Origin of the sequence: Homoserinimonas aerilata, assembly GCF_006716125.1 — a bacterium.
GTDB classification, from domain to species: domain Bacteria; phylum Actinomycetota; class Actinomycetes; order Actinomycetales; family Microbacteriaceae; genus Homoserinimonas; species Homoserinimonas aerilata.
The window spans coordinates 111,361-166,735 of the sequence record NZ_VFOM01000002.1 but is presented as its reverse complement, the minus strand read 5'-3'; the positions used below and the strand labels follow the sequence as shown (position 1 = coordinate 166,735).

Below are 55,375 nucleotides of genomic sequence, written 5' to 3'. Positions count from 1 at the left end.
CGCCGGGTATGGCATCCGGCCCGACGAGCTTGAGCAGATCGAGGCGGCGCTCTCATGACCCCTGACAACCGCATCTACGCGCACCTGCCTGAGTCGGATTATGAGCCGCGTCTGCCGTTCGGGCGGTGGTTCATCGCTCTGGTGGCGACGGGCGTGTTCCTCGCCGTGATGGTCGTTATCGGGCTGGTCCTGTTGGCCATCGCCAGATTGGTGGGTGTCCTGTGACCCGCCGCACAACCTATGTCGCCCCCGAACTACCCGGCGTGGATCCGGTGGTTCAGGCCGCGATTGCTCGCACGGTCATCGCATGGGCGGTGTCCGTGATCCTCATCGCTGCAGGTGTCCTGCTCGGCGTCCTGATCGGAGTTGTGCTGTGAGCAGATCATCCGGCCAGTCCGTCACCGAACGCGTCGTGTGGCGCAAATGCGATGGCATCTCCCGGCACACATTCGAGCGAGGAACCCCCCGCGAGTTCGATCTTGAGTGGCCGTGCACGTTCGAGGGCGAAGCCGAACTCCTGATCGATCCGGAGATCCCGGCCGCCGTCTGGACGTGCGACGCGTGCGGCACCGAACACGACGAATGGGGCCAGTCATGAGCTACGGCATCAACCCCAACAATCTGCGCCGCGAGTCCAGGCGCCGCCGCATCGAGTCTTGGGCGTCGTTCTGGATTCTCCTCGCCACCTGCTACGTGGTCCTCGCGATTGCGGTGGGCGCGCTCTTCATCTTCAACCAGCTTCTGAAAGGCACCATCTAATGTCACTCCACATCGTTCAGCTCCAGGCAGAGAACTACAAGCGGCTCAAGGCCGTCACCATCACCCCCGAAGGCAACGTCGTCTTCATCGGCGGGAAGAACGCACAGGGCAAGACATCCGTGCTCGACGCCATCTGGGCGGCCCTCGCCGGCGGCGAAGCATCCCGCGCCACCCAGCAGCCCATCCGCGACGGGCAAGACACCGCGGTTGTGCGGCTCGATCTGGGCGAGTTCATCGTCACCCGCCGGTGGACGAAGGACGATGCGGGCACCCTCACCGTTGAGTCGGCGGATGGTGCGAAGTATTCATCACCGCAGAAGATGCTCGACGATCTGATCGGAGCACGTGCGTTCGACCCGCTCGCATTCACCCGCATGTCTGCGCGTGACCAGGTCGCCGCGCTCGTCGCCACCGTCGAGTTGCCGTTCGATCCTTCCGAGCTCGAGCGGGAACGGAAGGGCGTGTTCGACAGCCGCACCGAAGTAAACCGTGAGGTCGACAAGCTGAAAGGCCAACTGGCTGGGCTGACGAAGCCGAACGATGACACCCCAGATGTGGAGGTTTCGTCGGCGGACATCATCGCCGAGTTCGAGAAGGCACGCGCCCACAACGACGCCATCGTCCGCAGCGAGTCGCTCGCCGTCAGATTCGGCAACGAAGTGGACTCGCTGACGAAGCAGATCGCGGAATTGACCGCACAGTTGGAGGCAACTGCAGCGCAGTTCAGAACGACCGAAGCCGACCGGGCGAAGCTCGGCGACCCGATCGACACCGACGGCATCAGTGCTCGTCTCGCCGGGGTGGAGCAGACGAACGCCGCTATCCGTGAAGGGCAGGAGCACCACCGTGTCACGGCAGCCCTGTCCAGCGTGAAGGAACGCGCCGCACAACTCACGGTGAAGCTGCAGCAGATCGAGAAGCGGAAAGCTGACGCTCTCGCCGCGGTCGACTTCCCGGTCGAGCACCTCTCGTTCAACGAAGACTGGGTCACCTACAAGGGCATCGCGTTCTCGCAGGCATCCGCCGCAGAGCAGCTGCGCGTATCCGTCGCCCTCGCCATGGCGGCGAACCCGAAGCTGCGCGTGCTCAGGATCCTCGACGGGTCACTGCTCGACTCCGACTCGCTCAAGATCATCGCCGAGCTCGCGGTGGATCACGATTACCAGATTTTCATCGAGGTGGTCAGTGAAGACGCCAAGGTCGGGATCATCATGGAGGACGGGAGCGTGAAGGAATGACCGCCCCCGCCTGCACCGTCGACGGGTGCGCCGTGGAGTACGCAGCCAAGGGCTACTGCCACCTGCACTACAACCGGTGGAAGCGCCACGGTGACCCGCACCACGCGCAGCGAATGATGCCGCGTGATGCTTCGATCGCCGAACGCCTCGCATTGCTCACCACTTCCGGAGAAACCCCTGACGACTGCCAGGAGTTCAACGGTGGACTTCACCACACCGGCTATGCCCGCGTGAGGATCGGCGGCGTCGAGAAGGGCTTGCATGTCTGGGCTCTGATCGAAGCATCCGGCGAAGACCATTCGGCGACGATGGACGCGCTCCACTCCTGCGACAACCGAGCCTGCGCCAACGCTCGACACCTCCGCTGGGGAACGCTGCAGGACAACATGGACGACAAGGTCGCCCGCGGCCGTCAGTCGCGTCTGGGCGGCGAGGCTCACCCCGGCGCCAAGCTCACCTGGCCCGCGGTCCGTGAGATCCGGTCGCGCGCCGGCGAGCCGCTGCCCGTACTGGCTTCCGCGTTCGGCGTGAGCAAGTCGCTGGTGTCTCTCATCCTTCGCAACGAACGCTGGATCGAGGCCGCAGCATGACCGGGTACACGCCGTACGTCGCGGCCATGCCGGAGTATTTCGAGGCGGCGGTGGATGCTGTCGCTTTCCAAGTCGACGGGACCCCAGCACCGCAGGGCAGCAAGAAGGGATTCTCCCGTATCGGCTCAACCCGTGTGGCGATGGTCGAATCGTCCGACAAGGTGAAGCCGTGGCGTGCCGCAGTGAAAACTGCTGGTGAGGATGCCATGAACGGGCGCGCCCCGCTCGACGGGCCCCTCACCGTGTTGATCACGTTCCGCCTTGCCAAGCCCAAGACCGTGAAACGCGATCTTCCGACCGTTTACCCCGACCTCGACAAGTTGGTGCGCTCCACCTTCGATGGGCTCACAGCGGCAGGCGTGATCGCTGACGATGCGCGTATCTGCGACCTGCACACCTACAAGCGGTACGGGGAGCCCGGCGCGGACATCACCGTCATCTGCACCCCTGACGTTGAGGCGGTGGCGGCATGAGTTGGCGCGACCGGATCCTCGTCGACGGCAGCGATCGCGACGTGTGGAAGCTCGCACGGCGCCCGGTGATCGGTGCTTCGGATGCTGCGAAGCTCGCCAAGCCGACATCGGTGGACAAGTATCTGGCGGCGAAGCTTAGCGACCACAACTTCACCGGCAACGACTTCACCGCATCAGGCCACAGGTGGGAGCCGATGATGCTCGCCTGGGCTGGCATCACCGAGAACAAAGCCCTCATCCATTCACCGGGCGAGCGCGGCTTCGCAGCAACCCCAGACGGTGCAGACGAGACAGTCGGCGCCGAGTGCAAGGCCAAGCACGGTCGCATCGTCGACGGTCCGTCGCTCGGTGAGTGGCGACAACTGGCGTGGCAGTTCGTGTGCGTTCCCGAGTTCGAGTCGATCGAGTTCATCTGGGTCGAACTTCTCGACGGCGACATTCGCCCGGGCTGCAACGGCGAACCGAAGTCGGTCACCGTCCACCGCGACCATCCGAAGATCCTCGAGCTCACCGCGCAGATCGTCCCCATCGCAACAGACCTCCTCGCACGGCTCACTGCCGCGCTCGAATTCGAAAGGCAGCTCGCATCATGAGCACCGCAATCACCACCTACGACCGTTCCAGCCTCCCTGAGCGCGCCGCGTACGCGCAGACCCTCGCGGGCGCCGCCGATCTGATCCCCCGCGGCCTGTTCGACAAGCAGACCGGCAAGCCTTCCCCGGCGAAGATCCTCCTCGTCATGGAGACCGGAGCCATGCTGGGCCTTCATCCGATGGCGGCCATGCAGGGCATCGACGTCATCGAGGGCAAGGCCACAATCTCCCCCCAGCTGATGACGGGCCTGATTCGGGCCGCCGGTCACCGCCTGGTGATCGAGAAGAGCGGATCCATCAAGGCGGGCAGCTACTCGGTGACCGTCACGGCCACCCGTGCCGACAGTGGCGACGAGTTCACCGACACATGGGACGTGGAGCGCGCCGCGCGCGCCGGGCTGTGCGAGTACGTGCGCAACAGCGACACCGGTGAGTTCGCAGTCCGCGCCCGATCCGAGAAGGGCAACCCGCTGCCGTGGGAGAAGTACCCGGAGCTGCTGTGCGTGTGGCGCGCGATCGGTGTTGTCGGCCGTGAAGGCTTTGACGACGTGCTCAAGGGGCTTTCCTACACTCCGGAGGAACTGGGCGCTCTCGTATCTGAGGATGGCGTGCTCGAGGCTGAGCCGGAACCGTCCGAAGACTGGGCGGCCGCGATCAAGGCGTGCACGACGAAGGAAGAGGTCACGACCGTAGTCGACCGGGCGAAAGCCGCTGGCGAGTGGAATGACGGGGTGCGCACGCTCGCGCTTACTCACTACGGGATGCTCAACCGCGAAGAGACTGCGGGGCCGGTGGGGTCAGGGGAAGACGCGAGACCGTCCGACGAAAGATCGGACGGCCCGGGCGAGCAACTGGGAACCGAGCACCAGCCCTCATCCCCGGCCCCAGCAGTCGACCGCGACCCTGCCGAGCCGACCGATGAAGAGTACGCCGCCGCTGACGCGAATCAGCCATGACCGAGATCGCGAATCTCGCCACCGGCGAACTCGTCGACTACGAGCCGGTCTCTCCGATGGAGATCGAGATGATCATCCGCGAGATCGGCGACCGTCTCGAAGATGCCGTGCCTGTGCTCAAGCACCTGTACAACCAGCGCTATGCGGCCGAGCGGAAGTGGATTGAGGAGCGCGCGAAGGCGATGCTCCGCTCCAGCGAGACCAGCATCACCCGCCAGCGCGCCGAGGCGGATCTCGCATCGCTGCCGCTCAAGCACCAGTTCGACGACGCGAAAGAGATCCTCCACGCCGCCGAGCACCTGCAGAAAGCGCTGCAGTCGAAGCTGTACGGCTACCTCAATCTCAACAAGGCCCAGGCCGCCGCGTACCAAGTCGGCGGTTTCGGACGATGACCACCCACAAGAAAGAGAGAACAGAAATGGCAGAGAAGCACACAGAGTCAGGGCCCGGCAGCTTTGCCGCCGTCCTGGCGACCATCCGGCCGAAGACAGACATCGAACTCGCGGAGAAGCTCTCAAAGCTCATCGAGGACGTCAAGGTCACCGGCAAGAAGGGCACCCTCACCGTGAAGTTCGAGGTGAAGCCCGTCGACGGCGGAGGGCAGGCCGTGATCGTGAACGACGCGATCGCTGTCCGCGCGCCGGAGAAGAACCGTGAGGGGTCGATGGCGTTCATCGGCGAGAACAACCGCCTGCAGCGCACCGACCCGTCAGCGATGCCCCTCTTCGACGACGACATTCGCGAGCACGTAGACCCGGGAACCGGGGAGATCAAGGAGGCACCGAAAGCATGACTATCGAGCTGAACACTCTCGGGTCAGAAACCGAGGCGGCCGTCGTCGCGACCCTCGCGATGCAGGCGGCAGAGGTCGCCGAGCTCGAGCCTGGCACGGTGTATGCGCGCCTCAGCCGTGACGGCGGGATCGAGTTCGCCGACACCGACGAGTATGACGTCGCGCCGCGGCGGGCGAAGGCTTCCCGCACTGTCACGGACGCCGAGTCGTTCGTGAAGTACGCGAACCGGCACAAGACGCCGGGCACGGAGGTGTTCGCGCACACGTCGGCGTCGTCGGTTGTGGCTGTCATCGACTCCCACCAGGGAACCGATGAACTCTCCGGCTGGCAGTCTCACCGGCTCACACTGACGCTCGAGCACTCGAAAGCGTGGCTGGCGTGGGCTGAACACGACCTCGGCGCGAACCCGCGCGGATGGTTCTCCCAGCAAGAGTTCGCGGAATTCATCGAAGACCGTGCACTCGACGTGCAGGAACCGGATCACGCTCGCCTCATCGAGATCGCTACGAAGTTCGAGGCGACGTCCAAGGTCGATTTCGGATCTGCGGTGCGTCTCGACAACGGCGAGGTGCAGTTCCAGTACGTCGAGACGGTCGCGGCGAAGAAGGGCACGAAGGGCGAGATCGAGTTCCCCAAGGAGTTGAAGCTCGCGATCCGCCCTTACATCGGCGGGCCGATCTACTTCGTGTTCGCGTCGTTCCGGTATCGGATCGGCGGAGATGGGCTTCGTCTCGGGTACGCGCTCCAGCGTCCCGAGAACATCCTCGAGGCGGCGTTCTCGGACATCGTCACGGAGATCCGTGAGGGCAAGACGGTGAAGACCGAATCGTCCGAGACGCGTGTGCACGACGGCATCGGAGACGTGCCGATCTTCTACGGCCGCCCGTAGTCGAAACCGGGGGCTCAGCAGGATTACGGCCCGCTGAGCCCCCTCCACACCCCGAAACCCCTTTGAGAAGGAAACAGAATGCACTCCCAGAGTATTGCCACCCTCAACACGTCCAGGCGGACAGCGTGAGCCCTCTCGCGCTTGTCACCGGCGCCGACCCGACTCTGGACTACGACGACTTCTTGCGCGAGAAAGTAGCCTTCGATCGCCGCTTCGGCTTCGAGGTCGCCGACGAGGACCTCTCACCCGTTTTACTGCCGCATCAGCGAGCGATCGTGAAGTGGGCGGTCGCCGGCGGCCGTCGTGCCATCTTCGCCCGCTACGGTCTCGGCAAGTCCGTCATGCAGCTCGAGACTCTGCGCCTCATCCTCATGCGACTGGCCGGCCGCGGTCTCATCGTGGCGCCGCTCGGCGTGCGTGGTGAGTTCATCCGCGACGGCCGTAACCTGCTCGGCATCGAGGTGCGCTTTATTCGCCGCACCGAAGAGATCGACCCCGACTGGTCCGGCATATATGTCACCAACTACGAGTCGGTGCGTGACGGCCGTCTCGACGTCGACGGCTTCACGGCCGTGTCGCTCGATGAAGCCGCGGTGCTCCGCTCCTTCGGGTCGAAGACCTACCAGGAGTTCCTGCAGCTGTTCGACAGCGTCCCGTTCCGGTTCGTTGCCACCGCGACCCCGTCGCCGAACAGACACAAAGAGCTCATTCACTACGCCGGGTTCCTCGGCATCATGGACACCGGTGCAGCGCTCACCCGGTTCTTCCACCGCGACTCGTCCAAGGCGGGGAACCTCAAGATCTACCCGCACAAGGAGCGCGAGTTCTGGCTGTGGCTGAACACGTGGGCGTGCTTCCTGCAGAAGCCGTCCGACCTCGGCTTCTCTGACGACGGATACGACCTGCCGCCGCTCGAGGTGGTCTGGGATGAAGTTCCCACGGACATGCTCTCCGACCAGGTCGACCGCGACGGCCAGGGTGTGCTGGTGAGAGGTGGCGCGCTTGGGCTGACTGGCGCCGCCCGCGAGAAGCGGAACACTCTCAAAGCGAGGGTGGCGCGCCTCATGGAGCTTGTCGCCGCGCACGTGGAGCGAGCGCCGGACGAGCAGATTATCCTTTGGTGCGACCTCAACGACGAGCAGGATCTCATCGCGCAGGCGCTCGAAGCCGCCGGCATCACCTTCTCATCGATCCATGGCGGGCTGCCCGATGACGAGCACGAGCGCCGCCTGGACGAGTGGCGCGATGGGAAGACGTACGCGCTGATCGGTAAGCCGATCCAACTGGGGCAGGGGCTGAACCTGCAGCAGTCGTCCGTGTCGATCTTCGTCGGTGTGACGCACAAGTTCGAGCAGACCGTCCAGGCCGTGCACCGCATCCACCGGTTCGGACAGACCCGCCCCTGCAAGGTGACGCTGCTGTTCGCCGAGTCCGAGTCTGAGGTGCGCGCCACGCTGGAGCAGAAGTGGCGTGAGCATGACTCTCTCACCGACACCATGTCCGATGTTCTCCGTGAGCATGGTCTGAACCCGACCTCGATCAGCTCCGAGCTCACCCGGGCGATGGGCGTCGAGCGTGAAGTCTGGTCTGGCGAAGAGTGGACTGTTGCGCTGAACGACTCCACTGTTGAGGCGCGCGACCACATGGCGGAGAACTCGGTCGGTCTGATCGTCACGTCGATCCCGTTCGGGAACCACTACGAGTACTCCCCGAACTACGCCGACTTCGGACACACGGACGACAACGATCACTTCTGGTGGCAGAACGACTACCTCACCCCGTCGCTGCTGAAGGTGCTGCAGCCGGGCCGGATCATGGCCGTGCATGTGAAGGACCGGATGCTGTTCGGTTCCGTCACCGGCAAGGGCCGCTACACGGTCTCAGCGCTGCACGCGGAAGCGATCGCCCACTACACGCAGCATGGTTTCGACTACTACGGGATGATCACCGTCACGACCGACGTCGTGAGGGAGAACAACCAGACGTACCGGCTGAGCTATACGAAGATGCTCAAGGACCACGGGCCCATGGGTGTCGGCTCCCCCGAGTATGTGCTGCTATTCGGGAAACCGCAGACGGACCGCACCGTCGGTTGGTCTGACGAACGGATCGTGAAGGACCGGGAGGCGTACACGGTCGGGCAGTGGCAGATCGATGCTGCCGCCGAGTGGCGCACCTCGGGGAATCGGCTTCTGTCGCTCGATGAGCTCGCCGCTCTCGACCCTGGCACCCGGCAGAAGGTGTTCACGGAGCAGTCGACCGCGAATGTATACGACTACGACGCGCATGTGGAGCTCGCAGGGAGGCTTGCGGCGAAGAACGCCCTCCCCGGCACCTTCGCGTCCCTCGTTCCCGGGTCGTGGCGCCCCGATGTGTGGACCGACATTCTCCGCATCGACACGCTCAACTCGGAGCAGAAGAAGCGTGACGTGGAAAACCACATCTGCCCGTTCCCGCTCGAAATTCCGCGTCGCCTCATCAACATGTACTCGAACCCGGGCGACCTGGTCTACGACCCGTTCGGCGGCATCGGCTCCACGGCGCTCTGTGCGGTGCAGGCCGGGCGCCGGGCGTACTCGTCGGAGCTGAACCCGGCATCTGTCGCTGACTCGCTGGTGTACCTGCGACGGCATGATGCGCGCGCGGCCATCCCTTCCCTGTTCGACCTGGACGATGAGGCGGTCGCCTGATGATCACGGTTACTGACCTGTTCTGTGGCGCCGGCGGTTCCTCGTCTGGCCTCGCAACCCTCCCCGGTGTGCGTGTCGTCATGGCGGCGAACCACTGGAAGCTGGCCATCGACTCGCACCAGGCGAACCACCCGGACACGGATCATTCGAACGCTGACATCTCGCAGGTGGAGCCGTCATGGTTCCCGACGACGGACATTCTGTGGGCATCACCGGAGTGCACGAACCACAGTGTGGCGAAGGGTGTGAAGCGGCAGCGGGCGCTGAATGAGGCGCTGTTCGACCTCGACGGCACCCGCCCCCTCCCTGATGAGGCGGCGAACCGCTCGAGGGCCACCATGTGGGATGTTCCCCGGTTCGCGGAGTACCACCACTACAAGGCGATCATCATCGAGAACGTTGTCGATGCCGCGAAGTGGATTCCGTTCCCCGCCTGGTTGCAGACGATGGAGCTGCTCGGATATGAGCACGAGATCGTGTGGCTGAACAGCATGCATGCCCAAGCGCGTGGACTCCCTGCCCCGCAGTCACGGGACCGCATGTACGTCGTCTTCTGGCTGAAAGGCAACCGGAAGCCCGATCTGCAGAAGTGGACCCGCCCACAGGCGTTCTGCGAGCGGCACGGGGTCATCTCGGCAATGCAGGTGTTCAAGAAGAAGGAGCACTGGGGCAGGTACCGGGCCCAATACGTGTACAAGTGCCCTCAGTGCGCGGCCGTGGTGGAGCCTGCCTGGTTGCCGGCGTCGTCCGCGATCGACTGGTCTATCGCTGGGACACGTATCGGTGACCGGGAAAAGCCTCTGTCACCGAAGACGATGACCCGCATCCAGAAGGGCATCGAGAAGTACTGGAAGCCGATCACGCTCGCCGCGGCCGGGAACACCTACGACGGTGTGACCACCGGGAGCGGGTACCTGCGGGCGTGGCCTGTCGATGAAGCGCTGCCGACTCAAACGACGACCGCACAGCATGGTGTGGCGCTGCCCCCGCTGATCACTGACGGCATCCGCGGGGAGGGCACAGTCCAGTCCGGGGCTAATCCGATGCTCACGCAGACGACGGCGCAGACGAAGGGATTCCTCGCACCGCCGCTTGTGGTTCGAGGCGAAGGCAACGAGGTCCCCGCCAAGCCTGTCGGTGATTCGTTCGGCGCGTTCACTGCTGCAGGTAGCCAGTTCCTCGTCGTGCCCGTGGAGGGCCGCGAGGGCAAGACCGCGGCGAGCGGATCAGATCCCCTGCGCACACAGTCCACCAGGAACGAGACAGCGATCGTCGTCCCGCTCCGCAACAACGGGGTAGCCAAGTCAGCCGATCGTCCCATCGACACGGTGTCAGCGAACGGGAACCACCACGGGCTGCTGATGCGGAACAACACCGGAGGGTCGGAGATGACAACACCCGTCACGGAGGTCATGCGGACGCTCACCACAGGCGGCCACCAGTCGCTGCTCGTCCCCTACTACGGGAACGGCAACGCCGGGCCCGTCAGCGACCCGCATCGGGCGCTGACCACCGTCGACAGGTACTCCCTCGTCACCGGCCCGGTCGACGTCGAAGACTGCGAGTTCCGGATGCTCACCCCCGACGAGATCAAGGTCGGGATGGCATTCGCCCGGGAGTACATCCTGCTGGGCACGAAGCGGGAGCAAGTCAAGCAGAGCGGGAACGCTGTCACCCCGCCGGCCGCCCGCGACCTCGGGGCAGCTGTCATCGAGTCCCTGGGTATCGAGATTGAGAGGGCAGCATGAGTGAGCGTTGTCATGGCATGTCTCGGAAGGCGTGCCTTGCACTCCCGTCTTCGTCTTCCCAGTCGACTCGCAAGCGTAACCGCGGCCCCGTTAGGTACACCGATGCGTTGAACTGGATCACGTTGTTGGGCTCAACGTCTCGTGGCGCTTTGGCTGAAGAGTTAATTATTCCCGTTTCGCCCTCGCCGGGAGATGCCCCAGAGCTCTCTTGCAGCGGCGGATGGGCGCTAAGCACAACATTGCGCGCCATCCGTATGCCCACATTTCTGACGAAGTATTCGTGCGGTCGATTCTGCAGAGACTCGATCTCCCATGATGCCTCTTCAGCAGGCGCGAACCTCTTTACCAAGTCGTTGGAATCCTCCAGCGCTCGCGCAGATCGCTCAAGCGCACCGACTGCTGCATCACGGGCGTCTTCTGCTAAGCGCTTGGCCTTTACCGCACCGAATGCTTGCCACCACGCCACAATCGCAGAGGCGACAGTCGCGGCCATCAAAGCGAAGTTCACGATCAGATTTGCCTCATTCATGCCCCGCACTCTATCGGCGGTGACCTCGTGAGCGCATTCCCCCCGGCGGTTCTCCGGGCACTCAAGAAACGGTCTAAGGGGCTGTGCGAGGGCTGTGGGCTGAATGAGGCAACTGAGGCCCACCACTGCCAATTCCGGTCCCGTGGTGGTCCTGACACCCTCGGCAACGCCTTGCACCTGTGCGGCTGGGGGAATCACACCGGCTGCCATGGTGTCGCCCACTCCGGACATAAAGGAGAGGCGCTCGGCTGGGCGATCCGGTCGAAGCATGACCCGCTGCTGGTGCCGAAGTTCCGCACGTTCGATGCCACCTGGTGGCGGTTCGACAACGACGGCGGCAAGGAACAGATCCACCCGATCGGCGCTGTCGATTATTTGGTGCTCATCGGAGCAATACGAGAAGGGATGGTGGGCTGACATGGCCCGCGAGAAAGCATCGATCAACCTCGAGGTTTGGGGTGATGCGGAATGGCGTGACCTGACCGACCCGGCACAGGCGCTCTGGCACAAGCTCATGGGGTCGAATCTGAACTACTGCGGTGTGGGCGACTTTCACCCCGGACGTCTCGCCGCGAAGACACGGGAGCAGTCCGCCGATCAGGTGATGATCGCCGCCCAAGAGCTGTCCGATAAGCACTGGATCGTCGTCGACCAATCCACGGATGAGGTCATGGTGAGAGGGTTCCTGCGTCATGACGGGGTGCTCCGCCAGCCACGGTTGGCGGTGTCGGCGGCGCTCGCATATGCGGCGATCGCGTCGAACAAGATTCGGGCTGTGGTGGTGTTCGAGATTCTGCGGTTCAAGCGTGAGAATCCGGATTTGCCCGCGTGGGAGAAGTCGCAGATGAAGTCGTTGTTGAAGCAACCGGCGACGGCTGCGACCGACACTGTGACCGACCTTGAATGGGCGTTTTCGACGGCGTACGGGCAACGCTCAGACGAAACGTTGGTCGCCGCTATGACCGCGCCTACTACAGCTACAGCTACATCTACGGCTACAGCTACATCTCCTAAAGAAGATGCGGCTGAAATGGCGGGCAGTTATCCACAGGGCTCACGAAGGATCGACCACGGCCATGACAAGGCGTCCCGGATTGAGAGGGCATCGTGAGAGTCATCGTGGCGTGCATCAACTGGAATCATCCCGACGCGCCGCACGCGGTGTCGTACGTGCTCCGTGACGGCGAAGCGATCGCGTCGGTGTATCACGACACGTGGGCCGAGGCGATGCATCGGGCGAACGAACTCGCCGCACGACTCAAGGCGGTGGCGTCATGAACACCAAGACGGTGACGGTGACTCTCCCGGTGACGGTGTGGGGTCGGCTCGCATCCATTGCGGACAAGCAGGGTGTGCGGGTGGCTGACGTGCTGGCTCATGCGGTTGCTGCGGAGGTGACTGCCCCAACTTTCGCGCCAGGGGGGAAGACGAAGACACCGAACCTTGACGATCCGGTTGTGCGGCATTGGAAGGACGGGCTCACGGATAGGGAGATTTGCGCGGTTCTGGGGATGACTCGGGCTGCGGTTGGTGATAAGCGGCGGTCGTTCGGGCTGCCAGCAAACAAGAAAGCAGGAAAGTAAATGGCAGGCGAAACGATTGTGACCGTCGTCGGGAATCTCACGGCCGATCCCGAGCTCAGGTACACGACCAACGGTTTGGCGGTAGCAAACTTCACCATCGCGTCAACGCCCCGCACCTTCGATAAGCGCACGAATGAGTGGGTTGACGGCGACGCCCTGTTCTTGCGTGCATCTGTGTGGCGCGAGTTCGCCGAGCATGTCGCAGGGTCCCTGACGAAGGGTTCTCGGGTCATCGCCACAGGGCGGCTCAAGCAGCGCTCGTACGAGACCGACAAGGGCGAGAAGCGAACGTCGTTCGAGATCGAGATTGACGAGATCGGCCCGTCGCTGCGATACGCGACCGCGGCCGTAACCCGCACCCAGTCCAGTCGCGGTGGCGCGGGCGCCACGACAGAACATACCGAGCAGTGGGCAGCCGCGGCGCCCGCGCCACCGACTGCCGGCACGGTTCAGGGCGACGCGTGGAACACGCCCGCCTACCCCGACGAGACACCGTTCTGATGACGAAGCCGATCAGCGCGACCTACGCGCCCAACCCGCAACCTCGCGTCCGCGTGAAGGGCCACTGCGGCTCATGCAACCAGGGCTTCGTCTCGCCGGAGATGTGCCGGTGCACCTGCCACGAGGGGAAGAGCTGATGAGAGACGCGAGAAGGCAGCTGTCGACCGCCCGCATGCTCCTAGCCCAATTCATCGTCCAGATCGACGAGTTCGAGGCCCTGAACCGGGAGCAACGCCGCACACCCCGCGGCCGCGACCTCGCCAACCGCATCGACGCACTCCGCACCGGGCACGCCACCTGGACGAAGAACGTGACCGACCTCGAAGCACAGATCGCCTCCCAATCTGAAATGGAGACACCATGACCGACACCCTTCTCGACGCCGTCGACAAACTGACCATCGAACACCCTTACCCAGCCATCATCGAAGGCCGCACAAGGTGGGTCCGACGCGACCCCCTCATCCGCCTCCTCAGAGAAGCGATCGCATCATCCCTCACCGGCGGTAACGGCCTCGCCTCTGCAGCGTCCAAGATCCCATTCGACGCCGACGCCCTCCAGCAGTACGACCTCCTCGAAGGATTGATCCTCGAACAACTGCGCACCGTCACCGACGCAACCCCGCACCTCACCCCCGAGGCAAACCTCCGCGCCTGGTATGCCGCGTTCATGGTCACCGCCGACGAACACGACATCGAACTGTGGCACGACGTCTGGCACGGATGGGAGACGAAGATCGAAGCGAAACTCTCACCCCCGGTCATCCTCGAGCTCATCGACACAACCACCAAGAAGCCTTACCCGTGCCCCGAGTGCGGCTTCGACTGGTACGAGCAAATCCTCAACTCAGGCCCCAACGGCAAACGCGGACGCTGGTACGACCGAGAGAAGCGCATCGCCCTCACCGCCACCTACCGACCCGACGGCAATGGCGGACTCGAACAGTGCGCAGTCGAATGCGGATGCTGCAACTGGAGGGCCACCGGATCCGCCGGCGTCCGAGGATTCGCCTGGGACCTTGAGAACCCGCCCGAACACGACACGCCCACGAATCACACGGTTGTAATTCCGATGTGACATACTGGTGGAGCACAGGACGAGTCTGCAAAGAATCGTCCGCCCCGACTTGAAAGCCCCGCTCCCCCGGCGGGGCTTTCGTCATTCCCCCACACTTGCCATCCCCGCCGGACAGAGCAGACACCGCGGCGCGAGCGCATGGCATCTCCCCGACGGTCGCCGTCAACACCAGCGCGCAACCCGCAGTGAAGGACGACCCATCACGCCCTCACCTTTCGGGGCCAGGCGTACCTGCGACGACCGTCGACTCCCACCTCCCGCGAAGGAGCATCACGGTGAAGACCCCCATCGAAGACCGACTGGCTCAACACCACCGCGTCGACGACAACGGGTGCTGGCGCTGGACGGCCTACGTAGACCCGCACGGTTACGGCACCATTCAGATCGACCGCAAGCAGATGCTCGCCCACCGCGTCAGCTACGAAACACACGTCGGCGACATCCCCGATGGCCTCCACATCGATCACCTATGCCGTGTGCGGGACTGCATCAACCCGGCACACCTCGAACCTGTCACCCAGATCGAGAACACGCGCCGCGGGCTCCCTTACCGCGACCCCGCCTCCCTCGGACGGCCCGACGCGTGCAAGCGCGGCCACGAACGCAACGAAGCGAACAACTACCGCAGCGCCAGAGGCCTACTCGAATGCCGCCCATGCCAGCGCATCCGCCAAGCCAAGAAGTACCAGCGCCGGACAGCCCAAGGACTGCCGCAGCGCAAAGCTACGCCGCAAGAGGCGACGTAGTACCTAGACCGCTCCCGAGGTGATCCCATGGCCAAGCTCACAGACGAGCAACGGGACCAGATCCTCGCACTCCACGCACAAGGACTCGCCCGTAACGAGATCGCCCGCCAAACCGGCGTCAGCACCGGATCAGTCACCAACGTGTGCAAAGACAATGACCGCGCCTTTGACCGGTCAGCGACAAAAGACGCACAGGCGGCCCGCTCGGTCGATCTTGCTGAGGCGCGGCTGAACCTGGCGCAGCGTCTCAACGTCGCGGCGAACGACATGCTCGACATGCTCGACAAGCCGTTCACTGTGTTCAACTTCGGTGGCAAGGACAATACCTTTGCCTCTGAGGAGCTCGACACGGTTCCTGTTGAGGCTCGGCGCACGATCATCACCTCTACGGCCATCGTGTTCGACAAGATCAGCCGCATCGTCGAGAAGGACAACGGCGGTCTTGACCAGGCGGTTGGTGTGCTCGACCAGATCGCCGCTGGCTTCCGCGTGGCTGCCGATCGCTATCGGGGTACAGAAGGCTCGGATATCGCGGCCTCAGACTCTGAGCAGTCGTGATTCGGGGCACACGGTGAACCTGAGCGACATCGAGCGCCTCGTCTCCAAGGCCCAGATCCTCTCCATCGTGGATGCGATGGACCGGAAGCTGGCACTCTGGTACGGGTCCGTGTCGGCGGGGAAGACGGTTGCGTCGCTGTTCGCGTTCCTCCTCGCGATCGTCGTCGCACCGCGCACGGGGATCATCATCATCGTGGGCGGGTCGCTGCAGACGATCTACCAGAACATCTTCGTGCTGTTCCAGAACACGACGATCTTCGGCTCCGTCATAACTTCGCAGATCCACTACACGCCTGGCGCGACGTCAGCGGTGATCCTCGGCCGTGAGGTGCTGCTCGTCGGGGCGAAGGATGCGAAGGCTGTCGGACGCATCCAAGGTGCGACGGTCGCGCTCGCCTACGTCGACGAAGCCGCCCTTATGCCTGAGGACTTCTGGAACATGCTCATCAGCCGTCTGCGTGTCGACGGCGCCCGTCTTCTCGCGACGATGAACCCCGCATCGAAGAACCACTGGATCCGCAAGAAGTGGATCCTCGAAGCGGGCACCAAGAACCTGATCTCATTCCACTTCACGATGAAGGACAACCCGAACCTGTCGGCCGAGTACATCGCCGACATGGAAGCATCCTTCTCCGGTGTCTTCTACGACCGGATGATCAAGGGCGAGTGGACGAACGCCGCCGGCGCCGTGTATCCGATGTGGGACGAGAAACGCCACGTCATCCCGTTCGACCAGATGCCGCAGATGCAGGACATCATCGGCATCGGCATGGACTACGGCACCACGAACGCCACCACAGCGCTCATGCTCGGCCTCACCGACGAGACGAAGCCACGCCTAGTACTCATGGACGAGTGGGGTTACGACTCGAAAGAGTCCGGCATCCGCCTCACTGACGCCGAGCTGTCGAAACGGTTCCGCGAATGGCTCCCCAAAGAGCACACGCCGTACCCGACGCTGCTGCAGCCGCGGTTCATCATGCTCGACCCGGCCGCCGCATCGTTCCGCCAGCAGCTGCACAACGACCTGCGCGGCCAGTCGCTCTCACCCTGGGCGGCCGACAACAGTGTCCTCGCCGGCATCGCCACCATCGGGAACCTGCTCGACCGTGACCAGCTCATCGTCACCGACCGCTGCCCCGGCTGGCAATCCGAAGTCACTGAATACCGATGGTCAGAGAAAGCCACCGACAAAGGCGACGACGAAGTGGTGAAGGAAGACGACCACTACCTCGACGGCGGCCGCTACATCACCCACTCGACCAAGAACATCTGGACGCCCGCACTTCACGCCGCATAGGAGGCATCATGGCGCTTCCTGCCCCGAACACAGCGTGGCCACCCGCACCCTGGGACTTCGCCTACAGCCAGTACCGCGAGAACGAAGCATGGTATCTGGGCGACACCGACGAGCTCGAGAAGATCTACCGTCGCGAGCAGCAGGAAGCCACCCACGTTCACCGTGGCCAGCCGATGCGCGGCGGTGTCGTCGGTGCAGCGTCGCGCATGTTCTGGGGCCGGCCCGTGCCGACCGGACAGTCACGCACGCGCCTGCACGTTCCCGCACCTGCTGACCTTGCGACGATCGCCTCCGATTCGGTGTTCGCTGTACCCCCGGAGGTGCAGCTTGCCGTCGCGACTTCGCAGGGCGCGTCAGCATCCGTGGTCGCGGCAACCCCAAGCAAAGAGCAGCTGCGCCTCGACGAGATCGCCAACTCGGATGCTGCGCACGCCATGTACAACACCATGGGCGAACTCAAGTCAGTGTTCGGCGCGACGGTCATCACCTCCGAGTGGGATCTCGATATATCCGATCACGTGTGGCTCGCCTCATACGCGGTCGATGTCGTCATTCCCGAGTTCCGCAAGGGCAAGCTCATCGCGTGCACCATGTGGACGGAGTACGTCGACAAGTCGGTCGTCTTCCGTCACCTCGAGCACCACGAAGTCGGCCGCATTCAGCACGTCCTGTATCAGGGCTCCGAGACGAACATCGGCCGTGTCGTTGCGTTGGAAGATCGACCGGAGACCGCACATCTGGCGAAGATGATCAACTCCGAGGCTGGCATTGTGACCGGCCTCGACCGGCTCACCGCCTCGTACAACCTCAACATGCCCACACGGGCATGGCGGAAGAAGGGCCAGCTGGCATTCGCCGGCCGCTCCGACTTCGCCGGATCACTGCCCCTCTTCGACGCCCTCGACGAGACCATGTCGTCGTGGATGCGCGACCTCAAGCTGGCCGGCGGCAAGGTTCTCGTCCCCTCGTCTGCGCTGCAGTCGAACGGTGTCGGACAGGGTGGGTTCTTCGACAGCGGGCAGGAGTTCTTCGCCGGGCTCGACGTGCCCGGTGAGGTTGGCAAGATCACCATGGACAAGGTGCAGTTCGCAATCCGCGTCGACGAGCACGAGCGCACCGCCCGCGCACTGTGGCGTGAGATCTTCCGCGCTGCAGGGCAGGGCACCCGCAGCATCGACGACGACGGCGCATCGCAAGTCACCGCGACAGGCGAGTTGCTGCGCGACAAGCGGGAAGAGATCACCCGCGACAAGAAGACCCTCTACGACAAGCGCGCCATTGCAGAGCAGTCGTCGGTGGCGCTCGAGCTCGACGGCAAGCTGTTCCCGGGCAAGGGTGGCGGGCGGTTCGAAGAACCTGTGGTCATGTTCGCGGACATCTCGCAAACAGACCCGGAGCAGCTGGCCCGCACGATCCAGTTCCTTGATGCCGCTGGCGCCGCATCGACCCGCCGCAAGGTGGAGTTGTTCAACCCTGACTGGGACGACACGAAGATCGACGAGGAAGTGAAGCGGATCGTCGCCGAGCGCGGTACGTCCGCGCCTGACCCCGCCACGTTCACCGGCGACCCACTCCCCAACGAAGACGAGAACGAGTCCTGATGCTGACCTTCCTTTGGCTCGCGGTCATCGTCATGGCTGTAGCACTCTCGTCAGCGTGTGGCCGCGGCATCCGTATGCCTGGCCCTTCGTGGTTTGACATCCCGCACGAGAACAACCGTGCAGCACGTAGGAAGCAGAGGCGCTGAGACTTCCTGGCGAGACGGCCGGGTTGAAACAAGGAGAAATCATGGCAGAGTCCACGAAACCCACCCCGCTCGAAGAACGCTTCATGACTGCGGCAGGCGGCAATCCGCCCACTGAGGATCAGAAGCACGCTGTCGCGAAGATGCAAGAGGCCATCGTGCAGGTCGCCTCCCACATTCACGCATACGTGCCGGGTGGCCGTAACCAGTCGCTCGCGCTGACCGCTCTGGAAGACGTGCAGATGCGCGCCAACCGCGGGATCTTCGCCACCGGCCCTTCGGCCTAATCACTGGTCAGGGTTCGGAGGTCGGCGCATGGCGCTCTTCAAGCCGAACCCTGACCGTGAGTCCGTCGAGGAACTGATCGAGTCCCTGTCGCAGGATCTCGCGTCACGGTACGCGGGTGCTGAGGATGAACTGATCCGTGAGATTGCACAGCGGGCCTACCGCGACCTCGAACTGGCACAGCTCGCAGCAGACGCGCCCGGAGGCATGGGCCTCACGGTCGCTGAGCGCCGCCGTCAGAACCGTGTGCTCGCTGAACTCGCCGCGCACCGCGCCAAGTCACTACGTGAGCTGCAGGCGGTCGCCGCGGGCATCGTCGCACAGCTGAGGTCTGAGAATCTCGCCCGCCGCACCGTGCACATCGCCGCAACGCAGGGCGAGGCCGCCGCGGTCGCACAGCTGGGGCTCGCGAAGCGTCTCGACACCCGTGCTGTGCCGATCCCCCTCATCGGCGGCGGTGCTGCGATATCCACCACCACACTCACCGCGAGCGCATCACAAGCGGTCGGCATGGTCGCCCTGTCTCTGCATTCTCGCCTCGAGGTGCTGAATCAGCGCATCACCCGTTACCCGCAAGACGCATACCAGCGCATCGTGTCGATGCACTCGCCGCTCACCCTCGCGGGTGTCACGACGTCGAAGGTGCAGCAAGCGGCCACGGTGCAGCGGTTCCTGTCTGAAGGCGTCACAGGGTTCATCGACAAGGCCGACCGGCGCTGGACAATCGGCGCCTACGCCGAGATGGCCGGCCGCACCTCCGTCAACCGCGCGTTCAACGACGCGGGCACATGGCGGATGCAGCAGGCAGGCATCAACCTGGTCACCGTCGTGCGCGGTGCCGACTCGTGCGAGTCCTGTGCAGCGTGGGCGGGCAAGATTCTCTCCACAGACGGAACACCCGCAGGGACGCTGTCGCTGCCGTCGACGACGAGCGGGCAGACACTCACAGTCATCGTCGCGGGAACCGTGAATGACGCCCGCAATGCTGGCTGGAATCACCCAAACTGCCGGTGCCGCCTCGTCGCCTACCTCCCCGGCGCCACGAAGCTGCAAGGCGCGACCACATACGACCCTGAGGCTGAGCGCGAGCGGGCCCGTCAGCGTGAGCTCGAGCGGCAGATCCGTGCGGCGAAGCGTCGCGAGGCTGTCGCACCAGATCAGGTGTCGGCAGCACGCGCCCGCGCACTGGTGAAAGAACGCCAGCAGACGATGCGCGACTTCCTCAACGAGACCGGCCGCAAACGTTCCTCGTACCGCGAGCAACTGCACTTCGCCGACGGACGCTGACCCCACATACCCCGTACCGTTCGTGGCCCTGCACGCGGGCGGTACGGCCCCAACTTCCACCGCAAGGGGTGGATGCCGGCAGAGGCCGGAACCGATCGAGCTGGAGGCTCATTCACCATGTCCAAGACACACACCAGTCACGCACTCCGCGACCGCGACGGCCTCGCTGTCATCGGCCGCACACTGCACGACCTTCGTGGCATCCGCTTCGAGGAGGGCGAAGGCGGCAACCAGCCCCCGGCGGCGCCACCCGCCGCACCGCCCGCCCCGCCTGCAGCTCCCACGCCGCCGCCGCCGGCTCCTCCCGTTGCGCCGCCCGTACCTCCGGCCGCACCGACTCCACCGCCCGTGCACTACAAGGGCGACCCTGACGAGTACGTGCGCGAGCTCCGCGAGGAAGCGAAGAACCATCGCCTCGCGGCCGAGAAGGCCGCCACCGACTTTGCCGCTGCACAGGCTGAACGCGACGCCGCAGCGACTGCACGCGACAACCTTGCCCGCGAGAACAAGCTTCTGCTCGTCGCCCCGTCACTCGGCGCGAACGCAGCAGCACTGCTCGATTCATCGAGCTTCACCAAGACTTTCGCCACCGTCGACCTCACCAAGGACGAGGACGTCAAGAAGGCGATCGAAGACGCGCTCGAGAAGAACTCGGCGTTCCGGTCCGGTCCTGCACTGCCGTCATCGAGTGGCGGCGGTCATCAGGGCGGCCAACCCCCCGCAACGCCAACGAGCCTCGAGGCTGCCGTGAAAAAGCAGCTCGGCGGCTAACCAAACCAAGGAGTAACCATGGCCATTTCACTGGCAGAGGGCAAGAACAACGCCCAGACCGACCTCGACGTGGCGGTGATCGACGAGTTCCGCAAGGAGTCGGCGATCCTCGACAGCCTCATCTTCGATGACGCCGTGAACCCGGCAGGTGGTGGGGCGACCCTCACTTACGGCTACCGGCGCCAGATCACCGAGGCGACCGCCGCAACGCGTGCGATCAACAGCGAGTACGCAGCCCAGAACGTCACGACCCAGCACTACACGACCGAGCTGGCCGTGCTGGGTGGCGCGTTCGAGATCGACCGCGTCGTCGCGAAGATCGGCCCCAACGCGTCCGGTGGCATCGCGCTCAACATGGCGCAGAAGATCAAGGCCGCGCGGACGAAGTTCCAGGACCTCGTCATCAACGGCGACGTTGCCGCCGATGCCAACAGCTTCGACGGCCTCGACAAGGCGCTCGTGGGTTCGTCCACCGAGTTCCGCGCCGGGGAAGTCACGGACTGGTCGGACTTCGACACCAACGCTCGCGCAGAGCACAAGGCGCTCGACGCGCTCGACGAATGGCTGGGGCTGCTTGACGGCACGCCCACGGTCGTCGTCGGCAACAAGGACAGCCTCGCGCGTGTCCGTGCTGCTGTGCGTCGTGCGGGCCAGTACGTGAAGAACCCGGTCGAAGGTCTCATGGGCCCGAACGGGCGTCCGATCGTGCGTGAGCAGTACGGCGACATTCTGCTGGTCGACGCTGGTGAGGTTGCAGGCTCCTCGAGCCTCATCATCCCCACGGAGACCCGCACGGTTGCCGCCGTCGAGACGGTCAACCTGACCGACCTGTACGCATTCCGTGTCGCCCTCGATGGGTTCCACGCCGTGTCCACGGTCGGCGGTCAGATCGCCCAGACCTGGCTGCCTGACTTCTCCACCGCCGGCGCGGTGAAGAAGGGCGAGGTCGAGCTCGGCCCGGTCTCCGTCGCCCTCAAGGCAACGAAGTCGGCCTCTGTGTTCCGCAACATCAAGGTCCGGTAGGAGGACTCATGGCAAAGATCACCGCCCCTGTGAAGGGGTTCACCGGAACCGTTGTTGGCGTCACGTTCGCTGACGGCCAGGGCGACACGAAGGACGAGGCGAAGATCTCGTACTTCCGGCGCCACGGCTACAAGGTCGCCGAGCGGGCTGCATCTGGCCCGACGGACGCCGAAAAGAAGGCCGCCTCCGACAAGGCCGCCGCCGACAAGAAGGCGGAGGCCGACAAGGCCGCCGCCGAAGCCGACAAGAAGTAACACCCTCGCTGCCCGGTGGCGTCTTCCACCGTCACCGGGCAGCGCCCCTCAACTTTCATCACTCCGTCGGAGGTTGTCATGATCCGCATCACCCACCCGCGCCCGCAGGCGGGCCGTCAGAAGGATCTCGGTATCGAGTTCCGTGATGGTGTCGCCGAGGTCACCGAACTGCATCCGGTGCGCGAGCAGGCGCTCGTGCAGCACGGGTATGCGGTCGAGGTGATCGAGCCGGAGCTCATCGACCTCGAAGCGCTCACTGTCCGTGAGCTGCGGGACATTGCCGATACCGAGGGCATCGATCTGCCGAAGGGTGTGAAGAAGGCGGAGATGGTCGACCTGATCAGCCGTGCGCCCGTTGCTGAGGCGATCGCGATCGAGTTGCCGACCGTCGCAGGCTGGTACGCCGACCCCGAGGGCGCGGTGTTCTACCTAGCGGAGGACGGATCATGGATGTCCCCAGACTCCTACGGCGCAGACCCGCAGACGGTTGCCGGGCATCGTCCTCTTATCGCGACCGACACCCCATCTGGCGACTGACCATGGCTCAGCGCGTGTACGCCACCGCGGCGGACTATTACGACTTCATCGGCGACGACCAGCCCACGACCACGCCGGAAGGCGGCGGCGATCCGGTCCCGCTCACGGAGAAGGACCTCAACGCCAGGCTGCGTCGCGCCTCAACCGTCGTCGACGGCATTGTGCGGTTCTCCGTCTACGACGTCGACGACGACAACATGCCCACCGACCCCGACATCTCCGACGCGTTCACCGAAGCGACCTGCGCTCAGGCGGCATGGTTCGACGACACCGACGATCTCACCGGCGCCGAATCACAGACGGGCCCGACGCGAATCGGGTCGGTGTCGTTCGGCGGTTCCGGCGCATCAGGCGGTGCGACGAACACGAAGTCTGCCGCAACGTCCCGCATCGCCCCCGAGGCGGTGCAGATCCTCACCAACGCGGGCCTTATCACCTCGACCGTTCAGCATTAGGAGACATCGTGGCCCGCAAGCTTCGCGCACGCGACCTCCCCCACCGCGTCGACATCACCCGCCTCACCGGCGAAGGAGCCGAGGGCGAGACATGGGCCACCACTCCCGACCGGCCCGCCTATGTCGAGCAGAAGGCAAAGCTCGTCGTCGACCGCCGCTCCACCTCCCCCACAGCGGGGCAGGAAGTCACGGCGTCGACATTCATCGTCCTGCTACTGGAAGACGACGCGCAGCCGCGGTCCAAGGTCACGGTGTGGCCGGGCACCCCGCGAGAGCGTGAAGCGGAAGTCATCACGTCGGCTTACCTCGAGCACAAGAAGGCGCCCTCTCATATCGAGATATGGACGGAGTGACCCATGGGTGTTCGCGCTGACGTGCAGATGACCGTGAAGTTCGGCGACGTGATGGAATCCATACTCGCCGGCACCGTGCAGGGCATGAATCAGGCCGGCGAGCTGCTGCTCGCGAAGACGCAGGAGCAGGTGCCGATGGACGAGGGCACCCTCGCGTCATCCGGCACGGTGGTGCAAGCAAAGACCATCGGCGATCCCGTCCAGGTCGTCTACGACACCCCGTACGCGGCACGACTCCACGAGCACCCCGAGTACAACTTCTCGACCGACTCGAACCCCGGAGCCAAGGGTAAGTACGTCGAGGATCCCGCGGTGGAGAACCGCAAGGCGATGGGTGACGTCATCCGTTCATCGGCGCAGCGAGGGCAGATCAGTGGCTGACCCGCTTTCCCCCGAGCTGTTGTTCCGGCGTGGGCTGGCCCAGTTCCTCCACGACAAGGGCCACGGCGTCTACAAGCCTGTCGGCTCATACACGGCTACTGAGCGGGGCATCTACACGAGCGGCCCGACCCTTCCGGCCGCGGACAACTGCATCGTGCTCACCTCGCTCCCGTCGATCGCCGATGGTCGGGCCGACCTGACCCACCGGGTGCAGGTCTTCGGACGGGTGAAGGGCAACAACATCGCCGCCGAGAACCTCGAGCAGGCGATCTTCGCTGACCTCGACCACACCGAGAACACGCCGCCCAGCTTTTACATCAGCTGGACCCACCGGTTCTCGCTGCTGCATTTCGAAGCCGACAGCAACGGATGCTCCGCGTTCGCCGCGACCTACTACTTCCGCGGCCGCCGCTAACCCCCCACAGACCGCCCCTCCCGCGTGAGGGGTTCGCCGGCGCGCCCGGCATCCCCACCCAAACAAGGAGAAACCAATGGCTGACCAGACCCTCTATGACACGACCACGCCCAGCGTCGGATCGGTCGCGCTCGCGCACCAGAAGATCCTGCGCATGAAGCTTGCCGGCGCGTTCATCAACTGCACCGGCGACATCAACAACCTCGCCGGCAACCCGGCCCCGATCATCGTTCAGCGGGAGGTGTACGGGACGAAGGGCCGCACGTCGCAGGACATCATCGGCTACAACTTCGCCCCCACCTTCTCTGTTGAGGGTGTCCGCGACCCGATCACGAAGAAGATCGTCGCCGCCCAGGCATGGGTCATCGACCTCCTCAACGCCGCCTACTCCGAGGGAGAGCTGAACAAGCGCGAGTTCCAGTGGTTCGACGCGCTCGACGAGGATCTCCCCGCATTCGAGGGCAAGTTCTCCGTCGCCGTCGCTGACCTGAACACCGGCTACGCCGACAAGGGCGGGTGGACATTCACCCTCACCAACGACGGCGTTGTGGAGCGGATCGTCTCTCCCATTGCCGGCGCCGGCATCCCGATCATCGAGTCCGTCGGCCCCGCCGGGCAGACGGTCGGCGATCAGGTCGTCATCCGCGGCTACGGCTTCACCGGTACGACGGCCGTCACTATCGACACGATCACGGTCGCCGAATATGTGGTCGTCGACGCGAACACCATCGTCGCCGTCATCCCCGCTGCGGTCGCCGGTCCCGCTCCGGTCATCGTCACCAACGCCGGGGGCGCGTCGACCGCGTTCAACTACACGGCCGCGGCCTAACCGAGGGAGGGCAGGGACTCCATGGTTACCGCAATCGAGGTTGGGCGCGATCTGCACCTGACCATCGGGGAGGTCGCACCGTTCATCGTGCGACCTCTCCCCGCACGCATCGGCGAGCAGATCACCTCCACGTATCTCGAGGCCGCGGTCGGCGTCGCAGAGCCAGAGGCAATGACGGACGCGTTCCGCATGGCCATCGACGGCGGAGTGAAAGATCCTGAGACAGGACTGTTCGTGCCGCTCGCCGAGACGGAGCAGCACAACTACAACCGCATTCAGGAAGAACTCCGCACCTCCGAAGCCGAGTCGATCCTGCTCCCCGCGTTCCTCTGGCAGACCGTCCTCGGCCTGACTGGCGTGAACGCATTCATCGAGGGCGGTGAAGGCGTCGCCGGCGGGGTAAAAGCCCTCTGGGCGCTGACCGCACGTTTGGGGATCTCTCCCTCGCGGACATCGCCCAGTTCGGCATTGGACGACCTGATTCGGCTACAGGCCGCTACCCCGAGTACGTCTTCCCTCCCGGATGGCGTGAAGCCCGGGAAGCAGCCGCGAGACAGGCTGCCGAAGCAGAACAAGAGCTGACCGCGGCGGGCGCGTCTGACATTTGGACGGTCGCACTCCCGCAGCTCTACGGCGAAGTCGAACTCGACCTTGCCCAACACCATCTGATCTCTGATCTCGACCGCGCCCTCGACACGAGGACGTGGCATTTCGTGCGCTCCGCCGTGACTCGGCTTATGGACATCGACGCCTCATGGCTCCGAAGGACGGTGGTGGCTGATGTTCGACGCCGGAGCGATCGTATTCAGCATCAAGGCCGCGGGAGCGCAAGTCTTCCGTCAGGAGCTGAACCAGGCCGATAAGGCTGTAAAGGAGCTCGAGGCGTCGCAGAAGGCCGCGGCGAAGCAGACCGGGGAGCTCGGCGCCAAGCAGGACAAGACCGCCGCGTCGTCGAAGAGTCTCGCGCAGGCACAGGCGGATGCGGCGAAGAAGGCTGCTGAGTATTCGGCGGCGCAGGCGACCGTCGGGAGGACTCTCGTCACGGCCGGCGCGGCGGTTGTCGCGGTCACCGCTCTAACAGTGAAGTCGGCAATCCAGTGGGAGTCCGCCTGGGCGGGCGTCACAAAGACCGTCGACGGCACCGCGGAGGAGCTCGCCGGCGTGCAGTCCGGTCTGCGCGACCTCACCGGGGTGCTCCCGGCCTCGCATGACGAGATCGCGGCCGTCGCAGAGGCCGCCGGGCAGCTCGGCGTGCAGACGAAGAACGTCGTCGCGTTCACCCGCACGATGATCGACCTCGGCGAGACCACGAACCTCTCCGCGAACGACGCAGCTACAGCCCTCGCCCGGTTCATGAACGTCATGGGTACGGCGCAGGACAAGACCTCCAACCTCGGATCATCCGTGGTGGCGCTCGGCAACAACTACGCCACCACGGAGGCGGAGATCGTCAACATGGCGACCCGCCTCTCCGGTGCTGCCCGCCAGGTCGGCCTCACCGAGGGCGAGACCATGGGTCTCGCCGCGGCGCTCTCTTCAGTGGGTATTGAGGCGGAGGCCGGTGGCTCGGCCGTCTCGAAGGTGATGATCGACATCGCCGCGTCCGTCGACAAAGGCGGCGGCCGTGTCGTGCAGTTCGCGAAGATCGCCGGCATGTCCGCCGACGACTTCACCAAGAAGTGGAAGACGGATCCGGGCGCTGCTCTCGCAGCGTTCGTGAAGGGACTCGCGGACGCGGAGAAGCAAGGCGGCTCCACCCTCGGGATGCTCGAGTCGTTGGGCATCACCGAAACGCGAATGCGTGACGCCCTGCTGCGCTCGGCTGCGGCGTCTGACCAGTTCACGGCGGCTATGGGGCTCGGCAACGAAGCGTTCGAGGAGAACAACGCGCTACAGGCTGAGGCAGCGAAGCGGTACGAGACCGTCGAGTCGAAGATCGCGATCATGAACAACCGCATCAACGATGCCGCGATCAACCTCGGCTCGGTGTTCCTGCCTGTCGTCGCGGACACAGTCGGTGGCATCGCTGACCTGGCTGATGGTGTGGCGTCTCTCCCGCAGCCGCTGCAGGAGCTCCTTGTCGTCGGCGCGTTCGCGGTCGGGCTCATCGCTCTCATCGGCGGTACGGCTCTCATCGCCGTGCCGAAGATCGTCGAGTTCCGGGGCGCGCTGGCGCTACTCACCGCCCAGTCGCCGAACACTACGGCAGCGCTCAAGGGCACCGCATCATTCCTGTCGGGTCCGTGGGGCATCGCCATTTTGGCGGCCATGATCGGCGTGAAGCTGCTCTCCGATCACCTCGATTCGTTGCAGGCATCCGCTGAGGATGTCGAGGCGTCATTCAAGGGCGCCAAGACCGCCGCCGACGTGTTCGCGACGGTCGCTCAGGGCAAGGACGCGAAGTACTGGCTACAGTGGTCGACCGATGTAAAGGATCAGCTGTCTGACTTGCCTGCTGTTCTGCAGGCGGCCGCTGACCAGTCGGACAACCTGTTCGCCCGCTTCGACTCCACACACTTCGGCGCCTTCGAGGCACTCAAGGATGCTGGGGTGACCCTCGCCACGCTGGCAGAGTCGAATCTGCCTGACGCGCAGAAGGGGTTCAACCTCCTCGCGAAGGAGACCGACGGGTCCGAGAAGCAGCTGTGGCGACTCCTCTCCACGATGCCCGCCTACCGGGATGCGCTCGAGACTCAGGCGCTCGCGCTCGGTCTCATCACGTCGGAGACGACGGAGGCAGAACGGAAGACTGCCATGCTCGAGCTTGCGCAAGGCAAGGGCGAGAAGCAGTCGAAGTCAGCGGCCCGCGCCTACATCGACGCAGCCGACGGCGCCGACACGCTGCGGAAGGATCTCGATCAGCTCATCGGCACGATGAACAAGGCGAACGAGGTCGGGCAAGACGCCGTAACCGCGAACATCGACTACCTCGACACCCTCGCCGAGGTCGATGAGCAGATCAAGAAAGCCCGCAAAGGTCAAGAAGGCTACGCACTCACTCTCGATGAGACCGAGCAGGCCGGCCGCGACAACATGGGCATGCTCGTCGACCTGGCGAAGGATGCATGGGATGCAGCCGAAGCACAGCACACCCTCGACGGAAACACCGAGGCGTACCGGCAGCGGCTCGTGGACTCGCGGCAGGCGCTCCTGGAGCGCATCGCTGACCTCGGCGTAACGGGCGAGGCAGCTGAGGCGATCGCCGACAAGATCCTCAAGATTCCGTCCGAGACGGAGTGGAAGATCATCGCCGAGACGGCGAGTGCACAGCAAGAAATTGAACGCTTCCTCGCCTACAACGCGAGCCGAAAGGTACGAATCGCTGTCGGCACCTCAGGCGGCATCACCCAGGCAGACGGCGGAGTGGTGGACTACTTCGCGAACGGCGGTGTGCGATCCGGCGCAGAGCATCATGTCGCGCAAATCGCTGCAGCTGGCTCTTACCGGGTCTGGGCCGAACCAGAAACCGGCGGCGAGGCCTACATTCCTTTGGCGCCGTCGAAGCGGAGCCGGTCTGATGCGGTCATGGCGGAGACAGCGGCGCGCCTCGGCGGAATCTACATTCCCGCAGGCGCAGTGGCTTTCGCCAACGGTGGGATCGCGGCGGACGACAACACTAGTCAGCACCGTATCCAGCCAGCGTCATCGTCCAGCACAACGCTCGAGGTCAATATTCACCACCCCGTTTCTCGTGATCCTGTCAACGATCTGCGTGAGGCGGCCGAAATGCTGATTGCGAGCGGGTATGTATAGCGTCAACGGCATTCCGCTGGATAACCCCACCTACGGATGGAAGTTTCGGGGACCGTCGAAGCCGATCAGCGAGATTATCCGTGAAGTTCTGGCGCTGCGTGTGCCGGGACGGGACGGGGTGCAAACGTTGCCGGGGACGACCGCCCCGGTGACACTGCGGCTGATGGTGCAAACACCGAAAGCCAATCTCGAAACTCTCTACTCCTTGCTCCTGTCGCCGCAGCCGACGCTGTCGGTGGCCGCCGCTCCGTCTCGGACGGTGGAGTTCGAGTTCTTGTCGTCCTCCTATGAGGGGTATGGAGCCGGCGAGAGCATCATCGATCTGACTGTTTTGATCCGCCTCAACGGGGTGTATTGGCGTAGTGCAGCTGAAGTGATCTCGCCGGTGGTGACGATCGCCAATCCGACCCAATTCGTGGATGTCCTGTCAGGGATGTCAGCGCCCGTCGATGATGCGCTGATCTGGTTGGGTGGTCCGTTCGGGTCACGGTTCGAGATCACCGATTCGTCCGGCGCGTGGTTCTCCTGTGAAGCAGCCGGCGGGAACACCGGCGGGGTGCTGTTCAACTCGTCAACCGGGCAAGCTTTCCAGACGACCGCAGCCTCCCCCTGGGTTCCCCTCGATGAGCTCACCCCGTGGGTGGACCGTTCCCCGGGCCCGGGGTTCCGCATCGCCCCGTATCTGATCGGCGGGAACCCGTCTACTCGTGTTGGCCGGTTGCGGGTTGTCACGACCTCACAGACCGGCATCACATTCCGCACGCGAGCGAGAGGGGCATACGTTGTCTGATTTTGTTGCCCAGTTCCCGTACGACATCCGTGTGCGGATGGTGGACTACACGGAGCATCTGGGATGGGCTGTGGGCCGTATCCTCACCCTGCAGACGATCGATTTCACTGCCCCGCACTCGGCAACCCCCGTGCTGATCGTGAAGGCGTCGCGCGAGGTAGAGCCGGACCTGCCCGGCTTCCAAGTTGTGGATGTGGAGATCTACGACGGCGACAAATGGGTGCGGCAGGTCAAGAACGGCCGCTTCGTGTTGTCTCGCGATGACACTGATGATGCGGACCCGGCGGGGATCATCACCTACCGGGGCGTGAGTATCGCCGACTGGCTGCTGCAGCGCGCCCGCGTGCAGTGGTCAATGTCCGCAGCGGAAGGGGAACGCACCTGGCGTGCAGCGACCCCGGGACGCATCCTCATGTCGCTGATGAATGAGGCGCAGGCGCGCGGCTGGGGCACATGGTTCTACCAGGGGTTCTCGGCCACCCATGACGGTGACGGGGTGCCGTGGGCGACGACCGACCTCGAACGCACGTACCGGTTGGGCATCCCCTACTCACAGGTTCTGGACGGGCTGATTCAGGATGGTGTGGTCGAGTACGCCACCGACGGTTTCGAGGTCGGCTTCCATCACTCACTAAAGCTGTACAACCCGGGCACCGGTATCGACCGGACCGTGGATCGCAGATCTGTGTCCCCTCCCGGGCGTGGTGCGGTGGTGTCGATGGCATCAGTGCCGGTGGCGCAGGCCCCGGTGAAACGCTCCATCGATGACATCCGCACTCGGGTGACGGTGCAGGGCGAGGGGGATCTGCGGGTCACGGTCGAAGATTTTGTGGGCACCGATCTGGCCCATTTCGGGCAGCTCGAGTCGTGGGTTGCTGCGGGTGGGGTGGATAAGCCTGCGGATGCGACGAAGATCGGTGAGCATTCGCTGGCGGAGAACACGGTCGCGAAAACGGAGATGTCGTTCACCTATGACGCGAACGCTGTTCCCGCGCATTTGTGGCCGTGGCGCGGGTTCGAGCCGGGCGATTGGATTCTGAACCGTTCCGGGCAGAAGGTTCGCGTTTTCGAGGTGATGCTCTCCAAGGGGGAGGACTCTCAAATTCGGGTGACTGTTCTGGTCGGGGACCGGTTTTCGGCGTTGCTGCCGTCGCTGGCGAAGACGCAGTCGAATGCGCGGATCGGTGCCGGGTCGGGCGGTTCTGGTGTGGTGCCGTCACCGAATGATGCACGTATCCCGGTCGCGCCCACCGGCCTATCTCTCTCGAATGAGGGGTATTGGGATACGGATGGTGCCGCCCGCGGGTCGGTGACGATCACGTGGGATGAAGTGACGATGGCCACCCAAGGCACCATGATTGTCATTGACCAGTACGAGCTGTGGTCGCGGGAGTCTCTGACGGAACCGTGGACGCGCATGACGGCGGCCGTCGATCGGGTGGTGCACTGGTTCCCGCTGGAACCGGCCACGATGTTCTACGTGCGTGCGCGCGCCCATTCCAAGGGTGGTGTGTGGGGCGAATGGTCCGGCCCGCAGGGTGTGATGGTCGCCAATCCGACGGATCTGCCGTGGCCTCCCACGACTGCGGTGGTCACTCAGGACATGGGCGCCGTATCCGTGGCGTGGGACGGCCTGCTGGATTCGGATGTGGGCCCGGTGGCTCCGCCGAAGCAGCACAAGCACGTCATCACGGAACAGTCTGACTCTGAGACGGGCACGTATCTGCCGGTTGGGCAGCAGTTGGTGTCGGCCGGATCGGTGCAGGTCACCGGTATTGGGCATGCGGTGACGGTGTGGTTTAGGCAGCGGTCGGTGGATCGTGTCGGGAACATTTCTGACCCGTCCTCCCCTGTGTCGATCACGGTCGAGTGGGACGGTGACCGTCTGGGGCAGATGGCTCAGGATGTCATCGATGCGGTGGAGGCGGCGGAGACTGCTGTCACGTCCGCGAACGGCAAGAACAGGGTCGTCTGGTCGCTGGATCCTGCATCCGGGACAACCGATTTCATCGACGGCGACACGTGGTTTCAGCGGGACTCATCGACGGTCATCGGCCAGTGGGAGTTCGTCTCGGGCGTGTGGGAGGCCCGCACCATCAACCACCAGGTGCTGGCGTCTATCGACCTCGGCAAGGCCACAGTGGGCCAGCTGGACGGTACCTACATCAAGGCGAACACGATCACGACGCAAGCTCTCGCGGTGGGCGACTTTGAGAACTACGTCCACGACCCGGAACTGTCCAACCCTCCCGGGGCGTGGATTCAAGAGTACGAGCCCGCCCAATCGTTGATCTGGACACCGAACTCGACCGTGGGCCTTGCGTGGCGACTGAACGCCAACGGGCAGACCGTCCGCGTCCGAAACTCCCACAAATTTACGGCCGTCCCCGGCGAAAAGTTTCAGATCGACGGCACCGGATGGTCGAACGCTACAACCGCAACCTCGTTTCTCATCGGCGCTTTCTTCTACGACGCAGCGGGCACCTCTCTCTCCTCTCCGAATTTCGCGGTGCCCAATACCGGCGTGCTCACTCCGTTCAGCATTGAAGCCACCGCGCCAGCCAATTCTGCGTACGGCACCCTGTTCATCCAGATGCAGACAAGCGCCACGTCAGGGCTCGGATATTTGCTCCACGACATGAGCGTCCGCCGGAAAACGACCGGGCAGCTGATTGTCGATGGTGCCATTGACGGGAAAACCATCACGGGTGCTGTGGTGCGTACGGCCGCATCAGGGCAGCGCGTGCAGTTGGACTCGACCGGACTCAAAGGGTTCAACGCCGCCGGGACCGCACAGACCACGATCGGCACGAACGGTTTGCTGACCGCCATCGGGGCGACCATTGAGTCCGCCGTGTCAGGACAGCGCGTGGTCCTGTCTGGTGCCGGACTCACTATCTACGACCCGAGCGGCCTTGCGGGCACCATTCGCGGATTCAATGATGGCGCAGGCGCGCCGAAACGGTGGGTGTCAATCGGCAACAACGCCGATGCGCAGATGATCAAGGTCGGAGACTTTGACGGCCCCGACAGTGCATGGTCTGGCCTGAATGCGGGAGAGTACCGCGTCCAGGCAGACACAATGCGCAGCCCCCAGTACCAGAACCTAAACGGAGGCCGGTCGGCACCGTATGCGATGGCCGCAGGTTTCGGCAGTCAGCTGTTCTCTGCGGCGACGCAGAACTTCACGATCACCCTCCCCGCAGGCAGGTTCACCAACTCGGCCATGGTGTCTGTCATGGGGCGCGCCACCAACCAAGGCGTGTCTTTCAACGCTGCCGCTGGCGCCACGTCGATCAGCGTTTTCGGCTTCAACGGTGCCGACGGACTGACGGTGCCCTACCAGTGGATTGCCGTGCAAATGACCCCAACGTCAGGACCAGGATGATGACCGAAATAGATGAACCGCCCATGGCGGAGTATGACGTGACCTGCACCACAGACGGGTGCGAAAACGCAGGCATCACCATTCGGGTTCCCGCGGCCGCAGAAAACCCGACGGTGGTCTGCGGCCCGTGTGGGATTGTCCTCGATGCGGTGGCTCCGTGAGCGCCCTCTACCGTCCCACCGTCTCGGATGCGATCGCAACGGGTGGCGGCTACATGCAGGATCGCGGCCGGTTCCATTCGCCGCGGTTCCATCAGGGCATAGACGACCCGGTTGCCGTGGGCACCGCCGTGTACGCCTCCGGTGCTGGCACCGTCAAGCGCACCGGGAATACCGGCAACAGCTCCGGCTACGGACGCTACGTCGAGATCTCCTACGTGGTGGGCCGGGACGTCATCGATGTGCTCTGTGCTCACCTGTCGGCGCTGCACGTCAGTCGAGGGCAGTCGGTGGACGTCCTCACCGAGGTTGCGGACTCCGGTGGGGCCCGTGGCTCTGACGGGGCGGGCGCTTCTGGTGGCCCGCACGTACACATCGAAGTCCGTGTCAACGGAACCCTTGTCAACCCCGGCGCCTACCTCTACTCTCGCTCCACCCTGGCCGGAGGCACCATCCTGCCCATCCCTTCACAGAACAGGACCACCCACATGTACCGCGTCTATGACACCGCCCCCACCGGAGCCGCCTACCTCGCTGGCCCCGGCGCTCTCGTCCACATCCTCGCCCCCTCCGACGACGCAATTCTCCAGCGTCTCCTCTCCGGCGAAACCGCCTTCACCCTCGCCGAGCTCAAGCGCATCACGTACTACTGCGACGCCTTCGAGAAGTCCGGTTCCCTCGCCGTCTCGGACATCGATGTGAAGAGCCTCGCCGCCGAGCTGGCGCGCATCGATCCGGAGCTGACGGCGGCCGAGATCGCGGCCCGTGTGCAGGCGATCCTCGCTGACGACTTCGCGCGGATCCCCGGCGCGGTGCGCGCGGCCATCATCAAGTAACCCTCCCAGTCTCGGGAGGGAGACCCTATGCCGGAATGGCTCATCACATCACTCATCGGCCTGGCGATCGCAGTCGTCGGATCGGGCGGCGTCTGGCTCGGCGCGATCTCGTCGGGGCGGGCCGTCAAAAAGTCCGGCGAAAACAGCCTCATCGACCAGCTGCAGGAGGAGCTCTCCACCTACCGTAATGACGCCGGTCGCCGGGCTACAGCCCAGGACGAACGGCTCAACCGCCTCGAGAAGCACAATGACGGATACCGAGCGCATATCCACGATCTCCGCTCCCACATCTGGGACGGCAAGCAACCACCCCCGCCGGAATGGCCGGCGGACCTACCCCGCTAGGAGCAACACATGGAAGCAATCGCAATCCCCGCCATCCCGGCAGCGCTCACGCTGCTCCTCAACTTCTTCGCCCCCTACGCGACGGCGCTCGTAGTCGACCCGCGATGGTCGGCCGGGCAGAAGAAGATCGTCGCGATCGCCGTGTCGATCGTCCTCGCTGCGCTGGTCATCCTCTTCGCGCTGTGGATGGGATGGGTGCTGCCGGCATGGCCGGTGCTCATCCTGATCGGCATCCTCGTGTCGCAGGCGTCTTATGACCTGGTGACGAAGCGCACCGCCGACCAGCTGGCAGTGACGGCCGGCACGGGCAGTTCACAGTGAGCGGCCCGGAGTACGAGGTCCCGGTCGACCCCGCTGACGCGCTCGAGGAATCGACCGCCTGCTGCCAGTAGTTGCGCTTTCCCCAAAGCCGAAACAATGCCCCGCCCCTCATCTTCGGATGGGAGGCGGGGCTCTTTCGTCGTATCCCGATGCGGTGCAGGATAGGGGCATGTGCGGACGCTTCGCGATGAACAAGGAAACGAACGAGCTCATCGAGGAGTTCGTCGCGGCCGGCGGAGACTGGCGCGACTGGCGACCCGGCTGGAACATCAAGCCGACGCAGGAGATCCCGATCGTCGTCGAGTCGACTAAGACCGGCGAGCTGGTGCGACGCCTCGAGCCGGCCCGGTGGTCACTGGTGCCGTCGTGGTCGAAGACTCTCAAGCTGAAGTTTCCGACGTTCAATGCGCGCAGCGAGGGCATCGCGGAGAAGGCGACATGGCGCGGCCCGCTCAAATCTCACCGGTGTCTGGTGCCGATGACCGGCTACTACGAATGGCGCACCGACCCGGATGGCACGAAGACCCCGCACTTCATTCACCTGCCCGGGGAGACGCTCGCGATGGCAGGCCTGTACTCGTGGTGGCCAGATCCTGCTCTGCCGCAGGATGACCCGGCACGCTGGAATCTGACGGCGACGATCCTCACCGCCGATGCCGTCGACGAGCTGATCGGCATCCACGACCGCAACCCCGTGCCGCTGCCGCGTGACTGGTGGGATGACTGGCTCAACCCCGAACTTGAGGGCGACCAGTCGTTTGTCGATGCCGCGGTGCAGGCGGCCCTGCCGGTCGCACAGTCGCTGGAGTTCTACGAGGTCGCACCGCTCAGAGGCGACGGGCCGGAGCTTCTGGAACCCGTCCGGAGTTGACCGCGCCCGGCCACCCGTGCAGCGCCACGAATCGCCTGTGCGCGGCCTCGCACGATCCTTTCAGGGTGCGGTAATAGCCGATCAGCTGACGCTCTGACGCTTCCTGCGCCCACGACGTCACCCGGTATCCGACCTCGTCCCCGCGACGGATGATTCGGATGACCCCGTAGCACTGCTCGGTGCTGTCGATCATGTACCAAAGCCCGGGCTCTACCTCTCGTGCAGCTAGCAGCGGATGCCACTTCGACGGCGGGTACACGGATTGGCGGCGTTCCATGGTGGTGATCGCGTCCTGCGGGGTGTGACGCACTGGGGCTCCTCTCATTGGGGAGCAGCCCGGCCGCTGCGAAACATGATCTTACGCGGTGACCCCGACACTGGGGGTTGGGAGCGGGTAATAGACACGCGAGGGTGGGTGGGTGCTTCATGCCTACATTGATGAGTCCGGCGAACGCGGCCACGGGAATCTAGCTTCCGATCACTTCGTTCTCTCCGCCTCAGTCGTCCGAGACTCGAACTTCGACAACATCGAGGTAACCCTCGCCAGCCTGCGCACGGATCTAAATAGAGCGGCAGGTTCATACGTTGCGTGGAAGAACATCCGGTCGCATTCCCAGCGCTTGCACATTGCAAGAACTCTGGGCAGACAGGGCTGGATGAAAGTCGTCTCGGTAGTCGCATGCAAGCGCCACCTATTCGTTGGCCAACTCAACGAAAGCCAGATGTATCTCTACCAGCTCCGATTCTTGCTTGAACGCCTGTCGTGGATGGGACGCAAGCATCGGGAAGTCGTCAGCTACACGGTCGCGCACATAATCAGATTCAAGCTATCTGATCTGAGGGAATACGAAACGAAGTTGCGAGGGATGCCAACAGAGATCGATTGGCGGTGGCTCGATCCCGCAGGCGGAACTATCGACCAACCTCAACGACTCGAGCCACTGCAACTCGCTGACCTCGTCGCCTCCGCCACTGGAGCAGCATTCAATGCTGACTCCTTCGGAAATGTTGAGACACGGTATCTCATTGAGTTAGGGCCGCGACTCTACCGACAATCGCCGGACAGCGCCGTCACTTCGTATGGATTGAAAATGCACCCGTGGACGGGAACGACAAAGGCCGCATATCCATGGATAGCGACCTTGTAGTGCGTGTCGGCCGGCGAACCCTTTCGGGGGCAACTTGACAGCTGCTGACGACCACCCACGCATGCTCAGGTTAACAGACCCCACCGTCATTCACCAGCATTGACTGTCATTCACCACCACCCGCTTTCGCGGGGGTCGGTCAGTCATACCGGATGGCGAGCATCCGCCATCCCTGCGGTACGAGCCCCTGCAGCGCCACCTTCGCCGCCCCATAGTCGGCACCATCCGCGCTGATCTCGGCCGTCTCCGCCCGTCCTGTGGCTCGTCCGTCACGGATGGGGGAGATGATCGCGGTGAGGGTCATGAGCCTATTCTCGTGCAGGCAGATCCCGGATCTCAGCTTCGGCCTCACGCAGGCGTTTCAGCAACTCCATGCCCGCGACCACATCAGGGTCGTCGTCGCGCAGCTCGTCGGTGTCGACCATGCCAACTACGGCCGACTGAGTCGCGTGAACATCGCGCCGCCGCCGAACGCCAGGAAGATCACACCGACGATAGTGAGCGCTCCGATGTCGACAAGGAGACCGCCTATCGTCATCAGGCCGCCGATGACGAGTCCGGCGACCATGATCAGCCAGAGGAGGTCGTCGCGGCCCTTGTCGCGCTGCATGTTCACAGGTAGGGGCTCCACTTATTCAGACTGGATTCGAGCTGCGAGTAGAGCATGTTCCTCCCGGCGAGTTCGCTGTTGCATTCATCGGTTTCGACCGGTCGCGATGCCTCACCGCAGATGGTCTTGAGGTCACCCCTACCTATCTCGCGCAGAACCGTGCTGGTGTCTGTAACGAGGCTCTGCAGCGATTCGGGCACGTTCAATGCCTCCCAGTCGCGTAGGACCAACTGCGCTGTAATCCCAATCGTCTTCTCCTGCATGAAGCACACGTCGCCGTGAATTTCCTCAGCGATAGTGCTACCGCCGAGAACCCAGAGAAATCTGCACTCCGTTGACTCCTCGATCACCTCGCGCCACTTCGGTTCGTACTCCGCAATGACAGAGGCCACCTGATTCTCAGTTGCGTACTCCACCACCGTGGGCTCTGGTCCGCGCGAGCTCTCAGGCTCAGGTTCACTTGCGCATCCGGCAAGAATGAGGACCGCAGCGACGATCACGAAGGCGCGTTTCATGCTCAGAGACTAGCGGGGACATACGACTCGCACGACCCCACGAATGCGGGGAAATCCATCATCTACTCGTGGTTTTCGCGGACTACATGGGTCTACTCATGTCTACTTGGGCTATGCGCTGACAGGGAAGGGATGCCCGAGTAAGTCCCAGTAATCGGTATCGGAGAACTTCAGCTTCCCAAGCTGATAGCGCGGGTTCGATTCCCGTCATCCGCTCCAGCTCATATGAGTTCTTGTGACAGCGGTATCTTCGCGCGACCTACCGCGGGTCGATCGGCGTCGACACGGATGCCCGCGATTCGATCTCGCGGCCGGCCGCGAGGAGGGTGTCCTCACGGAAGCGCCGTCCGACAAGCTGCACGCTGGTCGGCAGGCCATTGACGACGGTGACCGGCACCGAGAGCGCCGGCACCGAGAGGGCGGCGACCGACATCATGGGCCACTGCGCCTTGACGAGTTGCTCCATGCGGTCGACGCCGCGCACATCCGCATCGATCTCGAACGTCTGCTCGGCTGAAATGGGAAGCACAAGGATCGGGTACTGCTGCAGAACGAGCTGCAGTTCGCGCACGAGTGCTGCGCGCTGCGCATAGCCGCCCACATAGTCGCTCAACTCGAAGCCCGACACGATGCGGTGCATCGCCGCGAACTGGTTGTCGGCGGACTTGCGGATGGCGGCATCGCCGTACTGCTCGATGAGCTTGCCGAGCCCCTCGAACTCGACGCCCTGCACCACCTGCCACCACAGGAGCCAGGCATCCGCGAAGAGGCTGAGGTCGACCTCCTCGACGAGGTATCCGGCATCCGTGAGCGAGGCGACGGCCTGCGAGATCGCGATGTCGACCGCCGGGTTCAGGTCAACGACTCCCACGGAGCGCACGACACCCACGCGGATGGGCCCGTCGAGCGGCTCGCCCTGCAGCGGTACAGGAACGGCGAACGGGTCCTTCGGGTGCCACCTGGCCATCGCCGAGAAGGCGAGCGCCACATCGTCGACCGAGCGCGCGAGCGGGCCCTGCACCTGCATGTGCTGCGTACCGAGCAGGGGGGCACCGAGGCGCGGCGTCGGCCAGTCCGGCACACGGCCGGGCGTCGGACGGAGACCGACAACGCCACAGCTGGCCGCGGGATAGCGGATGGAGCCGCCGATATCGTTACCGTGCGCGATGAAGCCCATGCCGGATGCCACGGCCGCCGCCGCACCACCGCTAGAACCACCGGGCGTGCGCGAGGCGTCCCACGGGTTCAGCGTGCGCCCGTGGAGGTCATTGTCGGTGAACCAGCGGATCGAGAAGGATGGGGTGTTGGAGCGGCCGACGAAGACGGCACCCGCGTCGCGCAGGTTCTCGATCGCGGGGTGGTCTTCGGTGACGACGTCGTTCGCGAACTCCGGCACGGAGTTGGTGGTGGCGTGGCCCGCGATGTCCGTGTTGATCTTCGTCGTCACGGGGAGGCCATGGAGTGGGCCGAGGGGCTCGCCCGCGCGCTGACGAAGATCCGCGGCATCCGCCATCTCGAGCGCTTCTGCCCCAGATACCTCGACGATCGCGTTGATGTGGGGGTTCACGTCGCCGATGCGTGACAGCACGGACTCGGTCGCCTCGCGTGACGTGATGCTGCCCGAGCGGATGGCCTCCGCAGTTCGGGTCGCCGTCCAGCTCCAGATTTCGTCAGTCAATTCTTGCCTTTCAGTGGTGGCGCTCGCGGCGCCGAGGGTGGGGTCTGTCAGCTCACTACGAGGAGCTCGGTGACGGCGGCAGGGTCGGTGCGTAGCTCGTCGGCGGAACGATCGAGTACCAGGCGCCCCTTGACCATGCCGATGATGCGGTCGGCGTACGCCAGCGGGTATCGCGGGCTCTGCTCGACGAAGAGCACGCCGACCCCTGTGGAGGCGACCACACGCAGGGCCTCAAGGGTCGCCTGCGCGAGAGACGGCTGCAGCCCCTGGGAGAGCTCATCGATGGCGATGAACCTCTGCCCGGCCAGGATCGCCCTGGCGATACCGACCTGCTGTTTCTGACCGCCGGACAACTGGCCGGCAGGCTGCTCGGCCCGCTCGACGAGGAGGGGGAAGAGCTCCTTGACATCCACCGGCGGGTGATAGCCCCTGCGTGTCGCCAGGCGCAGGTTCTCCTCGATCGTGAGCGTGGCGAATACACCGCGATCGTCGGGGAGGAGCGTCATGCCGTGCCGAGCGGGCACCTCAGCACGCCCGGCCGGCAGCTCCACGCCATCGATCGACATCCGGCCGCTCTGCCGGTCACACAGACCGAACATGGCGCGCAGCAGCGTGGTCTTGCCGACGCCGTTGCGGCCGAGAAGTGCCGTCACCGTGCCCGCCTCGAACGTGATCGTCACGTCGTCGACGACGGTCGTCTTCGCGTACCCCGCGCGGAGGTTCTCGATCTCCAGCATCACACCGCTCCCAGATATGCCGTACGCACGTCGTCATGCGCGGCGACCTCGTCCATGGTGCCGACCGTCAACACGCGGCCATTGGCGAGCACGACGACGCGGTCGGCGAGCTCGCGCACGATGTCCATGTCGTGCTCGACGACAAGGAGCGTGCATCCGAGCTGCGCGTTGATGCGCCGCATGAGCGAGGCCAGCTGCAGCGAGTCCTCATGCGACAGACCAGCCGCGGGCTCGTCGAGCAGAACCACCTCCGGGCCCCAGGCGATCGCCATCGCCAGCTCGAGCGACCGTTGATCCGCGAGGGAGAGATCACTCGCGAGCACGTCGTCCATGGCAGAGAAGCGGTCAAGCTCCTCAGGCAGGTCGACGGCGCGGAACGCCTCGGCACGCGCGAACGCCATGTTCTGCCCGGGAGTGAGATCCGGGTAGAGGCTGGGCACCTGAAAGAGACGGCCGAGCCCGAGGCGTGCCCGCCGGTGTGGGGCCCAGCGAGTGACGTCGCCGCCCAACACCTCGATACGACCCGAGGTGACCGCGAGGTCTCCGGCGATCAGATTGAGGAGTGTCGTCTTGCCTGCGCCGTTGGGGCCGATCAGGCACACGATCTCGCCGCGCGCCACCGTAAGGTCGACACCATTGATGATCGGCACGGAGCCGAACGATTTCTGCACGTCGGTGATGCGGATCGCATCCGCACTCTTGTGCGCAATGTGGCCGGGGACATCCGGAGCTTCCTTCGCACCGATGACAGCACCCTGCGATGCAGCGCGCCCGACATCGCGACGCAGGAACCTCGACAGGATGCCCACGAGGCCCGTTGGAGCAAACTTCACGACCAGGATGAAGACGACACCGAGCACCAGCAGGTACCAGGCGCCGATCGCATCGCCGAGGTACTGCTGGCCGATCGTGACGACGCCGGCACCGAAGAAGACGCCGAAGATGGTGCCCTTACCACCGACGGCGACCCACACGAGCACCTGGGTCGACATGACGATCCCCAGCACTCCAGGTGAGACGAGACCCATGACGGGGGCGGCGATCGCACCCGCTGCCGTCGCCACGAGGGCGCTCAGCACGAATGCGGTCAACTTGGTGCGCATGGGGCTCACACCCAGATGCTCCGTGCGGTGCTCGTTGAGGCGCACGGCGAGGGCCCGTCGGCCGAAGCGGCCGCGCAGCAGCAGCAACCAGATGGCCACGACGATCACGAAGACGAGGATGCCCGTGACATAGAAGTTCGTCACGGCGCCAGAAGAGGGCACGAAGATGCCGTTGCTGCCGTTCGTGAGCCCCAGCCACGAGCGCGCACCCTGCTCTGCGAGGAGGGTGAGCGCAAGGGTGATGACCGCCATCGTCGATGCCAGCGCTTTAGGGCCCACCCCGATACGGCCCACCACGAGTGCGACAAGCGCTGAGATGATGAGGGCGGCGAGAGCCCCGACGATCTGGGGAACATCATTGTGCCCCGCGATCGCGACGCCGTAGGCCCCGATTCCGAAGAAGGCCGCGTGCCCGATGCTCACGACACCTGCGCGACCCCAGGAAAGATCGAGGCCGAACGCGAAGAGTCCGTAGGCGAGCGCGAGTGTCAGCAGCGCGAGCGGGTAACTCGGCAGCACGAATGGTGCCGCCGCAATCGTGACGACCGCGGCCGAGAGCGCCACCCAGTGACGGGTGGCGACCCTCGGCTCAGGCCGCGATGGAAGCATCACGCGCATTGCGGGGTGATTCCCTCAAGGTCGGCGGCAAATGTCTCAACGGGCGTATAGGCGCCGCCCTCTCCGATCTCGAAGCGAGCCGTCTCGGTCATGAAGAAACGGTCATCCGAGAACGATCCGTTGCCGAAGACACCGTCGGAGACCTCGACCTCGGCGAGCGCCTTGACGATCTCGGCGCCATCCGTCGAGCCGGCTTTTTCAACCGCGGCAGCGATCATGAGCATGCCCTCATAGGCATTGGCAGCGACCGACGGGATCGGGTCGTTGAAGTTGTACGTCGAGCGGAATGCCTCGACGAACTCGCGGTTGGCATCGTTGTCGAGCTGGTCGGAATAGCGGCCGACGAGGCTCAGCCCATGGGTGCGCTCGGTGAGGCCGGGGTAGAAATCCGCGATGAGACTCACACCGGTGAAGCCCATGCTGTCGAGAACGCCGGCCTGGTCTGCCTGTGTCACGAGAGCCGTGGCATCCGAACCGACCACAGCGGTGAGCACCCAGTCCGGCGAGGCCGCATTGATCTTCGAGATCACCGGCTGCCAATCCGCCGTGCCGAGGGGCGAGTACTCCTCGAGCACAACGCTGGCGCCGAGATCCTCGAGAAGGGTCCGGGCATCCTCGAAATAGCCGCGCGGGAACGCATAGTCGTTGCCGATGAGGGCGACGGATGTGCCGTGGCCGGCGATCATCTGCGGCAACAGTCCGTTGAGCAGCGAGGCGTTGGGTTCGCCGAAGGGGAAGAAGTACTCACCGCAAATTCCCGCGTTACCGAGGATCGCCGAGGAGAAGGGCACCTTCGCCGACTCCGCCACCTGAGCGACGGCGGCCGTCGTGTCACCGGGAACAGTGCCGAAGATGTAGTCGACCTCGTCCTGGTTGATGAGGCGCTGTGCCAGCTGGGTGGACTTGGCGGCATCCGCCTGGTCGTCGACCATCACGAACTCGACGGGCTGGCCGAGCACGCCGCCCTCGTCGTTGATCTTTGCGATCGCGAGCTCGAAGCCTCGCTGCATCGCGGTGGCCTCCTGCACAACGGGGCCCGTCAACGGGGCGATGAGGCCCACCTTGAACGCACCGTTCGTGCCCTCATCGCCACCACCTCCGATTGCGCCACCCGAACACGCCGCTAGGGACGCGGTCAGGGCGAACGCGGCGACGATGCCGGTTGTGCGCCGTAGCGAGATCATGCCGCGACCTGCGCGGACTGAGTGCGTGGTTTCCATTGGACCTTCCTCCAATCAATGCCGTTCGGACGAACGGCAACCAGAACGATGAGCAGTGAGAAGAGCACGACCTGAGCGAGGGTCTCGTTCAGGTAGGTGCGAAGCACTGTGCTCAGCAGGGCAACGATGAACGCGCCGAACACGGCGCCGGGGAGCGAGCCGGCCCGGCCCAGCAGTACGGCGAAGAATGCGGGGGCGAGGAATGCCGCACCGACCGTGGGAGTCACTCCCAACAGGGGGCTCTGCAGGGCGCCCGCGAGTACCGCGAGGGTGGCACCGACCGCGAATGTGCCCGTGATGATGAGGCGGGGCGGGATGCCCAACACGGACGCCATGGCGCGGTTGTCGACCGTCGCGCGCACCACGAGGCCGAGCTTGGTGCGATAGGTCACGAGGAGCACCGCCGCGACGATGAGCAGGGCGGCAACCGCGATCACAAGACGGTAGACGGGATAGCTCACGCCGAGGATCTCGATGTTCTGCTGGATGGGCGCCTGGACCGATGCCGGTGTCGAACCGAAGATCGCGTTGGCGCCTTCTCGCAGCACGATGCTGACGCCCCACATCGCGAGAAGTGTCGCGAGGAACCCTCGCTCATACAGGGTCGAGAGGACCAACCGCTCGATGATGACTCCGAGCACAAGACCGATGAGCACGGCGAGCACCAGCCGCAGGAGAAAGGGGACATCCGCGAGTGCGAACATCACGAACGCGCCGACCATGACGAGTTCACCGTGGGCGACATTGACGACGCCGAGCTGGCCGAAGATGAGCCCCATGCCGACCGCGAGCAGCGCATAGAACCCGAAGAGGGTGAACACCGAGAGAGTGAGCGAGACGATGGATTCCATGGTCAGGCCACCCCGCCGAAGCCTCTGGGGGAGGCGACTCGTGGACGTTCGTAGCGACAGTGCATCAGGCCATGCTGGGGGCCCGGACCCGGCTACTCAATCAAGTGAGAATAAGACGACCCGAAGTTCTCACTTGTCTGCCGTCTCGTTCACTGCGGCACTTCATTTGGCCCGCAGATACAACTCCCGCACGATCTGATCAGGGTCGACCTGCGGTGTCGCGATTCCCGCGACGAGCAGTGTGAGCATCTGCAGTCGACGACTCGATTCACGGATGGCGCCGGCCATCTCGATCGCGTCGTGCGGATGCGCGGTGCGGCGGATCTCTCCGCGCTCCTGCCCGTTGACCCACAGCTGCGCGAAGATGGGGTCGAACTGGTCGCGCAGGGGGCCGATACCCGTGGGGTCATGGCCGACCCGCAGCCCGAGTGCGTGGATGAACTCGGCATCCGACGTCGTCATTCGCGTGTACATGTCGATGATTCCGACGACGCGGCGGATGCCGTGCCCCTCCTGCTCCGTCGACGAATTCGTCTGCGCCGCATGACGCATCTGCGACCAGCGGTGCACCGAGACCCCGTCGAGCAGGTCCTTCTTTCCTTCGAAGTGGCGGTAGAGCGTGGCGGTTCCGACGCCGGCGGAATCAGCGATCTCGCGGATGCTCACCGCTGCACCCTTCACTGCGACGAGATCGCGCACCGCCCTGACTATGGCGACGCGATTCTGGCGGGCATCGATACGGCTCGCGGCATCCGGGGTGTGGACAACCATTACGCCTCCTCGCGATGCAGTTGAGCACATGTTACCCAGTGATCCTGACTACGGCGAGCTCTCAGACCGGTCAGTGGGACCGGAATGCCCGCCTCGCACACGACGAAGCCCGGGCTACTACCCCCCACACACCTCGAAGGGCGCCGCGAGCAGCACCTCGTCACGGGATGAGGGGCCGACGAGCACCTCGAAGCGGCCCTGCTCGACGATGCGCTGCTCGGCAGCATCGACGATGGTGCACTCCGCGACCGGCAGCTCGAATCGCACGCGGGCCGACTCGCCGGGGGCCAGCTCGACCTGTCGATAGGCCTTGAGCTCCTTGTCGGCCCAGCTCACCGACGTCACGTCATCCCTCACGTACAGCTGCACGGTCTCGAGCACGGGGCGCGTTCCCGTATTGCGTACGGTGACGTGAGCGGTGATGGTTCCGGATGCCTCGAGCACGGCATCCTCGACCGTCAGACCTTCATATTCCACCGTCGTGTAGCTGCGACCTTCACCGAAGGCCCAGGCCGGAGACTGCGTCAGGTCGGAGTAGCGATTGCCGTGCTGCCCGCGGATCTGGTTGTAGTACGTCGGCTGCTGCCCTGCATGTCTCGCGAAGGAGATCGGCAGGCGACCGGACGGCTCGACGAGGCCAGCGAGGATCTCGGCGAGCGCCAGGCCGCCCTGCATCCCCGGGTTCGCGACCCAGACCACGGCGGCGGCGCGGGCGACGGATGCTGGCAGCACGAGCGGCTTCGACGCGAGCAGCACCACGATCACCGGCGTGCCGGTGGCGATCACGGCGTCGAGCAGGGCGTTCTGCCCGCCGATGAGTTCGAGGGTCGCCGTCGAGCGCCCCTCGCCGAAGAGCCCGACGCAGTCGCCGACGACCGCCACGACAACATCCGCCGCCTCTGCCGCGGCGACGGCCTCTGCGATGAGGGTCGCATCGGGTGCGCACGGGGTGACCTGGGGTGGGCGCGGCTGCCCGTCGGGGAAGGTCGCCCCGGCGGGGTCGGGTTCCAGGGTGACGATGTCCGCGCCACGGGCGTGAGTGACGTTCCAGCTGTCGGGCGCGACCGCCCTCATGCCGTCGAGCACGGTCGTGATCATCTCGCGCGGCTGGCCGTCCATCCAGCCAGCCTGGCCGGAGCCGCCGGCCCAGTCGCCGAGCTGGTTCTGGGCGTCATCCGCCAGTGGCCCCACGACGGCGATCGAGGCCCGGCGCTCTGGTGACAACGGCAGCACGCCGTCGTTCTCGAGAAGCACGATCGACCGGCGGGCGACGGTGAGGTTCAGTGCGGTGTGCGCGGCGGCTCCGACTATCTCATCGAGGTCGGCGACCGGCAGCCGCGCGTCTTCGAACAGCCCGAGATCGAACTTGAGGGTGAGGATTCTCGCCACGGCGGCATCGACGGCGTCTTCGGCGAGGAGGCCCTGCCCGACCGCGTCGAGCGCTCCCTCGAAGAAGCCCGGTGTGGCCATGATCATGTCGTTGCCGGCGCGCACCGCGGCGGCGGCGGCGTGGGCGTAGTCGGGCTGCACGCGCTGTTCCCACACCATGCGTCCGACGTTGTCCCAGTCGGTGACGAGGGTTCCCGTGTAGCCCCACTCGCCGCGCAGCACTTCGCTGAGCAGCCAGCCGTTGGTGGTGATCGGCACGCCGTCCATGGTCTGGTAGCCGAGCATGAATGAACGGCACCCCTCCCGCGCCACCCGCTCGAACGGCGGCAGGAACCATGAGCGCAGCTTGCGGCGCGAGATGTCGGCCTCACTGGCATCCCTCCCGCCCTGCGTCTCGGAGTAGCCGGCGAAGTGCTTCGCGGTCGCAAGGATCGCGGTGGGGTCGTCGAGCCCGCCGCCCTGGTAGCCGCGCACCATCGCCGAGGCGAGCTCGCCGATCAGGAACGGGTCTTCGCCGAATGTCTCGTTCACGCGCCCCCAGCGCAGGTCGCGGGCGATACAGAGCACGGGCGAGAACGTCCAGTGCAGTCCCGTCGCGGCGACCTCGGTGGCGGTCACCCGCGCGACCTGCTCCATCAGTTGCGCGTCCCAGGATGCCGCCATGCCGAGCTGAGTCGGAAAGATGGTCGCCCCCGGCCAGAACGAGTGCCCGTGGATGCAGTCCTCCGCGATGAGCAGCGGGATGCCCAGGCGGGTCTGCCTGGCGAGCTCATTGGCCCGCAGGATGCGCTCCGGCGAGGTGTGAAGGATGGAGCCGACATGCCGACGCAGAATGTGATCATCAAGGTCGTCACGAGCATCCAGTTGCAGCATCTGTCCGACCTTCTCCTCGAGCGTCATCCGTCCGAGGAGGTCGGAGACACGGTCAGGCGTCGAGAGTGTGGGGTCGTGGAACGGAAGCGTCTTGGCAGTGATCACGGTGTTGGAGGGGTTCATCGTTTCTTGTTCTCTGTTGTGGTCGGGCGCACGGCGGTCACTGCGTCATTCACGTTGAGACCCTTCTTCTTCATCGCCCTCGCGCGCTCTCCGGCCGAGCGCAGGCGCGGGTTGACGTACTCATCGATGCCGAAGTTGACGAGCGAGAGGGCCACGCCGACGATGGCGATGCAGAGCCCTGCGGGCACGTACCACCACCAGTAGTTCGGGAACGCACCGTTCTGCTGCGCCCAGAACAGGATCGTGCCCCAGTTCAGGTTGCTGATCGGGATGACCCCGATGAAGGCGAGAGTCGTGAGCCCCAGCACCGCGGCGGTGACGGTGCCGACGAAGCTTGAGGCGATGATGGCCATGAGATTCGGGAGCATCTCGACGAAGATGATGCGGCGCAGTGGCTCACCGTTGGCCCTCGCCGCCTGGATGAAGTCGCGGTTGCGCAGCGACAGGGTCTGTGCGCGCAGCACCCGAGCGCCCCACGCCCATCCGGTGATCGCGAGCACTGCCGCGATGAGGATGAGCGGCGGATCCTCGAACTGCGACGCGACGATGATGATCAGCGGCAGCCCCGGCAGCACCAGGAACACGTTGGTCAGCGCCGACAGCGACTCGCTCCTCCAGCCGCGGGTGTACCCGGCGACCACACCCATGACCACGGCGATCGCGGTGCCGATGATGCCAGACAGGAATCCGACGATCAGCACACCGCGGGTGCCGTAGATGATCTGGCTGAGAACATCCTCGCCCATATGGGTCGTTCCGAGCAGATGCGCCAACGATGGCGCCTGACGGAGTGCCGTGTAGTCCTTCTCAAGGGGGCCGTAGGGGGCGATGACATCACTGAAGATGGCGATCAGCGCGAACACGCCGAGGATGATCAGGCCCGCCAGAGACTTCTTGTTGCGGAACATCGCAAACGAGCCGGCCAGCTGTGACCAGAACGTCTTCTCCTTCGGCGCCTTCGCGGTCGCCGGCGGCGCGGAGCGGACGCTCGCCGTTGCCGGGCTGCCCGCGCGACCCGGTTGGGTGACGGTGTCTGGGTTGCTCATGTCATGCCTCCGTCTGACGCGTGCGTGGGTCGAGGATCGCGTAGGCGATGTCGGCGATGATGTTCGCGCACAGCACCGCCATCGTGATGATGAGGAACAGCCCCTGCATGAGCGGGTAGTCCTTCGCCGTGGTCGCGTCGAGCAGCATCTTGCCCACGCCCGGGTAGGAGAACACCATCTCCATGACGATCGTGCCTCCGACGATGAACCCGATCGACAGCGCGAAGCTCGAGAGTTGCGGCAGCATCGCGTTGCGTGCGGCGTACCGCCACAGAACCCGACCGTTCGGCAGACCCTTGGCCTGGGCGACGGTGATGTAGTCCTCGTCGAGCACCGTGAGCATCATGTTGCGCATGCCGAGGATCCATCCACCGAGGGATGCGACGACGATCGTGATCGCAGGGAGGGCGCCATGTGCGACCACCTGGCCGATGAAGTCGAGCGTGAACTCGGGGCTGGACCCCTTGCCGTAGGCGTGCGACGCGGGGAACCAGCCGAGGATGCTCGAGAACACCGCGATCGCGATCAGGCCGAGCCAGAAGTACGGCACCGTGCTGAAGAACGTCGTGATCGGCACGATCACATCCGCCCTGCTGCCCCGCCGCCAGCCGATGATCGCACCGGTCGCCGTGCCGAGCGTGAACGACACGACCGTGGCGATACCCACGAGGCCGAGCGTCCACGGCAGCGCCGACGCGATGACGTCGCCGACGGGCGCGAGACCGTTCGAGAAGGAGCGACCGAGGTCGCCGTTCAGCAACAGCTGCCAGTACTCGAGGTACTGCTGGCCCAGCGATTTGTCCTTGTCCAGGCCGAAGAGGATGCGGAGAGCGTGCTCCGCCTCCGGGGTGATCCGCCCGGCCTGCTTCTGCATGTAGGCCGTGACCGGGTCGCCCTTCATCATGCGCGGGAGGAAGAAGTTGATCGTGATCGCGGCCCAGGCCGTGAACAGGTAGAAGACGACGCGGCTGGCGATGAATCGGAACGGGATCTTCATCGGGCTCCTCCTACCTGGCTGGGCGGTGTCGCCCCGAAGTGCTTCTCCGGGTCGGGGGAGGCCGACCGCAGCTCACGGGTGTACTCATGCTGCGGGTTGAGGATCACATCATCGGCCGATCCGTGCTCGACAACCCTGCCGTGGTGCAGCACCATGATCTCGTCGCTGAAGTGCCGCGCCGTGGCGAGGTCGTGCGTTATATAGAGGACACCGAGATCCTCCTCCCGCTGGAGGTCGGCGAGCAGATTCAGCACCCCAAGGCGGATGGACACATCCAGCATCGACACCGGCTCGTCGGCGACGAGGAGCGACGGCCTGGATGCGAGTGCCCGCGCGATGGCCACGCGCTGGCGTTGCCCTCCGGAGAGTTCATGCGGCCGACGGTCGATGACGGCATCCGCATCCAGTCGCACTCGCGCAAGCAGGCGCCGGACCTCCGCCTCGGTGTCGGCCTTCGGCACGACGTCATCCAGCCGCAGGGGGCGCTCGATGTGGTACCGGATCGAGTGGTACGGGTTGAGTGAGGCGAACGGATCCTGGAAGACCATGCGGAGCTTCTGGCGATAGCTGCGCAGGCCCCGACCGCGCCGGGGGATCGGCTTGCCGTCCAACATCACCTGCCCGCTGGTGGGCGTCTCCAGCTGCGTGAGTATCTTCGCGATCGTCGACTTTCCGCTGCCGGACTGCCCCACCAGGGCGATCGTCCGCCCGGAGCGCAGGGTGAAGCTGACATCGTCGAGCGCGAGCATCGACGGCGCGCCACGCACACGGTAGCGCTTGGAGACATTCATGAATTCCAGTGTCGTCATCGGACGAGGATTCCTCTCTCGCCGGTGAGCCGAGGGAACGAGGCCAACAGTGTCTTGGTGTAGTCATGCCGCGGACGCTCCCAGAGCTCGCGGGCGGTGGCGAGCTCGACGATCTCGCCCTCACGCATGACCGCGATTCGGTCACTGATCTCGAGCAGCAGCGGCAGGTCGTGCGTGATGAAGATCACCGAGAAGCCGAACTCGTGCCGCAGCTGCGAGATCTGGCGCAGGATCTCCCGCTGCACGAGCACATCGAGAGCCGTCGTGGGCTCATCCATCACCATCAGCTGGGGGCGCAGGGCGAGCGCCATCGCGATCATCACACGCTGGCGCATACCGCCGGAGAGCTCGTGCGGATAGGAGCGCATGCGCTCACGCCCGACAGCGACGATCTCCAACAGCTCCGCGCTCGCGGCACGCCGTTCGCGCCTGCTCAGGTCCGGGCGATGCACCTCGAAGACATCCTCGAGCTGGGCACCGATCGTCGCGACCGGGTTAAGCGCATTCATCGCCCCCTGGAAGACCATCGAGATCTTGTCCCACCGGAATCTGCGCATCTCCTCGGTGTCGAGCGAGTTGATGTCGACGTCGACGCCGCTCGCATCATGGAACGTCACGCTGCCGCCGGTGATCACAGCGGGCGCCCTGAGCAGGCGCTGCACGCCATAGGCGAGGGTCGTCTTGCCGCAACCACTCTCACCCGCGAGGCCGAGGATCTCGCCCCGCTGCAACTCGAGGGTCACATTCTTCACCGCCTCGACGGGCGGATCGACGTCGTACACCACCGAGAAGTCGCGCACGGTGAGGAGAGGCTCTGGCATGGATCTTTCTCTTTCGTGAAGGGCGGGCGCGAGGACGGGGCGGATGCTGATGGGCAGCATCCGCCCCGTCCGTGACTGATCTACTCGGCCGGCTTCAACCGTGTGAGGATCATCGCAGCCGTGACCTGCACAGGGTCGGCCGTCGCGTACTGGTCGTTCTCGTTCGGCCAGCCCACATAGCTGCGGGTGTTGTACTCACCCAGGAACGGGTGGGTGCCGACCGGGATCACCGGAACCTGCTCGACGAAGATCTTCTGGACCTCCTCAAGGGCCGCAGAGCGCTCCGCGTCACTCGACGCCGTGGCATAGGTGTTCAGCAGCTCGGTCGCACGCGGGTTGGTGTAGCGGCCGAAGTTGTAGTCCACGTCGGCGCCGGCGAGCAGCCAACGACCATCCATCGTGTCGGAGTACAGGTCATACGGCGTGGTCCCGCTGTCGGTCCAGTGCATGATCGCATCGAAATCACCCGAGCGCTTGGCCGCCCACCAGGTGTCGGCATCCGGGGTGTCCACCTTGGCGTCGGCGCCCAGAGTCTCCTTGACCTGATCGGCGATGAGGCTGATACCCGTGACGTAGTCGTTCCAGCCCTGCGGGACCTGAAGCGTGAACGAGACCGCTTCGCCATCCGGATCGATGAGAGCGTCGCCCTCCCAGGTGAATCCGGCATCCTCGAGGATCGCCCTCGCACCGTCGACATCGATCGAGAACTCCTTGCCGGCGTACTCCGACGCGATGTACTGCTCGCCGACAGGAGTGGGCAGACCTGTGATCGAGGTCAGCTGGGGGCCGGCGTTCTCACGCGCGATCTCGGTGTGCGCGGCACGGTCGATGACCATGTTCACGGCCTGACGGAAGGCGAGATTGTTGAACGGCTTCGCCTGGTGATTGACGAACAGCACATCGGGAGCCATGACGTTCGCCGCCCAGAACACGTTGTGCTCCGGGTCCTTGTCCACGAACGCGCTCTGCACGTCGGGGATGAACGCCTGCGCCCAGTCCGCATCGCCGTTCGCGAGCGCCGTCGTCAGCGCCGTGTTGTCGTTGTACGAGATGTAGTACAGCGTCGGCACGGCGAGCTCGCCGCCCCAGTAGTCGTCACGCGCCTTCAGCGTCACCGACTGGGTGCTGAAGGTGTCCAGAACGTACGGGCCGGTGCCGACCGGCTCGAGGTTGGTCTCGGTGGTCGGGTCTGCGACATCCTTCCAGATGTGCTCGGGGACGATCGCGATATGCAGCACCTGCGCCTGCTTGACGAACTTCGACTCGGCGAAGCTGAGCACGACATCGTCGCCCTCCTTCGCGACATCGGTGAGCTGCAGGTTGCCGGTGTCGAGGGCGGGGGTGTTGCGGATCAGGTCGAACGTGAAGACGATGTCGTCGGCGGTGAACTCCTCACCGTCGTTCCAGGTCACGCCCGAACGCGGGGTGACGGTGAGCTGGGTGTAGTCGTCATTCCACTCGACCTTCTCGGCGAGCCATGGCGTGGTCTCGTTCTCACCCACGAGGTTGACCATCGCCAGCGGCTCGAAGATCACATTCTTGTAGCCGAGCTTGTTCGCAGACGAATCCCCCAGCCACGGGTTGTTCGATTCGGTGGTGATCGCGCCATCGGGTTTGGCGATCGTGAGTGAGCCATCGCCCTGGGATGGGGCGTTGCCGCCCCCACCGGCTGCACAGCCGGTGAGCGCGAGCGCCGCCACAAGACCTGCGGCGGCGAGGGTGGATTTGAGCGTCATTGCTTCTCCTTTGTGATGCGACAGGACGGATCGGTGCGGGCTGTCATACTTACTGTCTAGAAAGTAAGTTAGCGCGAGGTTACTGGTTGGTAAGTAAGATGGCAAGTAAGAGTTTTTCCACAGACACTCACCGCCGGAAGGATGCCGTGGCGAACGTATCGGATACAGGCCCCCAGCTGCGGCCCGCCACGAGACTCAAGCGCACTGAGATTCTCAAGGCGGCCGTGGAGATCTTCGGCAGCAAGGGGTACACGAACGGCACCCTCGCCGACATCGCCGAACAGGTGGGGATGACGCACGCCGGCGTTCTGCATCATTTCGGATCAAAACAGAAGCTGCTGCTAGAAGTTCTCGCCTACCGCGATCAGGCCGACGTCGCCGACCTCGTCGAGCAGCACATTCCCGGCGGCCCCGAACTCTTTCTGCACCTCGTTCGCACCGCCTTCGCCAACGCACGACGAGCGGGCATCGTGCAGGTGTACACGGTGCTCTCCGGCGAATCCGTGACCGACGATCATCCGGCCCGCTCATTCTTCGAAGAGCGCTACACAACCCTGCGCCGCGAGGTCAGTAATGCCTTTCTCGAGCTGTGCGCCCGAGAGGGCGTCACCGAACCCGACACGATTGCCGAAGCATCCGCCAGCATCCTTGCCGTGATGGACGGCCTGCAGTTGCAGTGGCTACTCCACCCCGCGGCGATCGAACTCGGCCGAGCCAACGAGTTCGCCATCCGAGCGATCGTGAACGCCGTGCTGCAGCCGGGGCCCGAGCTCGAAAGCTACCAGCGCTCGGCTTCCTGACGGCGGAGGCCCGTCGCTTCCCGGCGAGAGTACGCGAATCACACGGTTTTGCGCCGAAAGCGTGCGATTCGTGCAGTCTCGGCGAAGTGGAGAGGGTGCGGGTGCGGGTGCGGGTGCGCCGGATGCTCGGCGAGAGTACGCGAATCGCACGTTTCGCCGCCGAAAGCGTGCGATTCGTGCAGTCTCGGCGAGGTGGAGCGGTTCGTGGACGAGGCAGCGCGGCGGGCGGATGCTGGCGGCCGGCCTGGTGTTCGGGCGCGCCGCGGCTCGTGTGCGAGGCGTTCTCGGCGATGCGAGGGCGCGACGGCGGGCTCGCATCGCCGAAAACGGCTCGCACGCGAAGAACCTCGAGCCGATGGCAGCGCGGCGCGCGGCTACCGCCCGTACGTCTCGAGCAGGCGCAGCCACACCTCGTTGATCGTCGGGAACGCCGGCACCGCATGCCAGAGCCTCTCCAACGGAACCTCCCCGACGACCGCCACCGTCGCCGCCTGAAGCAGCTCACTCACATCCGGGCCCACGAAGGTCACACCGAGCAGCACCCGACGCTTCTCGTCGACGACCATCCGCGCCCTGCCCGTGAAGCCGTCCGCGTGGATGCCCGCGCCCGACACAGAGCCCAGGTCGTAGTCGACCACACGGATGTCGTAGCCGGCATCGCGCGCCGCCCGCTCCGTGAGGCCCACACTGGCGACCTCCGGGTCGCTGAACACCACCTGCGGCACTGCCTCGTGGTCGGCCGTCGCCACGTGTCGACCCCACGGAGCATTCTGCACCTCCCCGGCGGCGGCGCGCGCGACGATCACATCGCCGGCGGCACGCGCCTGGTATTTGCCCTGGTGGGTGAGCAGCGCGCGGTGGTTCACGTCACCCGTCGCATACAGCCAGTCGAAGCCGTCGACCCGCAGCGTGTCATCCGTCGTCAGCCAGTCGCCGCCGTTCAACCCGATGCTGTCGAGCCCCAGGTCGGTGGTGCGCGGCACGCGACCGGTCGCCACGAGCACCTGCTCCGCCTCGACGGAGCCGGCGTCGCCGAGCTGCACCGTCACCACGCCGTCGACGCGCTCGAAACCGCTCGCGGAGACGCCGGTGCGCACATCGACCCCGAGCTCCTTCAGCCCTGCGGCGACGAGTTCGCCGGCGAACGGCTCCATGGGGCCGAGCAGCCCCGTGCGCGCCAGCAGGGTCACCCGGCTGCCGAGGCCCGCGAACGCGGTCGCCATCTCGACGCCCACGACCCCGCCGCCGACGATCACCAGCCGGGCCGGAACATCCTTCACGCTCGTCGCATCGCGACTCTGCCACGGTTGCACATCGGCCAGGCCCGGGATGTCGGGCATCAGCGCGGCAGAACCGGTCGCCACGACGACCGCCTGGCGTGCCGTGTACACGGTGCCGTCGACGGCGACCCGCCTCTCGCCCGCGATCGTCGCGTGACCGCGCACGAGGTCGATGCCGGCGCCGCGCAGCCACTCCACCTGGCCGTCGTCGCTCCACTCGGAGACGAACGAGTCGCGGCGTCGCAGCGTTGCGGCCACATCGAGTGTGCCCGCGTCGACCCCGTCGACCCTGCCGGCCGCCCTGAGCGCGGATGCGCCGCGCAGCAGAACCTTCGACGGCACGCAGGCCCAGTAGGAGCAGTCGCCCCCGACGAGTTCCGCCTCGATGATGAGGGTGGAGAGCCCACCGGCCCGGGTGCGGTCGGCGACG

General features: G+C 64.9%; 65 protein-coding genes (2 of these 65 running past the window's edge). 47 read left to right on the top strand and 18 right to left on the bottom strand.

The genetic code is table 11. The features are described from left to right. The 15 genes from FB562_RS11000 to FB562_RS10945 form a co-directional block, all read left to right on the top strand. Positions 1–58: the 3' end of a hypothetical protein gene (locus FB562_RS11000; protein WP_141881351.1), read on the top strand. Its footprint begins 185 nt before the window's first position; 58 of the gene's 243 nt are visible here — the last part of the coding sequence; its start codon lies off the left edge, out of view; its stop codon occupies positions 56–58. Then, positions 55–225 carry a hypothetical protein gene (locus tag FB562_RS13660; RefSeq protein WP_185740548.1) on the top strand — a complete coding sequence of 57 codons (171 nt, stop codon included), beginning with the start codon at positions 55–57 and terminating at the stop codon, positions 223–225. Before FB562_RS11000 ends, FB562_RS13660 begins: the two co-directional genes overlap by 4 nt. Beyond that, entirely contained in the window at positions 222–377 is a 156-nt protein-coding gene (locus FB562_RS13655) for a hypothetical protein (RefSeq protein ID WP_185740547.1), read from the top strand. Before FB562_RS13660 ends, FB562_RS13655 begins: the two co-directional genes overlap by 4 nt. Next, positions 374–598, top strand: a complete 225-nt coding sequence (locus FB562_RS10995) for a hypothetical protein (RefSeq protein WP_141881350.1) — start codon at positions 374–376, stop codon at positions 596–598. Before FB562_RS13655 ends, FB562_RS10995 begins: the two co-directional genes overlap by 4 nt. Beyond that, positions 595–759 carry a hypothetical protein gene (locus tag FB562_RS13650; RefSeq protein WP_185740546.1) on the top strand — a complete coding sequence of 55 codons (165 nt, stop codon included), beginning with the start codon at positions 595–597 and terminating at the stop codon, positions 757–759. Before FB562_RS10995 ends, FB562_RS13650 begins: the two co-directional genes overlap by 4 nt. Further along, positions 759–1,997 carry an AAA family ATPase gene (locus FB562_RS10990; protein WP_141881349.1) on the top strand — a complete coding sequence of 413 codons (1,239 nt, stop codon included), beginning with the start codon at positions 759–761 and terminating at the stop codon, positions 1,995–1,997. The genes FB562_RS13650 and FB562_RS10990 overlap by 1 nt, the downstream gene beginning before the upstream one ends. Then, complete coding sequence (locus FB562_RS10985; protein ID WP_141881348.1) at positions 1,994–2,587, top strand: hypothetical protein; 594 nt, start codon at positions 1,994–1,996, stop codon at positions 2,585–2,587. Before FB562_RS10990 ends, FB562_RS10985 begins: the two co-directional genes overlap by 4 nt. Next, positions 2,584–3,060 (top strand): RusA family crossover junction endodeoxyribonuclease, encoded by a 477-nt coding sequence (locus tag FB562_RS10980; RefSeq protein WP_141881347.1) that lies wholly within the window; start codon positions 2,584–2,586, stop codon positions 3,058–3,060. Before FB562_RS10985 ends, FB562_RS10980 begins: the two co-directional genes overlap by 4 nt. Next, positions 3,057–3,653, top strand: a complete 597-nt coding sequence (locus tag FB562_RS10975) for a YqaJ viral recombinase family protein (RefSeq protein ID WP_141881346.1) — start codon at positions 3,057–3,059, stop codon at positions 3,651–3,653. The genes FB562_RS10980 and FB562_RS10975 overlap by 4 nt, the downstream gene beginning before the upstream one ends. After that, positions 3,650–4,609, top strand: a complete 960-nt coding sequence (locus FB562_RS10970) for a hypothetical protein (RefSeq protein WP_141881345.1) — start codon at positions 3,650–3,652, stop codon at positions 4,607–4,609. The genes FB562_RS10975 and FB562_RS10970 overlap by 4 nt, the downstream gene beginning before the upstream one ends. After that, a complete protein-coding gene (locus FB562_RS10965) occupies positions 4,606–5,001 on the top strand; it encodes a hypothetical protein (protein ID WP_141881344.1) in 396 nt (131 codons plus the stop codon). The genes FB562_RS10970 and FB562_RS10965 overlap by 4 nt, the downstream gene beginning before the upstream one ends. 26 nt (positions 5,002–5,027) lie before the next feature. Continuing rightward, complete coding sequence (locus FB562_RS10960) at positions 5,028–5,402, top strand: hypothetical protein (protein WP_141881343.1); 375 nt, start codon at positions 5,028–5,030, stop codon at positions 5,400–5,402. Beyond that, positions 5,399–6,292, top strand: a complete 894-nt coding sequence (locus tag FB562_RS10955) for a DUF2303 family protein (protein WP_141881342.1) — start codon at positions 5,399–5,401, stop codon at positions 6,290–6,292. The genes FB562_RS10960 and FB562_RS10955 overlap by 4 nt, the downstream gene beginning before the upstream one ends. 125 nt (positions 6,293–6,417) lie before the next feature. Further along, positions 6,418–8,982, top strand: coding sequence for a DNA methyltransferase (locus FB562_RS10950; protein ID WP_221625410.1), 2,565 nt, complete (start codon positions 6,418–6,420; stop codon positions 8,980–8,982). Beyond that, positions 8,982–10,730 carry a DNA cytosine methyltransferase gene (locus tag FB562_RS10945; RefSeq protein ID WP_141881341.1) on the top strand — a complete coding sequence of 583 codons (1,749 nt, stop codon included), beginning with the start codon at positions 8,982–8,984 and terminating at the stop codon, positions 10,728–10,730. Before FB562_RS10950 ends, FB562_RS10945 begins: the two co-directional genes overlap by 1 nt. A 10-nt stretch (positions 10,731–10,740) precedes the next feature. On the opposite strand, the gene FB562_RS10940 is transcribed toward FB562_RS10945, so the two are convergent. After that, on the bottom strand, positions 10,741–11,259 hold the full coding sequence (locus tag FB562_RS10940) for a hypothetical protein (RefSeq protein ID WP_141881340.1): 519 nt from the start codon (positions 11,257–11,259) through the stop codon (positions 10,741–10,743). A gap of 27 nt (positions 11,260–11,286) precedes the next feature. On the opposite strand from FB562_RS10940, the gene FB562_RS10935 reads away from it, so the two are divergent. The 30 genes from FB562_RS10935 (at position 11,287) to FB562_RS10795 (ending at position 35,820) form a co-directional block, all read left to right on the top strand. Continuing rightward, positions 11,287–11,676 (top strand): HNH endonuclease, encoded by a 390-nt coding sequence (locus FB562_RS10935; RefSeq protein ID WP_141881339.1) that lies wholly within the window; start codon positions 11,287–11,289, stop codon positions 11,674–11,676. Position 11,677: 1 nt separating this feature from the next. Beyond that, positions 11,678–12,370, top strand: coding sequence for a hypothetical protein (locus tag FB562_RS10930; protein WP_141881338.1), 693 nt, complete (start codon positions 11,678–11,680; stop codon positions 12,368–12,370). Continuing rightward, entirely contained in the window at positions 12,367–12,537 is a 171-nt protein-coding gene (locus FB562_RS13645) for a hypothetical protein (protein ID WP_185740545.1), read from the top strand. The genes FB562_RS10930 and FB562_RS13645 overlap by 4 nt, the downstream gene beginning before the upstream one ends. Further along, positions 12,534–12,842 carry a hypothetical protein gene (locus FB562_RS10925; protein WP_141881337.1) on the top strand — a complete coding sequence of 103 codons (309 nt, stop codon included), beginning with the start codon at positions 12,534–12,536 and terminating at the stop codon, positions 12,840–12,842. The genes FB562_RS13645 and FB562_RS10925 overlap by 4 nt, the downstream gene beginning before the upstream one ends. Then, on the top strand, positions 12,843–13,343 hold the full coding sequence (locus FB562_RS10920) for a single-stranded DNA-binding protein (RefSeq protein ID WP_141881336.1): 501 nt from the start codon (positions 12,843–12,845) through the stop codon (positions 13,341–13,343). Positions 13,344–13,479: 136 nt separating this feature from the next. Then, a complete protein-coding gene (locus FB562_RS10915; protein WP_141881335.1) occupies positions 13,480–13,707 on the top strand; it encodes a hypothetical protein in 228 nt (75 codons plus the stop codon). Then, positions 13,704–14,420 (top strand): hypothetical protein, encoded by a 717-nt coding sequence (locus tag FB562_RS10910; RefSeq protein WP_141881334.1) that lies wholly within the window; start codon positions 13,704–13,706, stop codon positions 14,418–14,420. The genes FB562_RS10915 and FB562_RS10910 overlap by 4 nt, the downstream gene beginning before the upstream one ends. 275 nt (positions 14,421–14,695) lie before the next feature. Continuing rightward, a complete protein-coding gene (locus FB562_RS10905) occupies positions 14,696–15,166 on the top strand; it encodes an HNH endonuclease signature motif containing protein (RefSeq protein ID WP_221625409.1) in 471 nt (156 codons plus the stop codon). A 27-nt stretch (positions 15,167–15,193) separates the two neighbouring features. Further along, positions 15,194–15,724 carry a helix-turn-helix domain-containing protein gene (locus tag FB562_RS10900; RefSeq protein WP_141881333.1) on the top strand — a complete coding sequence of 177 codons (531 nt, stop codon included), beginning with the start codon at positions 15,194–15,196 and terminating at the stop codon, positions 15,722–15,724. A gap of 13 nt (positions 15,725–15,737) precedes the next feature. Continuing rightward, positions 15,738–17,024 (top strand): PBSX family phage terminase large subunit, encoded by a 1,287-nt coding sequence (locus FB562_RS10895; protein WP_141881332.1) that lies wholly within the window; start codon positions 15,738–15,740, stop codon positions 17,022–17,024. A gap of 8 nt (positions 17,025–17,032) precedes the next feature. Then, positions 17,033–18,625 (top strand): hypothetical protein, encoded by a 1,593-nt coding sequence (locus tag FB562_RS10890; protein WP_141881331.1) that lies wholly within the window; start codon positions 17,033–17,035, stop codon positions 18,623–18,625. Positions 18,626–18,812: 187 nt separating this feature from the next. Continuing rightward, on the top strand, positions 18,813–19,055 hold the full coding sequence (locus FB562_RS10885) for an Acb2/Tad1 domain-containing protein (RefSeq protein ID WP_141881330.1): 243 nt from the start codon (positions 18,813–18,815) through the stop codon (positions 19,053–19,055). A 28-nt stretch (positions 19,056–19,083) separates the two neighbouring features. Further along, positions 19,084–20,340 (top strand): phage minor capsid protein, encoded by a 1,257-nt coding sequence (locus FB562_RS10880; RefSeq protein ID WP_141881329.1) that lies wholly within the window; start codon positions 19,084–19,086, stop codon positions 20,338–20,340. 117 nt (positions 20,341–20,457) lie between these two features. Next, a complete protein-coding gene (locus tag FB562_RS13640) occupies positions 20,458–21,111 on the top strand; it encodes a hypothetical protein (RefSeq protein ID WP_185740544.1) in 654 nt (217 codons plus the stop codon). Between the two features lie 18 nt (positions 21,112–21,129). Further along, the gene (locus tag FB562_RS10870) at positions 21,130–22,134 is read left to right on the top strand and encodes a major capsid protein (RefSeq protein WP_141881328.1); all 1,005 of its coding nucleotides are present in this window, start codon (positions 21,130–21,132) and stop codon (positions 22,132–22,134) included. A gap of 8 nt (positions 22,135–22,142) precedes the next feature. Next, positions 22,143–22,388 (top strand): hypothetical protein, encoded by a 246-nt coding sequence (locus FB562_RS10865; RefSeq protein ID WP_141881327.1) that lies wholly within the window; start codon positions 22,143–22,145, stop codon positions 22,386–22,388. Positions 22,389–22,466: 78 nt separating this feature from the next. Next, positions 22,467–22,925: a Rho termination factor N-terminal domain-containing protein gene (locus FB562_RS10860; RefSeq protein ID WP_141881326.1), complete on the top strand. Its 459-nt coding sequence runs from the start codon at positions 22,467–22,469 to the stop codon at positions 22,923–22,925. Positions 22,926–22,927: 2 nt separating this feature from the next. After that, positions 22,928–23,380 (top strand): hypothetical protein, encoded by a 453-nt coding sequence (locus FB562_RS10855; RefSeq protein ID WP_141881325.1) that lies wholly within the window; start codon positions 22,928–22,930, stop codon positions 23,378–23,380. An 8-nt stretch (positions 23,381–23,388) separates the two neighbouring features. Then, entirely contained in the window at positions 23,389–23,733 is a 345-nt protein-coding gene (locus tag FB562_RS10850; RefSeq protein WP_141881324.1) for a hypothetical protein, read from the top strand. A 3-nt stretch (positions 23,734–23,736) separates the two neighbouring features. Beyond that, on the top strand, positions 23,737–24,114 hold the full coding sequence (locus tag FB562_RS10845; protein ID WP_141881323.1) for a hypothetical protein: 378 nt from the start codon (positions 23,737–23,739) through the stop codon (positions 24,112–24,114). Then, positions 24,107–24,529: a hypothetical protein gene (locus FB562_RS10840; protein ID WP_141881322.1), complete on the top strand. Its 423-nt coding sequence runs from the start codon at positions 24,107–24,109 to the stop codon at positions 24,527–24,529. The genes FB562_RS10845 and FB562_RS10840 overlap by 8 nt, the downstream gene beginning before the upstream one ends. A 76-nt stretch (positions 24,530–24,605) precedes the next feature. Then, entirely contained in the window at positions 24,606–25,358 is a 753-nt protein-coding gene (locus FB562_RS10835) for an IPT/TIG domain-containing protein (protein ID WP_141881321.1), read from the top strand. Between the two features lie 21 nt (positions 25,359–25,379). After that, on the top strand, positions 25,380–25,940 hold the full coding sequence (locus FB562_RS10830; RefSeq protein WP_141881320.1) for a hypothetical protein: 561 nt from the start codon (positions 25,380–25,382) through the stop codon (positions 25,938–25,940). Between the two features lie 198 nt (positions 25,941–26,138). Further along, positions 26,139–29,111, top strand: coding sequence for a phage tail tape measure protein (locus FB562_RS10825; protein ID WP_141881319.1), 2,973 nt, complete (start codon positions 26,139–26,141; stop codon positions 29,109–29,111). Then, positions 29,104–29,901 (top strand): hypothetical protein, encoded by a 798-nt coding sequence (locus FB562_RS10820; protein ID WP_141881318.1) that lies wholly within the window; start codon positions 29,104–29,106, stop codon positions 29,899–29,901. The genes FB562_RS10825 and FB562_RS10820 overlap by 8 nt, the downstream gene beginning before the upstream one ends. Before the next feature lie 70 nt (positions 29,902–29,971). Beyond that, a complete protein-coding gene (locus tag FB562_RS10815; RefSeq protein WP_141881317.1) occupies positions 29,972–33,289 on the top strand; it encodes a phage tail protein in 3,318 nt (1,105 codons plus the stop codon). 157 nt (positions 33,290–33,446) lie between these two features. Next, entirely contained in the window at positions 33,447–34,283 is an 837-nt protein-coding gene (locus tag FB562_RS10810; RefSeq protein ID WP_141881316.1) for a M23 family metallopeptidase, read from the top strand. A 27-nt stretch (positions 34,284–34,310) separates the two neighbouring features. Then, a complete protein-coding gene (locus FB562_RS10805) occupies positions 34,311–34,628 on the top strand; it encodes a hypothetical protein (RefSeq protein WP_141881315.1) in 318 nt (105 codons plus the stop codon). A 9-nt stretch (positions 34,629–34,637) separates the two neighbouring features. Then, positions 34,638–34,949, top strand: coding sequence for a hypothetical protein (locus FB562_RS10800; RefSeq protein ID WP_141881314.1), 312 nt, complete (start codon positions 34,638–34,640; stop codon positions 34,947–34,949). A 118-nt stretch (positions 34,950–35,067) separates the two neighbouring features. After that, the gene (locus tag FB562_RS10795) at positions 35,068–35,820 is read left to right on the top strand and encodes an SOS response-associated peptidase (RefSeq protein WP_342777297.1); all 753 of its coding nucleotides are present in this window, start codon (positions 35,068–35,070) and stop codon (positions 35,818–35,820) included. Here FB562_RS10795 and FB562_RS10790 read toward each other — a convergent pair. Further along, positions 35,777–36,130, bottom strand: coding sequence for a hypothetical protein (locus FB562_RS10790; RefSeq protein ID WP_141881312.1), 354 nt, complete (start codon positions 36,128–36,130; stop codon positions 35,777–35,779). The genes FB562_RS10795 and FB562_RS10790 overlap by 44 nt on opposite strands. 109 nt (positions 36,131–36,239) lie before the next feature. Between FB562_RS10790 and FB562_RS10785 the strand changes: the two genes are divergently transcribed. Further along, entirely contained in the window at positions 36,240–36,968 is a 729-nt protein-coding gene (locus FB562_RS10785; RefSeq protein ID WP_141881311.1) for a DUF3800 domain-containing protein, read from the top strand. Positions 36,969–37,107: 139 nt separating this feature from the next. On the opposite strand, the gene FB562_RS13635 is transcribed toward FB562_RS10785, so the two are convergent. From FB562_RS13635 to FB562_RS10710, 15 genes are all read right to left on the bottom strand, one after another. After that, positions 37,108–37,272 carry a hypothetical protein gene (locus FB562_RS13635; RefSeq protein ID WP_185740543.1) on the bottom strand — a complete coding sequence of 55 codons (165 nt, stop codon included), beginning with the start codon at positions 37,270–37,272 and terminating at the stop codon, positions 37,108–37,110. A gap of 126 nt (positions 37,273–37,398) precedes the next feature. After that, entirely contained in the window at positions 37,399–37,599 is a 201-nt protein-coding gene (locus FB562_RS10780; RefSeq protein WP_141881310.1) for a hypothetical protein, read from the bottom strand. Next, a complete protein-coding gene (locus tag FB562_RS10775) occupies positions 37,581–38,093 on the bottom strand; it encodes a hypothetical protein (protein WP_141881309.1) in 513 nt (170 codons plus the stop codon). Before FB562_RS10775 ends, FB562_RS10780 begins: the two co-directional genes overlap by 19 nt. A 259-nt stretch (positions 38,094–38,352) precedes the next feature. Then, a complete protein-coding gene (locus FB562_RS10765; RefSeq protein ID WP_221625408.1) occupies positions 38,353–39,771 on the bottom strand; it encodes an amidase in 1,419 nt (472 codons plus the stop codon). 47 nt (positions 39,772–39,818) lie between these two features. Then, positions 39,819–40,508 (bottom strand): ABC transporter ATP-binding protein, encoded by a 690-nt coding sequence (locus FB562_RS10760; RefSeq protein WP_141881307.1) that lies wholly within the window; start codon positions 40,506–40,508, stop codon positions 39,819–39,821. Next, positions 40,508–42,220, bottom strand: coding sequence for a branched-chain amino acid ABC transporter ATP-binding protein/permease (locus tag FB562_RS10755; protein WP_185740541.1), 1,713 nt, complete (start codon positions 42,218–42,220; stop codon positions 40,508–40,510). Before FB562_RS10755 ends, FB562_RS10760 begins: the two co-directional genes overlap by 1 nt. Continuing rightward, positions 42,220–43,449 carry an ABC transporter substrate-binding protein gene (locus FB562_RS10750; RefSeq protein WP_141881305.1) on the bottom strand — a complete coding sequence of 410 codons (1,230 nt, stop codon included), beginning with the start codon at positions 43,447–43,449 and terminating at the stop codon, positions 42,220–42,222. Before FB562_RS10750 ends, FB562_RS10755 begins: the two co-directional genes overlap by 1 nt. Next, positions 43,410–44,300: a branched-chain amino acid ABC transporter permease gene (locus FB562_RS10745; protein ID WP_141881304.1), complete on the bottom strand. Its 891-nt coding sequence runs from the start codon at positions 44,298–44,300 to the stop codon at positions 43,410–43,412. Before FB562_RS10745 ends, FB562_RS10750 begins: the two co-directional genes overlap by 40 nt. Before the next feature lie 162 nt (positions 44,301–44,462). After that, positions 44,463–45,071, bottom strand: coding sequence for a TetR/AcrR family transcriptional regulator (locus FB562_RS10740; protein ID WP_185740540.1), 609 nt, complete (start codon positions 45,069–45,071; stop codon positions 44,463–44,465). A gap of 117 nt (positions 45,072–45,188) precedes the next feature. After that, positions 45,189–47,456, bottom strand: coding sequence for an exo-beta-d-1,3/1,6-glucosidase (locus FB562_RS10735; protein ID WP_141881302.1), 2,268 nt, complete (start codon positions 47,454–47,456; stop codon positions 45,189–45,191). Beyond that, positions 47,453–48,502 carry an ABC transporter permease gene (locus tag FB562_RS10730; RefSeq protein ID WP_141881301.1) on the bottom strand — a complete coding sequence of 350 codons (1,050 nt, stop codon included), beginning with the start codon at positions 48,500–48,502 and terminating at the stop codon, positions 47,453–47,455. Before FB562_RS10730 ends, FB562_RS10735 begins: the two co-directional genes overlap by 4 nt. 1 nt (position 48,503) lies before the next feature. Then, on the bottom strand, positions 48,504–49,499 hold the full coding sequence (locus tag FB562_RS10725; RefSeq protein WP_141881300.1) for an ABC transporter permease: 996 nt from the start codon (positions 49,497–49,499) through the stop codon (positions 48,504–48,506). Further along, entirely contained in the window at positions 49,496–50,308 is an 813-nt protein-coding gene (locus FB562_RS10720) for an ABC transporter ATP-binding protein (RefSeq protein WP_141881299.1), read from the bottom strand. The genes FB562_RS10725 and FB562_RS10720 overlap by 4 nt, the downstream gene beginning before the upstream one ends. Beyond that, a complete protein-coding gene (locus FB562_RS10715) occupies positions 50,305–51,129 on the bottom strand; it encodes an ABC transporter ATP-binding protein (RefSeq protein ID WP_141881298.1) in 825 nt (274 codons plus the stop codon). Before FB562_RS10715 ends, FB562_RS10720 begins: the two co-directional genes overlap by 4 nt. An 80-nt stretch (positions 51,130–51,209) precedes the next feature. Continuing rightward, positions 51,210–52,865: an ABC transporter substrate-binding protein gene (locus FB562_RS10710; RefSeq protein WP_141881297.1), complete on the bottom strand. Its 1,656-nt coding sequence runs from the start codon at positions 52,863–52,865 to the stop codon at positions 51,210–51,212. 146 nt (positions 52,866–53,011) lie between these two features. Here FB562_RS10710 and FB562_RS10705 point away from each other — a divergent pair, with 146 nt between their 5' ends. Continuing rightward, positions 53,012–53,665, top strand: a complete 654-nt coding sequence (locus FB562_RS10705) for a TetR/AcrR family transcriptional regulator (protein WP_246081461.1) — start codon at positions 53,012–53,014, stop codon at positions 53,663–53,665. A gap of 374 nt (positions 53,666–54,039) precedes the next feature. Here the strand turns inward: FB562_RS10705 and FB562_RS10700 are convergent, their stop codons facing one another. Then, positions 54,040–55,375, bottom strand: the 3' portion of a protein-coding gene (locus FB562_RS10700) for a dihydrolipoyl dehydrogenase family protein (RefSeq protein ID WP_141881295.1). The gene runs 56 nt beyond the window's last position; only the last 1,336 of its 1,392 coding nucleotides appear in the window; the start codon falls outside the window, past its right edge; its stop codon occupies positions 54,040–54,042.

Bases quoted from the DNA above. Each gene is read 5' to 3' on its own strand.
- FB562_RS10955 (WP_141881342.1), top strand. From the start codon at position 5,399: ATGACTATCGAGCTGAACACTCTCGGGTCAGAAACCGAGGCGGCCGTC.
- FB562_RS10710 (WP_141881297.1), bottom strand. From the start codon at position 52,865: ATGACGCTCAAATCCACCCTCGCCGCCGCAGGTCTTGTGGCGGCGCTC.
- FB562_RS10715 (WP_141881298.1), bottom strand. From the start codon at position 51,129: ATGCCAGAGCCTCTCCTCACCGTGCGCGACTTCTCGGTGGTGTACGAC.
- FB562_RS10760 (WP_141881307.1), bottom strand. From the start codon at position 40,508: ATGCTGGAGATCGAGAACCTCCGCGCGGGGTACGCGAAGACGACCGTC.
- FB562_RS10830 (WP_141881320.1), top strand. From the start codon at position 25,380: ATGGTTACCGCAATCGAGGTTGGGCGCGATCTGCACCTGACCATCGGG.
- FB562_RS10920 (WP_141881336.1), top strand. From the start codon at position 12,843: ATGGCAGGCGAAACGATTGTGACCGTCGTCGGGAATCTCACGGCCGAT.
- FB562_RS10910 (WP_141881334.1), top strand. From the start codon at position 13,704: ATGACCGACACCCTTCTCGACGCCGTCGACAAACTGACCATCGAACAC.
- FB562_RS10725 (WP_141881300.1), bottom strand. From the start codon at position 49,499: ATGAAGATCCCGTTCCGATTCATCGCCAGCCGCGTCGTCTTCTACCTG.
- FB562_RS10740 (WP_185740540.1), bottom strand. From the start codon at position 45,071: ATGGTTGTCCACACCCCGGATGCCGCGAGCCGTATCGATGCCCGCCAG.
- FB562_RS10890 (WP_141881331.1), top strand. From the start codon at position 17,033: ATGGCGCTTCCTGCCCCGAACACAGCGTGGCCACCCGCACCCTGGGAC.
- FB562_RS13650 (WP_185740546.1), top strand. From the start codon at position 595: ATGAGCTACGGCATCAACCCCAACAATCTGCGCCGCGAGTCCAGGCGC.
- FB562_RS10970 (WP_141881345.1), top strand. From the start codon at position 3,650: ATGAGCACCGCAATCACCACCTACGACCGTTCCAGCCTCCCTGAGCGC.
- FB562_RS10855 (WP_141881325.1), top strand. From the start codon at position 22,928: ATGGCTCAGCGCGTGTACGCCACCGCGGCGGACTATTACGACTTCATC.
- FB562_RS10775 (WP_141881309.1), bottom strand. From the start codon at position 38,093: ATGAAACGCGCCTTCGTGATCGTCGCTGCGGTCCTCATTCTTGCCGGA.
- FB562_RS10965 (WP_141881344.1), top strand. From the start codon at position 4,606: ATGACCGAGATCGCGAATCTCGCCACCGGCGAACTCGTCGACTACGAG.
- FB562_RS10860 (WP_141881326.1), top strand. From the start codon at position 22,467: ATGATCCGCATCACCCACCCGCGCCCGCAGGCGGGCCGTCAGAAGGAT.
- FB562_RS10940 (WP_141881340.1), bottom strand. From the start codon at position 11,259: ATGAATGAGGCAAATCTGATCGTGAACTTCGCTTTGATGGCCGCGACT.
- FB562_RS10985 (WP_141881348.1), top strand. From the start codon at position 1,994: ATGACCGCCCCCGCCTGCACCGTCGACGGGTGCGCCGTGGAGTACGCA.
- FB562_RS10750 (WP_141881305.1), bottom strand. From the start codon at position 43,449: ATGGAAACCACGCACTCAGTCCGCGCAGGTCGCGGCATGATCTCGCTA.
- FB562_RS10980 (WP_141881347.1), top strand. From the start codon at position 2,584: ATGACCGGGTACACGCCGTACGTCGCGGCCATGCCGGAGTATTTCGAG.
- FB562_RS10870 (WP_141881328.1), top strand. From the start codon at position 21,130: ATGGCCATTTCACTGGCAGAGGGCAAGAACAACGCCCAGACCGACCTC.
- FB562_RS10930 (WP_141881338.1), top strand. From the start codon at position 11,678: ATGGCCCGCGAGAAAGCATCGATCAACCTCGAGGTTTGGGGTGATGCG.
- FB562_RS10745 (WP_141881304.1), bottom strand. From the start codon at position 44,300: ATGGAATCCATCGTCTCGCTCACTCTCTCGGTGTTCACCCTCTTCGGG.
- FB562_RS10820 (WP_141881318.1), top strand. From the start codon at position 29,104: ATGTATAGCGTCAACGGCATTCCGCTGGATAACCCCACCTACGGATGG.
- FB562_RS10825 (WP_141881319.1), top strand. From the start codon at position 26,139: ATGTTCGACGCCGGAGCGATCGTATTCAGCATCAAGGCCGCGGGAGCG.
- FB562_RS10925 (WP_141881337.1), top strand. From the start codon at position 12,534: ATGAACACCAAGACGGTGACGGTGACTCTCCCGGTGACGGTGTGGGGT.
- FB562_RS10990 (WP_141881349.1), top strand. From the start codon at position 759: ATGTCACTCCACATCGTTCAGCTCCAGGCAGAGAACTACAAGCGGCTC.
- FB562_RS10975 (WP_141881346.1), top strand. From the start codon at position 3,057: ATGAGTTGGCGCGACCGGATCCTCGTCGACGGCAGCGATCGCGACGTG.
- FB562_RS10880 (WP_141881329.1), top strand. From the start codon at position 19,084: ATGGCGCTCTTCAAGCCGAACCCTGACCGTGAGTCCGTCGAGGAACTG.
- FB562_RS10730 (WP_141881301.1), bottom strand. From the start codon at position 48,502: ATGAGCAACCCAGACACCGTCACCCAACCGGGTCGCGCGGGCAGCCCG.
- FB562_RS10885 (WP_141881330.1), top strand. From the start codon at position 18,813: ATGGCAGAGTCCACGAAACCCACCCCGCTCGAAGAACGCTTCATGACT.
- FB562_RS13660 (WP_185740548.1), top strand. From the start codon at position 55: ATGACCCCTGACAACCGCATCTACGCGCACCTGCCTGAGTCGGATTAT.
- FB562_RS13640 (WP_185740544.1), top strand. From the start codon at position 20,458: ATGTCCAAGACACACACCAGTCACGCACTCCGCGACCGCGACGGCCTC.
- FB562_RS13635 (WP_185740543.1), bottom strand. From the start codon at position 37,272: ATGACCCTCACCGCGATCATCTCCCCCATCCGTGACGGACGAGCCACA.
- FB562_RS10900 (WP_141881333.1), top strand. From the start codon at position 15,194: ATGGCCAAGCTCACAGACGAGCAACGGGACCAGATCCTCGCACTCCAC.
- FB562_RS10915 (WP_141881335.1), top strand. From the start codon at position 13,480: ATGAGAGACGCGAGAAGGCAGCTGTCGACCGCCCGCATGCTCCTAGCC.
- FB562_RS10945 (WP_141881341.1), top strand. From the start codon at position 8,982: ATGATCACGGTTACTGACCTGTTCTGTGGCGCCGGCGGTTCCTCGTCT.
- FB562_RS10795 (WP_342777297.1), top strand. From the start codon at position 35,068: ATGGGAGGCGGGGCTCTTTCGTCGTATCCCGATGCGGTGCAGGATAGG.
- FB562_RS10755 (WP_185740541.1), bottom strand. From the start codon at position 42,220: ATGCTTCCATCGCGGCCTGAGCCGAGGGTCGCCACCCGTCACTGGGTG.
- FB562_RS10835 (WP_141881321.1), top strand. From the start codon at position 24,606: ATGGCTGACCAGACCCTCTATGACACGACCACGCCCAGCGTCGGATCG.
- FB562_RS10805 (WP_141881315.1), top strand. From the start codon at position 34,311: ATGCCGGAATGGCTCATCACATCACTCATCGGCCTGGCGATCGCAGTC.
- FB562_RS10865 (WP_141881327.1), top strand. From the start codon at position 22,143: ATGGCAAAGATCACCGCCCCTGTGAAGGGGTTCACCGGAACCGTTGTT.
- FB562_RS10800 (WP_141881314.1), top strand. From the start codon at position 34,638: ATGGAAGCAATCGCAATCCCCGCCATCCCGGCAGCGCTCACGCTGCTC.
- FB562_RS10845 (WP_141881323.1), top strand. From the start codon at position 23,737: ATGGGTGTTCGCGCTGACGTGCAGATGACCGTGAAGTTCGGCGACGTG.
- FB562_RS10960 (WP_141881343.1), top strand. From the start codon at position 5,028: ATGGCAGAGAAGCACACAGAGTCAGGGCCCGGCAGCTTTGCCGCCGTC.
- FB562_RS10735 (WP_141881302.1), bottom strand. From the start codon at position 47,456: ATGAACCCCTCCAACACCGTGATCACTGCCAAGACGCTTCCGTTCCAC.
- FB562_RS10720 (WP_141881299.1), bottom strand. From the start codon at position 50,308: ATGACGACACTGGAATTCATGAATGTCTCCAAGCGCTACCGTGTGCGT.